Below are 57,337 nucleotides of genomic sequence, written 5' to 3' on the forward strand. Positions count from 1 at the left end.
CAGCAAGAAGAAAAAAGCATAATGGAAAAAAGGATAATTAGTCAGAATGTGCCGTGAGCTCATCAATGGAAAGCCCGGTAATCATCAGCACCAGTTCACGATCGATGCCCTTCTCAAGCATGGCATGGGCGATCCGCAACGCTTCATCCTTTTTGCCTTCGAGTTTGCCTTCCAGCAATCCTGTTCTTCGCCCCGACTCACGTAAGCATTCTGCAATCGTCATTAATCTCTCCTTATGCCTGGGAACACGCCTGGCAACCTCGCGAATAAACGCCTCAAAACGCGGTGCGCTGCCGGACTGTACCAGGTAATTAAATAGCGTTTCTACCTGACTGTCATTAGCGTGTCCCTTAATCAGCAGGGCAACCAGTTTATCGACCAGCACCATCAAATCGCGCTCACGTATATGCTTTTGGACAAGTTCCAGTAGCGCCATGCGCCGATGCTGCATAATCTCGTCATCAGACACCACTGTGATGTCTACCAGCGGGAAAGCCGCGCCATAAAGCTGCCGCGCAGTTTCTGAATCGTCAAACTCATCCAGCCAGCACAGTGAAAAAGGGTACGGGCTAGCAACGCCATGATAAAAAAGTATCGGCACCACTAGCGGCAGCGTTTTGTTTCCGGCATCAAGATGGCTCTGCATCGCGGCAATGGCATAACGCATCATCCGGAACGCCATATGCGCATCCGGCGAACTCTGGTGTTCAATCAACGCATAGATATAGCCTTTTCCAGTCCTTGTTTTTAGTGACCACAGTACATCGGAATAGCTGACACACAGGTCTTCCTCAATAAAACACCCGGACTCCAGCTTCAGTGTGTTCAGATCGCAAAGTTCACGCAATGACGCTGGGAGATAGGTATCAAGAAAATCCCTCGCCGTTTCTGGATGGTTTAAGAACTTTTTAAAAACTGCATCATGCGGGGTAGAAGTTGTAGGATTTTTCATGGCGATCCGTCACCAAAAGAACAAGATGACGGAACCTTACTCGCCAGCATCGCAACCAACATCAGGGAAACTCTTCATCTGCGAGGCGCTTTGGCGAATAAATACATACTTTTGCAATGTATTCATTTTCCAGGAATGGTGTTCGCAAAAATGCCCGGTGAAACCTAACGCTTACCAGGCATCTTTTATGCACCATCCGGCGATAGCAACATCACACCATCTCTTTCACTATCTCCATTAACCTGGCGACATCTTCAGGCCGGGTATTACCCGTTTGTGGATCGATAATCGAGCTGTAAACATGCGGCATCACGCGGGGCACTCCCGCCTCCAGACAGGTTTTCAGGATAATGCCGAAGTTATCGAGATCGATCCCGCCCGTCGGTTCAATCAGCGTCATGCCGTTGCGCGCAGCGGTCGTCGCCAGTGCGTACAGATCTGGCAGCGACCGCTCTCCCCCCATGGGGAAAAACTTCGCCGCGTGCGCCCCTGAATCCAACATCATCCGTACCGCTGCATCACAGGAAACGCGGGCAGGCGTGCCCTGGCTACTGCAAACGCCCGTCGAGATCAGCACTTCCCCCGGTGTGCCCGTCGGGCTGACCAGCGCATTGATATGGGTTTGTTCGCCGCCCGTGGCCGCCAGCGCCCCTGCTGCAAACCCGCAGCCGGTAAAGGTCTGGTTGACGTGCGCCGGATGAACCGCTGAGGCTATCATCGCCGCTTTGTAATACTGTGCCGGGTCGCCAGCCCCCAATCCGACGGAGATCGACGGCACCTCCGTCATCCAGCGTTTAACTTCCCGAACGCCCTCATCAACTGACGTAAACTGCGCGGAAAGCACGCCGATCACCGCATGGCCTTCAGCGGCATCATAGATTTCCCGGGCATTGGCGATATCCTTCGCCAGCACGTTAATGGCCACTTTATTCCGATAAAAATTAATGTGCTGCATGGTCTGCAATCTCCTTTAATCGCGCTACGATCAACGCCATTTCCCCTTCTGCGACCGTACGCGGGTCAAGACTAAAAACGCCCTGATGAAGGTTGTAACGACGAGCGTAAATCGCGATATCGCCCCCGCGAAGTTGCGCTTCGACAGCATAAGCATCCTGCCCCAGCGTCTGCGCGTTCACGCGGATCCGAATCCGCCAGATGGCGCGTCCGGCTTCGTCCTGTTCGATATCGGCGTCCAGTCCGGGAATCGCTGATATCGCCTGTGCCACGGGCTGGAGTTCCTCAGCAGTCACCACGACCTGCCCCTGATGATAGTTTTCCAGGGCATACACCAGTCCGACCATATTCTCTTTGCCGATTTTCATCGCCCGGGCAATCCCGTGGTGCTGCGCTTTACACGCGGCAATCCACTGTTTCTTACCGGTGATAAACCCGGAGGTCGGCGCGTTAAAGGCTTTTGCCCCGCTGTAGACCACCATATCCGCCCCGCTCGCCACCCAGGCGTGTAAATCCTCCTCGGCGGCGGCATCAACAATCAGCGGCAGATTGTGAACCTGCGCGACCTGCACAAAATCCGCAATGCTCAACATGCCCTTCTGCACGCAATGGTGCGATTTCACGTACAACAGCGCGGCGGTGTTATCGGTAATCGCGCTCTCCAACTGCCAGCGGGCCGCAAGATTACTTGAGCCGACTTCCACCACGCGACCACCGCCCAGGCGAATAGCGCTGGTGATTGGCGCCCCGTAGTCAACGTTATGCCCGCGCAGCATGACCACTTCATTCGCCATACCCGTGCTATCAGGCATTAGCGAGACTCGCGCCGGGTCACCGCGGGTAATGGCTGCGGCGACAGAGATAGCAATCCCCGCCGACGCACAAGAGGTGATATAGCTGTCCTCCGCGCCGGTATAGCGGGAAACCAGCTCGCCGGTGCGGTCCACCAGCCGATCGATTTCAACAAAGGCTGAGGCCGCCCGCGCGGTGGCCTGCATCACCTCCGGCGCTACGCTGGAAACGCCCAGAATCGTCATCTTGCCGCAGGCGTTAATGACCTGTTTTAGCCCCAGTTGTTGATAAATATTCTGTGTCATGGCTTACAGCACTCCCAACAGCGAACAAACCACGCTGAGCGCCACAATTGACAGCAGGATCGTGGTGTAACGTGGCCCTTTCTTCACCAGATAAAAGTAGATGGCGAACACCGCCGCCAGCGGCAACAGGCCGGGGGCAATAGAGTCGAGAATTTGCTGAACCACCACTTCAGAGCCTTTCAGGGCGCTGAGTTTTAGCGGGGTGGTGATCTTGACGTAACTCGCAGAAAGCGCGCCCATCATGATCAGACCCAGCACGTTAGCACCGTAGATAAGCTCCTTAATTCGCCCTCCCTGCAGTAGACCGATAATCGAGTCACGCCCCAGCGTATAGCCTTTGTGGACCATGCCGTAGCTGATTGCCAGCGTAATAGCAGGATAGAGAATTAACGGTACAATTCCGCCCATCGCGCTGCCATTGGCGGCGAACGGGATGAAAATAGCAATTAACAGCGGCATAACGGCTGCCCAGATAATGGAGTCGCCCATCCCGGCCAGTGGTCCCATTAAGCCAGTTTTAATCCCGGTGATCGAAGCGTCGCTAATCGGCTCGCCGCGCGTTTTCTGCTCCTCCATCGCAATGGAAATCCCCTGAATCACCGCCCCGAACGTTTGCTCCGAGTTGAAGAAGTTCAGATGGCGTTTCAGCGCTTCCACCTGCTCCTCTTTTTGCGGGTATAGTTTTTTGATGATCGGTGTCATCGAGGCGCAGAAAATCAGGCTTTGCAAACGCTCATAGGAGCTGGAAACTTCCGCACCCAGCCAGTAGATAAACCAGGCTTTGGTGATATCTGCTTTGGTCAGCGTGCCGCTTTCACGTGCACGCTCCACCAGTTCATGCTGCATTACGTCGCTGCTCATCATGCTGCTCCTTCATTTTTCGCCAGACCTTTAATCAGGAAGGCCACGCAGGTACCAAAGATTGCCATCGCCATGATGTCCACCTTCAGGTACAGCACTGCAAAGAATCCGCCGATAAACCACGGCAGCAGGCTCTTTTTACCGATCACCATAATGGTGATGGCAAAGCCCAGCGCCGGCAGAATGCCGCCCATAATTTCAAAGGAGTGTGTGAGCCAGTGCGGCATCAGCTTCAGGAAGCTTTCCACCACGTCCTGACCAAAATAGTTAGCGGCAAAGACCACCGGGAAACGCAGCACCAGCCCGAGTAACGCCGGGTAGAGGAACGCACAGCGCATAATCCCCGCCATGTTGGCCGTTTCCGCGTGCTTGTCGGCCATATGTACCCACGCGGCGTTTAACGTACGACGCAACTGGTCGAGGAACACACCGATAACGCCAAACGGGATCGCCAGTGCGATGGCCAGGTTCGGGTCCATTCCGGCCTTCACGGCGATAGGAATTGAAATACAGGCAGCCAGCGCCGGATCCGACGGGACGTTGCCGCCCGGCGTAGAAGTCACGCCGAGGTAAACCAGTTGCATACCTGCGCCGATGATCATCGCCGTTTCCATGTTGCCTAACAGCAGACCAACGAATACGGCAATCACCACCGGCTGTAGCAGCATGGCGGAAAAGGTGTAGCCAAGGCGTAATCGGGCAAACCAGTAATACAACCCCATCAGGCTTGCAAAGACTAAAGTATCCATAGTTAAGTACCCTGTTATCAAAGGATTAGAATTTTTTCAGGATATCGTCCAGCGACTGCGGCTTATCTTCCGGGATAGTCTGGAAGAACACCTGAATACCACGATTTTTCAGGTCGCTCAGAATGCCGACGTCTTTTTCATCCAGCGTGATGTTCTGGAATACCGCTTTGCGGTTTGGCCCACCGCCCAGCCCACCGACCTGAATGGTGGAGACATCAAAACCCAACTGGACCGCCTCCAGGACCGCCGCCAGAGAGGGGAACAGCACCAGGACCTTGCCGTCACCAAGCTGATTTTCTTTCCATGCGGCGGCAAAACTCTGGTTACCAAAGCAATCCACTTTGATATTTGGCGGCGCTGCCATCAGGTAGATATTTTTCATAAATGGGTCGGCGTCCAGCTCATCGCTAACCACCGCAATCCGGTTTGCCTGAGATTGTCCAACCCACTTAGTCACAACCTGGCCATGAATCAGACGGCTATCGATACGACATAAAACGATGTTTGCCATGATGTTTAATCCTTATTGTGATTGTTGTAATTGACGTACGTGAGCAACAACGTCCAGGCAGCTGCTCCGCCCGGCCTCGACCAGTTCGGCCACACAGGCGGTCAGTTGACCGTGCTCGCGTTTGTCCAGCGCCTCCAGTAACAAAGAGGCATTCAGCCCGGAAATGACTGCCACCGGGTAATCGGCGCTCAGCCGCGCCGCAACATTAGAAGTGGTGCCGCCAATAAAATCGGTCAGGATCAGTGAGCCTTCCGGCATGGCTTTCACCACGACTTCGACGCGCTGATAAAACTCGCCGAGCGTATCAACGGGCATCAACGCAATTTCGGTCACGCCTTTGATTTCGCCCATCACCATGCGCAGGCTGTTGCAAAGCTGTTGCCCCCAGCCGCCATGGGTCAGCAGCAGGATCTGGGGCAAGGATTCAGTGGTAGTCATAATGGCCTCCTGGCTCGATTACATAGACATAGGTAAACAAAGCAAAGGCTGTGCCAGAATTTGTGTCACGCGGGGGAGTAGTGGATGCTGGCGGGGCGCAAAGCTCCACCAGACAAGAGATTAGCTATACAGCAGTTCGTAGATATAAAAATATTCCGCGTCCGATAAGCGAATGGCATAGGCCTCTTCGATCGGCAAGAAAGCCGATTTAATGACACTAAACGCGCGGATATCCAGATCCGGCTTGTTCTCTAACGCCATCTGTAACGGTTTGCGGTTAATTACGATACGCTCAACCATACAGCAGCAGTGGATCAGGAAGCGCAGTGTCACCTGACGGCTCGGTTTTAGCGAAAGCGCGGTGGTCAGATGATTCAGCACACCTTCCATCTCTTTCAGAATGCGCTGCGGGTTAAGCACCGAAATATGGTTAATGATGCTTTCCATGGTCAACGCGCTGATGAAACGCATTGCGCTGCGCTCCATCTCCAGACGACGCTCACTGCTGGAGAGATCCGGCGTCAGCAGGCTGAGCACCAGTTCGGGTCCCTGCTCGGAGAACAGCTCCTCGAGCGAGATAAACGGAATGTCCGGCAGCCCCGGCTGGAAAGTGCCGACGATCCCCGCCAGACGCTCGCTGGCGTTAATCGCCTGCTGAACGCGCTCCAGGCTGCGGACTTCGTTGTAATCGAGTATCACCATCCGCGTGTCCTGCGACATCAGCTCGCCGAAGCTCTCTTCCAGCACCTTTTTGATTTTTTCCGCCGTACCCATACCGGTAATACAGGAGATGACCAGCACTTTCCCGCTGTTTTCCTGCTGCGGCGTACAGAGCTGACAGGGAATATTTTTGCTCTGCATTAATGCCGCCAGCTGCGGTAAATCACTGGTTTCATAGCTTAAATCCAGTCCTACCTCCAACAAGCTGGTGAGCGTAATATTTGGCATCAACAGAACGTCTATCTGGAATAATTTGCTTATGGTGCTGCCAAAATGGACCAATGAGCCAATATCCACCATCAGGATCAGTCGGCGATATTGCCGGGCCTGGATCATCTGCGTCAGGGCTTCCAGCGTATCATGCACCGACTGCTCGAAAGGCATATCAATAGCGCTGAACAGTTCGCGCTCCAGCACGCGATTCACATACTGCGCCTGGCTGGTGGCGGTCGTCGCGCCGTGAGCAATCAAAATCACCCCGCAGTCCGGACTGGCATCAATTCGTTGGCGGTAATGCCGACACTCTTTGAGGAACAGGCACAGCCAGACCACCTCCGTCGCCGGACACTGAATATGCAGCAGTTCGTTGATTTTTCGGCATAACAGCGTGGCGTTTTCGTATTCATCTTTACAGCGATCGAGGATCAGGCTGGAAGAATAAAGCTGGGGAATAAGCCCGCGCTGCACGTAGCCAATCAGCGCCAGAAAGTGTTTGCGCAGCGGGTTAACCAGATTCTCCGGCAGCGTGAAACCAAGCACTTGCTCAACGCAGCCGATCAGCAGCGTCACGCGTTCTTCTATCTGATCGCCATAGCGCGGGGGATGCGCCACGCTGTCGCGGCTGTAGAGACCGTATTCAAAAATCGAGCTGAGTTTGTTTTTAAGTATCGCCAGGGTTTCGGCTGGCGGAACATTGCTGTTACGCAGGTTGATATATTCCCGGGTCAGGAAGCTGTAAAAGAGATCGCTCTCTTCAATTTCGGCTCCGGTCGCCAGCGAATTTTTCAGTGCGGGCAGCGTACGGGCGTCGATGCTTAGGTGCTCTTTGCCTTCAAACAGCGCTCCCACCAGCAGGCGTTGTTCCGGCGTGGCGTTAAACGGCATTTCTGCCAGACGTTTATCCAGCTGTAGCGTATCGCTGTGTTCCATCATCCCCGAGGCCCAGGCCTGGGCGCAGAGAAACTGAATGTCGCTCTTGAGCTGACCAATATTGCCTTCCAGCGGCTTATTCAGCAGCCAGAGCAGCAGGGTACGGTCGATGCTTATCGTGCGTTCGATTTTACGGCTCTCACGCTGTAAAAAGCCGACGATAAGTTCAACCTGCTCTTCCACCGAGCGCTGGCGGATGCCGGGTAAATCGATGCACACCTGAATACGTCGCTGGAAGGTGCGCAGCAGCGCCGAGCTGACCGGTTCGGTGGTCGCACAAATCAGACGGACCGAAATTGAGCGCGCCACGGCGCTGGAACCCAGCGGTCGGTATTGGCCTTTGTCGAGAATTGAGAACAGTTTTTCCTGACCTTCATACGGCAGACGATGCACTTCATCGAGCAGCAGATAGCCGCCGTCAGCCTGCTCGACCAGCCCCGGTTTATTCTCGTTTGCGCCGGTAAAGGCCCCCTGTCGATGGCCAAATAAATGTGAAGAGAGCAGCTCCGGGTTATGGGCGTATTCCGCGCAGTTAAAATAGACCAGCGGTGGCGGTGTTCCCGTCGCGCGTTCGCAGGCAAAACGGTGCATCAGTTCGGCGAAAAAGGTTTTGCCCACGCCGGAAGGACCGGTCAGCAGAACGTGCAGCCCGTGGGGATAAAGCACCGCCGCGCGGCCTTTTTCCACCGCATCGCGCAGGCTGCGATCGTAACCAATCAGGCCAAAAAAGGGATCGTCTGTCGCCTGGGCTTCCTGAACAGGCAACAGATCGGCAACGGTTTGCACTTCGCGCTCGGACTCATCCAGTTTGCGTCCCAGCAGCGTTTCAATCGCCTGACGATGCAGAAAGAATACCGGACGTCCGCGACTTTTAATCGCCAGACCGTCATTCCAGAGTTGATTGAGATCTTTACTGACCGAGTTACGCGCCAGCCCAAGATTAAAGCCGATGGCCTCCGCGGTGAACGCCGTTTCCTGCGCCAGTTGGGCAAGATTCAGTCCTCGCGTCAGCCGTTCCAGCTCTCCCAGTATTATCTCAATCCGTCTCATCTCTTTACCGCTTAAGAAATAAATGATTGTTCAGAACATACACTATTCTGCTGCGCAAGAAAGTGAGGCGGCATCCAGACCTTCCGGTCATCAAAACGTTTTCGACAAATAATGGCGCGCGGCACCGGTTTCCGGGAAGTTATCGAGGGTCATTTGCAGCTGATAGCCGTTTTTCTGATAAAACGGCAGCGCCTGGAAACTCATCGTATCCACCAGCGCATGCAGACACCCTCTCTCACGCGCGGTTTGTTCCGCCGCCTGCATCAATTTTGTGCCGTAACCGCCTTTACGCAGCGAATCATGCATCCATAAAAACTCAATGCATAGCCATTCGCCTTTAATTTTGCCGATCAACCCGCCCAGAATTTCATTGTGCTCATCGCGCCAGTACACCGCCAGGTCGCCAAAATTGGTGGTTCTGAGAAACTGGCGATTGTACGCACGCAATCCGGCCAGCAGCGCGTTTTGATCGTCTTCGGTAACCGTATCGGTAATCTGTATTTGCATCCTATCCTCCTGAAAAACTACAACGTCTGGCTGATTTAGTTTTAGGCATTAACACAGGCTGATGAGTGAGTCGTATGCCGTCTACACTTACTCTTGAGATGATGCGCATAGACAACAAGGATTATTATCATGAAACGAGTCATTTTTCCGATTATTGCCGTCCTTTTCACGCTACCCGCACTGGTACAAGCCGACTCGGCGTATGGCGGACTGCAGGCAGTACACGAAAAAAACACCGTTATGAAGGACTTACGTAAGATTTGCACCCCGCAAGGGTCGCCATCGGATGAGGTATGGGAAAAAACGATTATGGCTGATACGCGTAATCAGCAGCACATCCGCGAAGCCATTCTGGCAATACAAAGAAATAACCAGAACAACTACTGGGAAGCGCTTGGCAAAGTGGAATGCCCGGATTTATAGGCGTAAAGCGGGGAGCTTTACGCCACTGAGATAGCGTTAACGCTGAGGAATAATCAAGTCACCGCGAAGCACATACGAACCCAGCACACTCTGGGTTTTCTCGTTCAGCCAACTGACTATTCGAGCCGCCATGGCGTCCATTGAATATTCAATGGCCGGAATTGTCGGGATACCCGGCAAGTGCAATGACCCGGCCAGACTAAAGACCATAATGTCTTCCGGCACGGATTTATTAAACGCCTGCAGTTGCGGGATCACCCGCTGAGCCTGCTGCTCATCCGCTACCAACAGCGCATTAAAATTGAGCGTGGACGCGTTATTCAACAACTCCTGCAAAGCCACCGACGATGACGTTGCGGCCATAAACACCAGGTTACGGTTAAACGGCAGGAAGTTTTTTTCCAGCGCGTGCTTATAGCCCAACAGCACCTGCTCGGAGAAGCCCATGCCGTACGGGTGGATGAGTGCAATTTGCCGACGGTTCTGGCTTATCAGGTAGTTACAGGCGGTTTCGGTGGCGAACTCGTGATCGAACTGAATGCTGTTGACGTCATCGCCGGAGTCCAGGCAATCCACCAGAATGACGTTCTCCTGGTTGATATTTAGCGAGAAACGCGCGCCGATAATCAGGACGTCATCGCACAAACCGCAGCTTAGCTCATCAAGGGCGCTCATCACTTCCGCTTTGGTATTGGCAAACCGTAACAACAGATGTTTTTGGTGCTGACTAAGATGCTTTTCCAGCGCGTAGAGATAGCCCGTGGTCTGATTGATGTTGTCCTGCGCGCATATCACGCCAATACAGCCCGTAGACTGGCTGAGCAGCGACTGCGCAATCACGTTCGGACGATAATTGAGTTCATCCACGGCTTTTAACACGGCGAGGCGGCTGGCCTCTTTTACGCCACGCGATCCGCTCAACACGCGTGACACCGTGGCCTTAGAAACGCCAGCCAGACGCGATACATCGTTGATAGTAGACATCATTCTCCCCTGACAGGACCCGCCCGGCCCTTTAATCCTGAATTTAACATTGGCTCAAATAATCGCCATCCGCAGTATAGCTGTTTCCGTTTTTCATGGAAACCGATTTTCCATTTGGACTCAAAAAGAGACTTAAACAGCTAATTTCGTGAGCCAGATCGAAATAATTAGCCTCATAAGAATAAGATCTTGATGGTCATCACAATTCTATTTTCCATGAATGGAAACCGGTTTCCGTATGATATCAAATCAGACTCGCAATAAGTTTTTACACTAAAAGGATGGTTCATTATGGTCAGGATTATGTTGTGCTGCTCTGCAGGGATGTCCACCAGCTTGCTGGTTAGAAAAATGGTTGAAGAGGCGGAAACACGTGGGCTGGCTGTGCAGATTGAGGCGTACGGAGTTGCCGAATTTGACACGCAGTTTCCAAATTACCAGGTGGTGCTGCTCGGGCCCCAGGTGAAATACATGCTTAACACGCTCTCAGAAAAGGCTGCCACCCAGGGTATACCCGTAAAAGCCATAGATATGATGGATTACGGTATGCAACGCGGTGACAAAGTGCTGGATTATGCTCTGTCGCTAATTGAAGCGGCACACTAGAAGGGTGTCATTATGAGTTCGTTATATCAGTCAATGGTTGCCGTCATTGAACAATCCATTACCCCGCTCGCCGGAAAATTAGGCCAGCAAAAGTATGTGATTGCCATTCGTGATGGTTTTACGGCGGCGCTGCCGTTTATGATCATCGGCTCCTTCATGTTGGTGTTTATCTTTCCGCCGTTTTCCGCTGAAACCACCAACAGTTTTGCCCGCGGCTGGCTCGACTTTTCCGCCACGTACCGTGAACAGTTAATGCTGCCGTTTAACCTCAGCATGGGTGTTATGACGTTCTTCATCTCCGTTGGCATTGGGGCCAGCCTTGGCCGCCAGTTTAATCTCGACCCTATAATGTCTGGTCTGCTGGCATTTATGGCGTTTTTGCTGGTTGCCGCGCCCTATGCCGACGGGAAAATCTCGACGCAGTATCTCTCCGGACAAGGGATTTTTACTGCGCTCATCACCGCGATTTACTCCACCCGCGTTTACGCCTGGCTCAAGCAGAACAACGTGACGATTCGTTTGCCGAAGGAAGTGCCGACCGGCGTCGCCCGTTCATTTGAAATTCTGATCCCGGTTCTGGTCGTGATCGCGACACTGCATCCGCTGAACCTGTTTATCGAAGCGCAAACCGGAATGATCATTCCACAGGCCATTATGCATTTGCTGGAACCGCTGGTTTCCGCCTCTGACTCCCTGCCCGCCATTTTACTTTCCGTGCTGCTGTGCCAGATTTTCTGGTTTGCCGGGATTCACGGCGCATTGATCGTCACCGGCATCATGAACCCATTCTGGATGGCCAACCTTTCAGCCAACCAGGCCGCGCTGGCGGCAGGTGCGGCATTGCCTCACGTCTATCTGCAAGGCTTTTGGGATCACTACCTGCTGATTGGCGGCGTCGGCTCAACATTACCGCTGGCGTTTTTACTGCTGCGCAGCCGCGTCGCGCACCTGCGTACCATCGGAAAAATGGGAATTGTGCCTAGTTTCTTTAACATCAATGAGCCTATTCTGTTCGGTGCGCCAATCATCATGAACCCGATGCTGTTCATCCCGTTCGTCTGCGTCCCGATGGTCAACGCCGTGTTGGCTTATACCGCCACCAAACTCGGCTGGTTGGCACAGGTGGTTTCGCTGACGCCGTGGACTACCCCAGCGCCAATTGGCGCATCCTGGGCCGCGAACTGGGCATTAAGCCCGGTGGTGATGTGCTTTATTTGTATGGCGATGTCGGCGCTGATGTACCTGCCTTTCCTGCGTGCTTACGAGCGTTCTTTGATCAAAACCGAAGAGCAAAAAGCCCAGGATACCGTCTCCGTGGCGAACGCTGCCCGTAGCAACTCATAATGAATCAAGGAGTCAGAACAATGAGATACCGTTTTCCTGAAAACTTCTGGTGGGGCAGTGCCTGCTCGGCGCTGCAAACCGAAGGGGATAGCCTGAACGGCGGCAAAAGCCAGACCACATGGGATGTGTGGTTCGAACGTCAGCCAGGCCGTTTTCATCAGGGGGTTGGCCCGGCGAATACCTCAACCTTTTATCAGCACTGGCAGCAGGACATCGCGCTGCTCAAGCAGTTGAAGCACAACAGCTTCCGAACATCTTTGAGCTGGTCGCGCCTGATCCCGGACGGTACGGGTGAGGTTAATCCTGAAGCTGTCGATTTCTATAACAACGTCATCGACGAGCTGTTGGCGCAAGGCATCACGCCATTTATCACCCTGTTCCACTTCGACATGCCGATGGTGATGCAGGAGAAAGGCGGCTGGGAAAGCCGTGAAGTGGTCGAGGCATTTGGCCGCTACGCGCAGACGTGTTTCAAATTGTTCGGCAACCGCGTTAAGCACTGGTTCACCTTTAACGAGCCGATTGTGCCGGTTGAAGGCGGCTATCTGTATGACTTCCATTATCCGAACGTGGTGGATTTCAAACGGGCAGCTACCGTGGCGTACCACACCGTGCTGGCGCATTCTACGGCGGTGCGAGCGTATCGCGCCGGCCACTATGACGGCGAAATCGGCGTAGTGCTAAATTTAACGCCTTCTTATCCGCGATCGCAGCATCCGGCAGATGTGAAAGCCGCGCACCATGCGGATCTGCTGTTTAACCGCAGCTTCCTCGACCCGGTACTGAAAGGGGAATATCCGGCGGATCTGGTGGCATTGCTGAAAGAGTACGATCAGCTTCCGGCCTGCCAGCCAGGCGATGCGCAGTTGATCGCCGACGGCAAAATCGACCTGCTGGGGATTAACTATTATCAGCCACGTCGTGTGAAATGCCGTGATACGGCAGTCAATCCGAACGCGCCGTTTATGCCGGAGTGGCTGTTTGATTATTACGAAATGCCGGGACGTAAAATGAACCCTTACCGCGGCTGGGAAATCTATGAGCCGGGTATTTACGATATTATTACCAACCTTCGTGATAATTACGGTAATCCGCGCTGTTTTATTTCAGAAAACGGTATGGGCGTTGAAAATGAGCAACGATTTATTCAGCAAGATCAAATAAACGATAGCTATCGTATTGAGTTTGTATCTGAACATCTTAAATGGCTACATAAAGGCATAAGCGAAGGCTGTAATTGTCTTGGCTACCATATGTGGACCTTTATTGATAATTGGTCATGGCTCAATGGCTATAAAAACCGTTACGGTTTTGTTCAGTTAGATTTAGCTACGCAAAAACGTACGGTAAAAAAGAGCGGCAAATGGTTTGCCCATACCGCCGAAAACAATGGTTTCGACTGAGAATAAAAGATCATGATTGCATTAGAAGAAGCAGTAATGGAAATTATCGTCAATGCCGGGCAGTCCCGTAGCCTGTGCTTCGAAGCGCTGCATGCGGCACGCGCCGGGAATATTGACGAGGCGAAAAGCCTGCTTCGTGAGGCTGACGGCTATGCGCGTCAGGCTCATCACATGCAAACCAAATTGATTGAACAGGATGCCGGGGAAGCCCGGCAACCTATGACATTAATTATGGTGCATGCGCAGGACCACTTAATGACATCGCTATTAGCCCGCGAACTGTCGGAAGAAATTATTCATCTGTATCAGCGTTAATTGTTAATTAACCATTCAACAACGGAGAAAACATTACGATTAAATAACATAGTTCTGTACCCATAAATAAAACAGAAAAATCAACTTATTTTGGTGATAGCACATTCAACCGAGACGGGATGGTTATTATCTTAAAATAAATGAATACACACGCTTATTCAGAAGCCTGCGCGCAATCTGAAGGGTAAAGTGTCGATGAGATAACCATGAATATGATAAATAAGCTTCCAGTCACTCTGGCGGTCGTGGCCGCGCTGTGCCCAGGTTTTGCCTCCGCACAGGAATTTACGCAGGAACAAATCGACGCCATCGTCGCCAAAGCTGTCGATAAAGCACTGGCTGAACGCCAGGCAAAAATGGACGCCGCCGTCGCGAAAAAAACCGATGTCATTAACGAACCGCAAAGCGCGGCGCAATCACCGGATATGGCTATTCCGTTCGGTGTGAAATTCAGCGGCTATGCGCGTTACGGCGCGCACTTCCAGAGTGGCGATCAGAAATACGTTGGCGTCGATGGGTCCTACAACGGCGCATCCGCCATTGGTCGTCTCGGCAACGAAGGCAATGGCGGCGAGTTCCAGCTCTCCAAAGCGTTCAAAAGCGACAACGGCGCAATCTGGGACATCAACGTGATGATCGACCATTGGGGCGATGAAGTTAACCTCAAAAAAGCCTATGCGGGCGTAACCAACGTGCTGGAATCCAATCCTAACGCCTATATCTGGGCAGGTCGCGATTTCCACCAGCGTCCACAACAGGGGATCAACGACTACTTCTGGATGAACCACGACGGCCAGGGTGCCGGGGTGAAGAACTTCGACATCGGCGGCGTACAGTTTGACGTCGCGACCGTCGCCGCGGTTGAATCGTGCAGCCCGGAAGTGATGGAGGACGAAGCCAACCCGTCACGCATTACCTGTACCGGCGGTTCCGGCACCGGCGATAAGGGCAACTACGCCGTGACGTCGAAAATTCACAACATGAAGGTCGGCCCGCTGGATCTGGAGATCTACGCCAACTACGGTTTTGACTCTAAAGCCGTCGAGAGCGATGACCGCCTGAAAGCCTGGCAGGGCGCATTCGTGCTGAGCCACACCAACGACAGCGGCGTGAACAAAGTGATTGCCCGTTATTCTGATAATTCCGACAACAGCGTCTATAACAAAACTGACGATCTGACCACGGTTTATGCCAGCTTCGAGGGAAGCCATAAGTTTACCCGTCAGGCGCAGGTAGAATATCTGTTAGCGTTCCATGATTACGACAACAGCGCCGATAAGAGCGATAACCGTAAGAACTACGGCGCGATTGTACGTCCAATGTACTTCTGGAACGATGTTCATTCCACCTGGCTGGAAGCGGGCTATCAGCGTGTTGATTACGACAACGGCGGGGATAACCACGGCTGGAAGCTGACCTTGTCGCAGAACATGTCAATTGCGATGGGACCGGAGTTCCGCCCGATGCTGCGCTTCTACGTCACCGGCGGCAAGGTGGACAACGACCGTACTGCGCGCGTCAACGGTACGTCAGACGAAACGCTGGACGACTTCAACCTTGGCGCAATGTGGGAAGCGTGGTTCTGATTAGTGAGTCGTGAATTGCCGGATGGCGCTGCGCTTATCCGGCTGAGATTATTGCATATTTTTTATGCGAACTTTCGCTGCCACCAGAAGCGCTGTCAGCAGCATCAGGCTGCCCGAGAGCATCAGGGGCGACAGCAGTCCGAGGTTATCGAGTGCATAGCCTCCCACCGCAGCCCCGCAGGTATTGGCAAGCTGGATCACGGCGACCTGGACCGATCCAGCTTTTTCTGCCTGATCGGCAAGCGAGCGGGTGATCCACGTCGACCAACCAACCGGTACCAGCGCAAACGCCAGCCCCCAGATTATCGCAATGCCCGCGGCCACCACTTTATCGCTACCCCACAGAATCAGGACCAGCGCGCTGAGCGCCAGCACCAATGGCGCACCGGCCAGGGCCAGTTTGACCGAGCGCTTCAGAATCACCGAAGAGAACGACGTCCCGACAAAGCTGGCGATACCAAAACTCAACAGCACCAGCGTCAGGCCATCAACATCAAAGCCCGCCAGATTCATATAGACAGGGCGAATATAGGTAAAGAAGGCGAACTGCCCGGCGAAGGACATGAAGATGGCAATCATCCCGGCCATTACTCCGGGGCGCTGCAGCAGGCTGAACATATTTTGCTTGTGATGCGCAGGTTCGCCCGGCAGCGAAGGCAGCGCTCTCACCACCCAGATGGTGCACAGCACACCCATTACCGCCGCCGCGTTAAACACGTTGCGCCAGCCGATGATGCCGCCCAAAAAGCTCCCCAACGGCGCGGCAATCACCAGCGCGATGGATACCGCGCCAAATATCACCGACAGCGCTTTCGGTACCGTACGCGCGGGAACCAGACGCATGGTCAGCGACGCTGACATCGCCCAGAACCCGCCGAGCGCCAGCCCCAGACAGGCACGACCGATCAGCAGGAGCGTAAAAGAGTTAGCAAATGAAACCAGCAGGCAGGAAAGCGTCAGCAGAACCGAAAACAGGATCACCACATAGCGACGATCGGTCGCCTGGATAATTTGCGTCACAAACAGGCTGGCGAACATGGCGACAAACGCCGTCACGGTCACTGATTGTCCGGCAACGCCTTCCGAAATACCCAGATCCTGCGCCATTGGCGTCAGCAGGCTAACGGGCAGAAACTCAACGGTTATCAGGCAGGCAACACAGAACGCCACGGCGAATACCGCCGACCAGTTTGGCCGGGTATTTACCTCAGCGCGGGATTTTTGTTCAACAGCGTCACTCATTTTGTTACCTGCGTGGGGTTATTGTAGAAAAGTTACGCATTGTAACATTAAAAGTGTGACGTATTTAACGTTTTGACAACTCTCACCGCCGGATGGCGGCGTCGCCTTATCCGGCCTACGGCTGAGCTCTTTTGTCGGCCTGATAAGCGTAGCGCCATCAGGCATCACTATCAGTGCAGCCAGTGCACGCCATCTTCAGGTTGGAAAAAAGCGTTATAGCGCATCTGGAACGCGTTAAGCTCCTGCATATCCGGCTCCATTTCACATAGAAACCCGAGCGCCAGGCGCACCTGCGCGTCGGTGATCGGGGCGGCCAGGCGAGATTTTTGTAGCAGGCGGTGCCACTGCAGCAGGTTCTGCTCGCTGCCGTCGACAATGACGATTTGCCAGATTAACAATACCTGGGCGGCATTTTGCAGATGCGATTCATCAGGGCGGTGCAGGTACTGTAAAAACGCCTCCCCCTGTACTTTTCCCATCTGGTCAATCATCGATTCTACTGGTACTACATCAATACTCAGTCGCTCACTCAGACGGCGAATGGCCCGTCGTGATCCGGACGTCAGCACCCGGAAACCCACTACAAAAACAACCACCAACGTGGCCAGCATTATCCAAATCATTAATGACGATACCGCCCGCTTAAACTAATTTTTCCGAGAGTGACTGACAGGCTTCGCGCACCCACTGCGAATATTGTGGAATACAATTTTTTGGCATTTGTAGTTCAACGCCGCTGATACTTATTGCCGCAATCACGTCTTTATTACGGTTAAAAACCGGTGCGGCAATGCAATAGATGCCAGGGGAGTCTTCGGCGTTATCAAAGACCCAGCCTTGCTCGCGGATTCTGGCAAATTCCTTCATTAATGCTTTTTTGCTGGTAATGGTGGTTTCGGTATACCGTGGCAACACTTCATCAGGCAACAGCTCATCAATTTTATCTTGCGGCAGCCAGGCACAAAGCGCTTTGCCCACACCGGAGCTGTGCATCGGTAATTTTTTACCGACCCAGGTCCGAATGCCAATCGGCTGGGTATTCTCCAGCTTCATAAGATAAATTGGCGCGACTTCATCCAATATACCTAAGTGACAGGTCAGGTCCGTTTGCTGACGCAGTTTTTCCAAAACAGGAAGTGCCGCATTACGAATATCAAATTGTTCCAACGAACGATTTCCCCATTCGTACAGCTTCAAGCCCAAAAAGAAACGTCCCTTTTCCAGGCGCAAAAGATGATGCGCAACCAGTGCATTTAGCAGGGAAGACGTGCTGCTTTTTGGTAATGCCAGATCCTGCTGAATCTGACTGAAGGTCGCTCCTGGGGAGTTAAAAAGATAATTACAGATTTTTACTGTCTTATCCAATGCGGGAACAGAGGTCGTAATGTCTTGGTTCATGCGCTATTAATCTTTTTTATTCATAGACTCTGCACAGTATACCGCAATCACTTTTCTCAGGAATGCGGCTTTTTTGCACATACGCAAACTGGGCTCTATTACCTAAATTTTATACCCACAAACCCGATCCATCTCACAGTTGTTCATTTGTTCTGCAAAAAACGTTGACGAACGATTTGGATATTTGCTGTACTAACTTCAATATACAGAACATGAGTTCCATATATAGAACTAAAGGAGTGGCAATGTTGAACATTTTTAAGGGCATCTTCCCGCCAGTACCGACTATCGTTGACGAAAGCGGGGAATTGGATCGCGCTGGAATGGCAGTAATGATTGACCATGTGATTAGCAATGGTGCCGACGGAATGCTAATTCTGGGCAGTGGCGGCGAATTTTCCCATTTCTCGTCCGAACAAAGAAAGCAAATTGCAGAGTTTAGCCTGCAGCATGTTGCCGGTAGAGTTCCTGTTCTTATTGGTATCGCCTGCGCCAGCACAGCGGAAACTATCCAACTTGGAAGGCATGCTGAAAACGCGGGCGCAAAAGGAGTACTGGTAGTCAATCCTTATTATGCAAAACTCAGCGATGAGGCCCGCTTTACGCATTACAAACGAATTGCTGAAGCGCTAAGCATTCCCGTCTTCTTATATAATTTTCCAGAACTAACTGGCCAGGATATTGGTATAAATGTCATCACTCGCCTTGCCCGCGAAGTACCAAATATCGTTGGCATTAAAGATACAATTGATAACATTAGCCACACCAGGGAAGTTATCAATCAGGTTCATAGTTTCCGCCCAGATTTTATCATTTTTAGCGGCTATGACGAATATTTACTTGATACATTATTACTCGGTGGACATGGCGGCATTCCGGCAACATTTAACTTTGCGCCTCATATTACACGCGGAATTTATCAGGCGATTCAGCAGAACGATCTCGCTACCGCCAAAGCACTTCAACAACAACTTGCCGGATTATCACCTTTATATGCCTTAGAACAACCTTTCTTTGCCGTTATCAAGACCGCCATTAAATTAAGTGGCGTGGATATATCAACTGCAGTTGTCCCGCCAGCATTACCGTTAAATGAAGAAAAAAGAGAACAGGTTAAAAATATTTTATCCCGTATTACGGTATAAACCAGCATGAGAGCAAAGATAATGAACATCAACCCTGTATTAAAATTGAATCCCAAAGATGATGTGGTTATCGCAAGGCAGGCTGTCCCCGCAGGCACCCGGCTTGAAGAAGAGCACATTACTGTACTCAGTGATATTCCCGCAGGGCATAAAATCGCCCTGCATGTACTGAAGGTTGGCGATGCGGTCAGACGTTATGGGCAAATTATTGGCTTCGCAACTCAGCCCATTAAGCCTGGCGAACACATCCACATGCATAATTTGGGAATGGGTGACTTTGAACGCGACTATGCCTGGGGTGAAGATTGCCATTCACCTTCTCCAGCCCCTCAACAGGATACCTTTATGGGTATCCGCCGCGCCGATGGCCGTGCAGCTACACGTAATTACATCGGTATTTTAAGCTCCGTAAACTGTAGTGCCACGGTCGTAAGAGCTATTGAGGATCACTTCCGTCTGCAGGGTCTTGCAGATTACCCGAATGTTGATGGCGTGGTGTCATTACCACAAAGTTTTGGCTGTGCTATTGGCTCTAAAAGTGAATCAATGGACGTCATGAGACGTACGATGGCCGGTTATGCCACCCATGCCAACTTTGCCGGAGTAATCATCGTTGGACTGGGATGCGAATCCAGTCAAATTCAAGACATGATGAATGCCCATGGACTAGCCGATGGCCCAATGATGCACAGTTATACCATTCAGGATGTGGGCGGTACACGTCACGCCATTGAGAAAGGAATTTCCCTGGTTAACCAAATGTTGCCCGTTGCTAACCAGGTAACACGTCAACCTATCCCTGCATCAGAAATCATACTCGCGCTCGAATGTGGCGGTTCCGACAGCTATTCCGGGATCTCAGCCAATCCAGCTCTGGGCTATGCGGTAGATAAACTGGTGCAACAAGGCGGAACAGCGATTTTATCTGAAACCTCCGAAATTTATGGTGCCGAACATCTTCTTACCCGCCGCGCTATTTCTCGCGAGATAGGTGAAAAACTCATTGCCCGCATTCACTGGTGGGAAGAGTATTGTCGCCGCACCGGAAGTGAAATGAACAATAACCCCTCGGCGGGTAACAAAGTCGGCGGACTGACGACAATTCTGGAAAAATCACTTGGTGGTATTGCTAAAGCGGGTACAACCAATCTGACAGAAGTGTATGAGTATGCTGAACCGGTAACCGCGAAGGGTTTTGTCTTTATGGATACCCCTGGATATGACCCTATTGCCGTCACGGGGCAAATCGCCGGAGGAGCAAATCTTCTGTGTTTCACCACAGGCCGAGGTTCTGCCTTTGGTTCCAAGCCAACCCCAAGCTTGAAGCTGGCCACCAATAATGCGCTTTGGCAACGCCAACAGGAGGATATGGATATTAATTGCGGAACCATTGTCGAGGGGGAAGAATCCATTGCAGAAGTCGGTGAACGTATCTACCAGATGATCCTTGAGATGGCATCAGGTAAAAAAACGAAGAGTGAGGAATTTGGCTATGGCAGTCAAGAATTCGTCCCCTGGACTGTTGGCTCCATAATGTAACACTCCACAAGATAATAATACCTCGTACCGCCATACTCATTATGAGTATGGCAAGGAGCCCTTATGTCTATTGTTAACGTAAATACTGAAGAAGAAAAATTAAAGGCAACAACAGTAAGGTGGCGTATATTTATTATTATGCTTTTATTAGGTGCTATTAACTATATTGACCGCACCTCTCTTTCTATTGCCATGCCTTATATTACAGATGAATTTGGTATTACCGATACTCGCGTTGTTGGTGTTATTCATAGTGCCTTTTTCTGGGCTTATGCGTTAATGCAAATCCCCAGTGGGGTCATTGCTGATAAATTCAAAGCCAGACATATCATTGCGCTGGCCACTATCTTATGGGGAGCATTTCAAGCCGTTGCGGCTCTGTGTCACTCCATTTTCACCCTTTCACTTTCTCGTCTGGGGTTAGGCGTCACTGAATCTCCAATCATGCCCGCCGGCGCGAAGTTAATGGGCACATGGTTAACGCCAACCGAACGCGGACGTGGTTCGATGCTACTTGATGGCGGCGCGCCATTGGGTACGGCACTGGGTGCGGTGATCATCGCCGGACTTATTGCCTTTTTCGACTCATGGCGTATGGCATTCGTGGTGGCTGGTGTGGGAACCATGATTGTCGGTTTACTGGCCTGGTGGTACATCCGCACTTATCCATCAGAACACCCCAGCATCAATAAAGCTGAACTAGACCATATTGTTGCGGCAAACGGTGCTGAAACCAGTAGCAAGAAATACCGTCTGGCCGATATCAAACCTTACCTGAAACAACGTAATGTGATTGCACTTATCTGTGGCTGGGTCTGCTATAGCTTCGTGTTCTATGGCCTGATGACATGGCTACCGCTCTATTTCCAGGCCACCTACGGTTTTGATATCAAATCGATGGGCGGAGCAATGGCGCTGATCTTCCTGCTGTGTTTTGTCGGCCAACTGACTGGCGGCTACATTATGGATAAATGGCGCAGCAAAGGAGCAAAAACAAGCCGCGTTATGCATACGATGTTGGCGATTTCGGCTACCACCGCTGGTGTTGGTATTTTCCTTTGCGCACAAAGCTCGACGCCAGCCGTCGCAATTACCTTGCTCACTATTGCCCTTTTTCCCCTGCGATGGGCCAGCGTTTACTGGTCAATACCCGGACTACTGGGCGCACAATCAGTTGCAGGCACCATTTGCGGAACCATGAACTTCACCAGTAATTTGTTTGCAGCCATCCTGCCTATTTTTATCGGTTTCCTGGTGCAATCCACGGGGAACTATTACGCAGCGATGATGTTCTTTGCGCTGGCTGCTGTGGGTTATCTCATCTGCTCGCTGCTGATCAACTTTGATAAAAAAATGGTCATTACCGACGAGTAATCCGCCTGAATCTGGCCCGTTTACGGGCCATCTTTCAACATCAGGAACGATGTATGTTCAATTCAGAGAATTTCATTGCCGTAGACTGGGGCTCAAGCAACCTGCGCATTTGGGTCTATCAACAGAATCAATGTGTCTGGCAACACGTCAGTCAGAATGGGGTACTCAAACATCAACCAGGTGTATTCAAAGACACCTGGTTAACACTGCTCAGTTTGTGTCCGCGGCCATTAAACACAGATACAACCGTCATAATGAGCGGAATGGTGGGCAGTAATATCGGGTGGGTAGATAGCCACTATTTACGCTGTCCAACCCCGTTAAGTGCATTATCACAGCATCTAACAAAGGTTGAAGATGCGGGCCCTTTTCCCACTTTCATCGTTCCTGGCCTGCAAATTGCCGGGCCGGAAAACTACAACGTTATGCGTGGAGAGGAAACTCAGCTATTTGGCGCCTTAGCTGATGGGAACTGGTACGTATTCCCGGGAACACACAGCAAATGGGTGCAGGTACAAGAGAGTAACGTCTGCAATTTTCAAACCGTCATGACCGGCGAGTTTTTCCACTTACTTTCACACTACTCCATCGTTGGGAAAAACGCCGAGGAACAAAACAAGAACGAACAGGCTTTTTTAGCAGGAGCCGAACGCGGCTGGCAGGAAACATGTTTATCCCGCAGCCTATTTGATCTGAGAGCCAGAATACTCACCCATGCGTTGTTACCCGATACGCTTTACGAATCTCTGTCAGGGTTATTGATTGGCCATGAAATAGCACAAATGCTACAGCACTATGCCATTAACACTGAAGAAGAAGTCATTCTGGTGGGCAATGACGATTTGCTCAGCCGCTATCAAAGCCTGTTTCATCATTTCGGTTATCGCTGTCGGCTGTGTAACGGTGAAAAAGCATTTATTAATGGCATCAGGAGACTTTTAAATGAATAGTCGTAACCCTTTGGTCGCTATTTTACGTGGGGTGAAGCCCGATGAAGTGCTGGCCCATATTGATGCACTTATCACAGCCGGATTCAGCACAATAGAAATACCGCTGAATTCGCCAGACTGGCAACGTAGTATTGCTCTTGCCGTGGAACATTATGGTCATACAGTAAAAATCGGTGCCGGAACGGTCACTAATGTCAGTGATGTCAGCACACTCTCTTCGCTGGGATGTGCATTTATCCTTACGCCCAACACCGATCCGGAAGTAATTGATACTGCGCGAGCGGCCAAAATGACCACCTGTATCGGCTGCCAAACAGTCAGCGAAGCATTTGTTGCATTCCGGCATGGCGCGGACGGATTGAAAATTTTCCCTGCGGGGGAACTGGGACCGAATTACATCCGGGCATTAAAAGCCGTTTTGCCTCCTCAAGTCCCTTTGTATGCCGTTGGCGGAATTAGGCCAGACAATTTGTCCCATTACCTGAAGGCAGGTTGTTTCGGTGCCGGCTTAGGCAGCGATCTGTATCGTGCCGGACAATCTATCCACCAAACAGCCGCAAATGCGAAGGCATTTATCGAGGCTTACAATACTTTCTGTCAGTCTCAGGCATAAAAAAGCCCGCCATTAAGGCGGGCAAAAGTTACCAATGCACACTTAACTCAAGCAACTTTCAATTGTTGAATCTTTTTCTCACGGCGAATTTTACGTTCTTCAAACACGGCCACGATGGCCATCAGGCAGATACAGCCGATGGCGGCGGTATCCAGCGCGGCAAAGGTGCCCGCCCAGCCGGTGAGACCGAAAATCGGCGTGCCGTCGGCAATCATCCCGAGCCCCAGCTTGGCGAAGCTGTCGCCAATCAGGTAGGCGAAGGTGCCTTTAATCCCGTCGGCCGCGCCGATCGCTTTTTTCGGCACAAATCCGACGGCGGCCACGCCGATTAACAACTGCGGGCCAAACACCAGGAAGCCGAGCGCAAACAGCGAAGCCAGATAGACGTACTGGTTGCTGGCGTGCTGGTAAACACCCAGCGTCGCGATGATGAGTGCCAGCGCCACGCAGGCCACCAGCGCACGACGACCGTTAGCGAGATCGGAGAGCCAGCCCCACAGCAGCGTGCCGACCAGCGCGCCCACTTCGAACAGGGTAAAGCCCTGAATTGCCACCTCTTTGGAGAGTTTTAGCTCCTGGAAGGCGTAGACGGTGGACCACTGGTCGATACCGATACGCACCACGTACAGGAAGATGTTGGAGAAGCACAGCAGCCAGATCACTTTGTTTTTCAGCACGTACTCAACAAAGATCTGCCATTTGGTCATCTCGTTTTCTTCGGTCTCTTTGTCCTCTTCGCTGATCTCCTCGCCGAACAACTCTTCGGCTTTACCGAGGCCATAAGATTCCGGGGAGTCGCTGCCGTAGCGCAGGCCGATAAAACCGACAATCAGGGCAATAATCGACGGGAAGATAAACATACCGATGACGTGGCCATCGAACAGGTAATTCGCGCCGAACAGCGCGACACCCGCCGCACCCGCACCGCCGAGGTTGTGGGAGATATTCCACATGCCGAGGTAGGAACCGCGCTTACGGCGTGGCGTCCACTTGGTGATGGTGGAATAGCTGCACGAGCCGCCGGTGCTCTGGAAGAAACCGCTCAGCGCGTAGAAGGCAATCATCAGGAACAGGCTGGTTGACCCCGCGCCCATGCTGGCGCTGAAGCCAAGCATACAGATGGCGGAGAGGATCAGCATAAACGGCAGGAACTGCTTGGTATTTTTGCCGTCCGCGTAGTAGGAAACCACGGTTTTACCCACGCCATAGGTGATGGAGAAGCCGAGGCCAATCATCCCCAACTGCGTCATGCTCAGCCCGTAGGTGGAGATCATGTCGTTTTGCGCGATGTTGAAGTTTTTGCGGATCAAGTACATGGTCAGGTAGCCGATAAAGACCACCAGATAGGACTGCATGAACGGTTTGAACCACATTTTGCGCCGCGCATCGAGCGGCAGATCCAGGGTCGGCTTGCGCACCTGGTTGAGAAAGGCCAGCATTTGACACTCCCGAGCTGATTTTTACCTGCGAATGGCAGGCATTGTAAAAATCAGCCGGGAGACACGCCTGAGACAGCGTCCAGGTGAAACCGGGAATATTTCTTAGTTTTGCCTAACTCGGGGCAAAAAGGTGAGGTGCATCACGCTTCGTTGAGATCGCGCGGTGCCTGGGCGTTTAAGAACGGCAGCAACAGCAGTGCTGAGATGCCGGCCGCGATGGCGATCACCACAAAGAATCCGCTCCAGTGCCAGACCTCCATCACTTTCGCCAACGGCCAGCCAGAGAGCGAGGCCCCCAGATAAGCAAACAGGCCGACAAAGCCGGTCGCCGCACCCGCCGCCTCTTTGTGCGAGCACTCCGCCGCCGCCATGCCAATCAACATCTGCGGGCCAAAGACGAAGAAGCCGGTGGTGAAGAAGCACGCCGCCTGCATCACGTAGCTGGCAAATGGCATCAACCACAGCGAGCCCACGGAGAGCAAAATTCCGGCGGCGAAAATCAGGTTCATCGGCCCACGATTGCCGTTGAATAGCTTGTCCGAGCCCCAACCTGCAACCAGCGCGCCGATAAACCCGCCCAGTTCAAACATGGTGACGGCGGTGTTGGCGGTGACCAAATCGACGCCGAGCGTCTCCGACATATACAGATTGCCCCAGTCGTTGATCGCCGCGCGTACCACGTACACCAGCACATAGCACAGCGACAACAGCCAGATATATGGATTGAGCAACACATATTTGGTGAGGATCTCTTTACGAGTTAACCCCGCGCCCTCCTGCTGCTGGGCGATTTCCAGCTCATCGTGCCGCCAGTCGCCAATCGGCGGCAGACCAATCGCCTGCGGCCTGTCGCGCAGCCGCCAGCAAAGAAAAACGCCCACCACGATCGCCAGCGTACCGGCAATCATCATCCCGGCGCGCCAGCCGTAATGCAGCGCTGCCGCCGCCATGACGATCGGAATCAGCGCGCCGCCGACGTTGTGCGCGGTGTTCCAGATTGCCCACCAGCCGCCGCGCTCATTGCGCGAATACCACGCGGTGAGCAGTCGGGCGCACACCGGCGCGCCCCAGCCCTGGAAGAAGGCGTTCAGCGCCCACAGTACGGCAAAGGCCCAGACCGAGGTTGAGAAGCCGAACAGGATGTTAACCACGCCGGTAGCGATAAGCCCAATGCCCATAAAATAGCGGGCGTTGGAGCGATCGCTAACAATGCCGGAGACAAATTTCGACAGCCCGTAGGTGATGTAAAACAGCGTCGCCAGCAGGCCAATATCGCTGCGGGTCAGCACGCCGCTGGTGATAATTTCCGGCACCGCGGCGTTAAAGCTTTTGCGCGTGAAATAAAACAGCGCGTAGCCGAGCCAGATAGTCAGCAGGATATGCCGCCGCCAGTAACGGTAGCGGGCGTCCACTTCCTGCTTGTCGGTGATAAGCGGCGCGCTGGCCGGAGCTTTTAAAAACTGAAACATGGCCGTTCCTTAGGCGTAGCGCTGGGGCAGCGACACGCTGACGCGCGTGCCGTGCATACAGGAAATCGTGAGTGAACCGCCGAGCGCCGTCACCCGCTCGCGCATCCCGGTGAGGCCGAAACCCTGCTGGTTCGACCCCGGCGGCAGGCCGCTGCCGTCATCTTCCATCACCAGCATCAACCGCTCATCCTGCTGCCAGCCCTGGAGAGTCACCGCGCTGGCGTTGGCATGCTTCACAATGTTGTTCAGCCCTTCCTGACAAACGCGAAACAGCGTCACGCGCTGGCTTTCGCTCAGCAATGACTCATCAATTCGCCAGTCAAGGTGGCTGACGATACCGCGACTTTCCAGCTCCATTTCGCGCATCAATGAACGGATGGCCTGTTCCAGCGTGAGATCGTCAAGCTGGCGCGGTCGCAGGCGACCCAGCAGGCGGCGCACCGAATCGTACACGCCCAGAGACAACTGCTCGATATGCGCCCCGCTTTGCTTAACGCCCGCGTTCTCGGGGGCCAGGCGCTGTACGATACCCGCCTGCGTACGAATGGCGGTGATGGTCTGGCCGATATCGTCGTGCAGCTCGCGCGCCACGTCGCGGCGCACGCTCTCTTCGGTCTCCAGCAGACGTTCCGCCAGCCGATGATTACGCGCCAGCTCGTTTTGCAGCGACTGGTTAAGCTCACGCAGCCGCTGAATACCCGCGCCGAGCAGTAGCCCGGTCAGGCTTTGCACCAGCAGCGAGAGCAGTAAATCGACCGGGTGATCGTGCCAGGTCTGGCTGGCAATCAGCGCGATGGCGTTCATCAACGTCGCAATCAGCGCGCCTTGCCAGCCGTAATGCCAGGCGAGCGCAATAATCGGTAAAGCGAGACAAAACGGCGTAAAGCGCGAAAGTTCGGCGGGCAAACCGAGCTGTAGCCACAAGCTGACGGTGAACAGCAGCAGGTACCAGACCAGATGTCGCCCGCGCCAGTTCACCGGCTGTGACACCAGCGCCGGGCCGAGCGGCAGCCAGGTGGTGCTGGTGAGGTAGTGCCAGAACACCAGGCAGATCGGCGCCAGCGTTAATCCGCCGGTCAGGGTCAGTAACAGCGCATTCCACGCTTCCTCCCCCTGCCCCAACCACGGCAGCGATTGCAGCAGCGCCGCCGCCGTCAGCGCTGCGCCCTGCAACAGCAACGTGCGCCAGTCGCGTTGATGGCGGTATCGCGAAATCAGCATCACCGGGAGTAGCGTGAGGGCGCTTCCGATCATCAAAAGTAGCAAATGGGCCAGCGCCACCTCCTGCGCCAGCCAGTACATCAACAGCCATTCCGCGCCCAGCAGCACCGGCCAGTAACCGCGTGGACATTGCAGCATTAATCCCAGACGCAGGCCAAACGGAAACAGCAGTACCGCCAGCTCCGGACGTTCGACCAGATGCAGGCTGATGCTCCACAGGCAAAACCACGCGGCGGAAAAAATAAAGAAACAGGCGACAACGGTAATCAACCGGGAGAAAAGTGCGTTCATTGCCAGCCGTCAAACATCCGGCGCGCCAGTTCAACATCGTTGCTGACGTTCAGCTTTTCCATCAGGTTGGCGCGATGAACGTGCACCGTTTTCGGCGACAGCCCCAGCTCGGCGGCAATCTCTTTCACCGCCATCCCCTGCGCCAGCTTCTCCGCCACTTGACGCTCACGTTTGGTCAACGGATCCTGACGCCCGGCCGCCAGCTTGACGGCGATGTCCGGCGTCAAATAGCAACCGCCGGTCGCCACGGTATGCACCGCCGCAATCAGTTCATCCGGGCTACAGCGTTTTGAAAGAAAGCCACGCGCGCCTGCGTTGAGCGCCTGCTCGACCAGTGCCGGGCTATCGTGGACGGAGAGCATGATGATCGCCATCCCTTTTGGCAGTTGGCTGAGTAGCTCCAGGCCCGAGATATCGGGCATCGAGATATCGCAAATACACACCTGCACGCCGCGCCCCGGTAAACCGGCCAGCGCCTCGCGCCCGGAGCCAAATTCCGCCACAACCTGCAAATCAGCTTCCAGCCCCAGCAGTTGGGCAAAGCCGGAGCGGACGATAGTGTGGTCGTCGATAAGGGCGATGGTGATCATGGGCTTGTCCTGGGGCCGGGAAACGCCTGATGGCGCTGCGCTTATCAGGCCTACGGGCAGGTAGGCCGGATAAGGCATTTATGCCGCCATCCGGCAAAAACGCTTACCTTAACGATAAGCGCTTTGGTGTTCAAGCCTTGAGCGATCAGGCTATGCCTGTCGTGACGGTAAATGTCCGGGTGTGCTGCGGTTCTATTTCAATCAAGGTGCCATTGCGTTGTGCCGCCAGGAATCCTTCGGGTCGACAGGTTGCAGGCAAGGCGAATGCCGCAACCTGTTGATCGCCGTTATACAGGATCCATCGCGTCACATAATTCAGCTCCGCGCTGGAGAAGCGTGTAACGAACGTGGTGCCATCTGGTGCTATCATGCTAAATTCCGGCTTATCTGTGTACCTGTCCAGTTGGTCAGCAAAGAAGACAATTTCTGGATCGTAAAAATGGGGTTCATTGAGCCGCGCCAGAGAAGCCTCGCCCTGCACAATCCGCTGATTAAACGCCAGCCATTGCTCAGTCGGCTTAACATGCGCGGGTATCGACTCACGCAGCTTCATGGCCTCATCCGGAATATTCTGGCTGAAGGAGGCTTCCGGTACGTAGGCATAGTTCATATGGCACATGTACTGCAACGGCATTGCCACTGAGGCGAGGTTGGTAACCGCCATCTGAATATCAAACAGCGCGCTCGCTTTGTGCATTACCACCGCAGGATGCGCCTGATAATGATGACCGAACCCCATCACATACTCATAGCGTCCACCCACGTGCAAATTCTCACCCTCCAGATCCAGCCAGGCTTCATCCATCGCGGCACAAGCCATTTCACCGTGCAAAGGATGTGAATCTTCTGGCGATGGGCAACCATTAGCCAACAGACCTGAGTGGAAGGCAAAACAGCCGTAGGTCGCCACCACTTCCGCCGCCGGTTTCGGCTGACTGAACATGTTACGCATGGTCAGGTCATGGCCATCAAACTGAGCATCCCAGATCATTTGCCCCATCCAGGGCAGAATAACCAGATGTCCACGACTGTTTTCTACCTTCAGCCCTTCCACTCCGCTGGCGTAACGAAATGCGGTAACCGTGAAGTCGCTATTCTTTAGTAAGATTCGCGGATGCTCTGCAAAGAGTTCTCGCCACAGCGTTATACGTGTTGTCATGATCGCTCTCCTCAGGAAACTGTCGCTTCAGCCAGGTTGTTGCGCACTTTGCTTTCACGCCAGAAGTAGATACCGACGTACACGAAGCAGAGCATGGAAACCAGGAACGAAAGTTGCAATGAATGGAACATATCAGCCACATAGCCTTGAATCGCCGGAACCACCGCCGCGCCGACAATCGCCATAACAATGACGGCACCTGCCATTTCGGTATGTTCGTTATCCACGGTATCAAGCGTACCGGCATAGATTGTCGCCCAGCAGGGTCCAAACAGGACACTTACCAGCACTGCGACATACACAGCGCTGAAACTTGGCGCCAGTGCAACATAGATGAGGAACAGGGCACCAATGATGGAATAGAGAATCAGCACTTTTTCCGGATTGAAGCGTGTCATCAAAATGTTGGCGATAAACTTGCCGATAAAGAAGCAGGCGAAGCTATAGACCATGAAGGTTGAGGCGTCGCGCTCGTTGATATCACCTAATTCCAGGGCCAGACGGATGGTGAATGACCACACCGCGACCTGCATCCCCACATAAAGAAATTGCGCCACAATTCCGCGACGGAAACGGGCATTGCTGGCCAGATAACGCAGTGTATCCATCGCTGACGGGCGTTTACGACTCGTGGTTTGCGCGACTTTACAGGTCGGGAAGCGGGTCAGCAGGAATAACACCATCACCACAACCAGCACCATAATCATGTACTTGTATGGCTCAAGAGTATTTTCCAGCATCATCACTTTAAAGTTATGGATCTGCTCGGCGTTCATCCCGGCCATCTGTTTTTCCAGGCTTTCGCCTTCAGAGAAGACCAGATATTTACCCAGCAGAATACCAGCCGCTGCGCCAATAGGATAAAAGGTCTGGCTGATGTTCAGGCGTAAGGTCGCATAGGCTTTTGGGCCTATCATTGAGCTGTAGGTGTTGGCTGCCGTTTCCAGGAAACTCAGGCCAATCGCAATCGCGAAAATCGCCGCAAGGAACATGGTGTAGGTGGCCATGTGCGATGCCGGGAAAAAGAGCGTACACCCAACGATATAAAGGGTCAGCCCCATTAAGATGGCGATTTTATAACTGGTTTTTTTAATCACCAGAGATGCCGGGATCGCAATTAAAAAATAGCCGCCATAAAAGGCACTCTGAACTAATGCCGAGGCAAAGTTACTGAGTGAAAATACACTTTTGAATTGCGTAATCAGAATATCATTTAATGCGGCTGCGCATCCCCATAACGGGAATAAACAGGATAACAAAATAAACTGGAACAGAGGGGTCTTATTCAAATAGCCGTCAGGCATCTGAATGATGTTTTTATCGTTCATAGTGCTACCTTTTATAGTGCAGGAGTATTATTCGTTTAAGGTAAGAAACTCATTAAATTGTTCGATGCTTGGATAAGATGATTGAGTGCCTTTCCCGGTAACGCTGAAAGCAGCGAAGAGAGCGGCTTTTTTCATGGCGGCTTCCACATCACCGCTTTGAACGTAATAGTGAGCAAAACAACCGATGAAAGCGTCGCCTGCGCCACTGGTATCGACAGCATTCACTTTAAACGCCGGAACATGGACTTCCTGGTCACGCGTCATCCACAGCGCACCTTTCTCACCCATGGTGACGATAATATTGTTCAGACCTTTATCAACCAGAGAACGTGCTGCTGCGCGAATATGGTCATAGGTATCTACTGACATACCGGTTAATATTTCCAGCTCGGTTTCATTCGGCACGAAAAAATCACATTTACAGGCATAAGACATATCTAATTCCCGTAATGCAGGGGCGGGATTTAGTAACACTTCAATACCGTGCTTTTTGCCGAATTCAATCGCGTGATAAACAGTTTCCAGCTGCACTTCCAGTTGCAGGATAATAAGCTGACATTTTTTCAGATCTTCCGCCGCACGATCGATATCTTCCGGGGAGAGAAATTTGTTCGCTCCTTTAATAATCAGAATGCTGTTGCTGGAGTTGGCATTAACAAAGATCGGTGCGACACCGCTGCTGGTGCAGGGTACCTTTTCGACATAGGTGGTATTAATTCCCCAGGATTCGAGATTGCGAATAGTGTTATCCGCAAAAATATCATCACCGACTTTTGTCAGCATCAGCACTTTGGAATTGAGCTTAGCGGCCGCAACGGCCTGATTTGCGCCTTTACCCCCGCAGCCAATTTTGAACGCCGGCGCTTCCAGCGTTTCCCCTTCTTTGGGCATCTGGTTGATGTAGGTGATGAGATCCACCATGTTGGAGCCAATAACCGCGATATCCATTTTACTACCTCTCAGAAACAATCACACAACAATGATATTAAAATAACATTATCATGTTACTTTTGTATCATTTGTGACTAGGATCGCGATTGGAAGATCATTTTATTGTTTATTTATTACGCTAAATGTTGCTATCCGATCACACTAAAAATGATGAAGTTGCTTACAATTGACTGAAAGTTAACTGGATATAATCAATAAAACGTGAAAAAACACGCTTTTATTTCCGAATAGTCAGACGTATAGTAATGCGGCAATGTCATGTTCTCAGAAACACAAAAATGTTACTGAAGGAACATGGAAATATGATTCGTGGAGAAGCACATGGAAACCAAGCAGAAAGAACGTATTCGACGTCTGATGGAATTGTTGAAGAAGACCGACCGAATCCATCTGAAAGAGGCGGCACGAATGCTGGAAGTTTCCGTGATGACTATTCGTCGGGATCTCAGTCAGGATGACGAGCCGTTACCCCTCACGCTGCTCGGTGGTTACATTGTGATGGTGAACAAACCTGCTACCATCGTTAACGCGCCACTCCCCGCGCAAAAGCAGTATCACCGCGACGATTTACCGATTGCCATTCTGGCAGCGGGACTGGTGAGTGAAAATGATCTGGTCTTTTTTGATAATGGTGCGGAAATGCCGTTGGTGGTCAGCATGATCCCGGACGATATTTCCTTTACCGGGATTTGCTACTCGCATCGGGTGTTTGTAGCGCTAAATGAAAAACCCAACGCCACAGCAATTCTTTGCGGGGGAACCTACCGGGCGAAAAGTGACGCCTTTTACGACACCAGCAATCCCTCCCCGCTGGATGCACTCAACCCACGGAAAGTCTTTATCTCCGCCAGCGGAATCCATGAGCATTTCGGCGTTAGCTGGTTCAATCCGGACGATCTGGCCACAAAACGCAAAGCGATGGAACGCGGATTACGTAAAATTCTGCTGACGCGCCACGCCCTGTTCGATGAGGTCGCCCCCGCCAGCATTGGTCCACTCTCCACCTTTGACGTACTGATAAGCGACCGTCCGTTACCGGCAGATTACGCAACCCACTGCCGGAACGGCTCTGTCAAAGTGATTACCCCGGATTCAGACGGCGACTAACTCACTCGAAGAAGACGGAGATTTTATTAAACATCGACGGGTCTGACTGGTTGCGGGCGACTTTCACCACATCTTCCAGTTTGTCGATCTGGCTTATCATCTGTTCCAGACGCTGATCGTCGTTGACCAGTAGCCAGATACGGCTCTTATCGCTGTCCTGGATCGGTAGGCAAAGAATACCTTCCACGTTGAACGCGCGTCGGGCAAACAGCCCACAGACGTGGGTCATTACGCCCGGATGGTTGCGTACGGTGAGTTCCAGGATTACGTTGTCATGAGTCTGCTGTTGCATGGCTTATTCCCCCACCATTTCAGTGTTTGCCGCGCCCGGCGGCACCATCGGGTACACTTTTTCTTCCGCGTCGATACGCACGTGGATCAGCGCAGGTCCAGGACGATTAATCATTTCCTGCAACGCTGCCTGTGGATCCGCTTCGTTATTTAAATCACAAGTTTCCAGACCAAATCCGGCTGCGATCTGCATAAAGTTAATCATCCCCGGATAGGTCGCGGCAAAAACACCCTGCTTATAGAACAGGCTCTGCTGCTGATATACCAGACCCAGCGCTTCGTTATTCATCAGAATGATTTTAATATCCAGCTGATTTTCGCTGGCCGTCGCCATTTCCTGAATATTCATCATCAGGCTACCGTCGCCAGAGAAGCACAGGACTTTTTTATCCGGGTTCGCCAGCGCCGCGCCAATGGCCGCCGGCAGACCAAATCCCATGGTGCCCAGACCACCAGAGGTCAGCCACTGGCGCGGACGGTTCAGCGGATAAGCCTGTGCCGCCCACATCTGATGCTGGCCGACGTCGGTGGTGATAATGGCGCTGTCATCCACGCAAGCCGCCACAGCGTTGATCAGCCCATAGTGACTGAGCGGGTCGCTTTCCTGCGGAATAGCGCAAGGAAACTCACGTTGTAAATCGGCCACCATCTGATGCCATGCCTCTCGCGGCTGGGCTGCAACCAATGGGATCAGTTGCGCCAGAACCTCATCGACATCCGCCTGAATCGCGACATGCGGCTGTTTGATTTTACCCAGCTCCGCACGATCGATATCCACGTGGATGATTTTGGCGTTCGGGCAGAACTGTTCGGTTTTACCAATCGCCCGGTCATCAAAACGTGCGCCCAGAACAATCAGTAAGTCCGCTTCTTGCAGAATAAAGTTGGTGCTGCGCGCGCCGTGCATACCCAGCATGCCTAACGACAGCGGATGCGCCTTTGGCAGCATGCCCAGCGCCATCAAGGTCATGGTGGTAGGCAGCATGGCTTTTTCGGCCAGTTCACGCACGCGTGCGGGCGCGTTAATCACGCCGCCGCCGAGGTACAGCACCGGACGCTGTGCGGCATTAATCATGGCCGCGGCATCGCGAATGCTGTCCTGACTGAACGCCGGCGCCGCCATTTTCTGCGCGGGTTCAGGCATCTCTTCAATTTCAAATACGGCGGTTTGAATATCCTTAGGAATGTCTATCCACACCGGGCCTGGACGTCCGGACTGCGCAATGCGGAACGCATCGCTCATGACCTGCGGTAATTCATTGATATGGCGGACCAGATAGTTGTGTTTGGTGATGGGGATAGAAATACCGTAGGTGTCGACTTCCTGGAAGGCGTCGGTACCGATCATCGAGGCCGGAACCTGCCCGGTGATACACACCAGCGGGATGGAATCCAGACGAGCATCGGCAATCGCGGTAACCAGGTTGGTGGCGCCCGGCCCGCTACAAGCCATACACACGGCGGGTTTACCATCGGTTCGCGCCATGCCTTGCGCGATAAACCCCGCACCCTGCTCGTGGCGCGCCAGGATATGACGGATTTTCGTGCTTTGGCTTAACGCGTCATAGACGGGAAGGATCGATCCGCCAGGGATACCGGTGACTACCTGGATTCCCTGACGTTCCAGGAAATGAACGATGAATTCTGCGCCCGTAAAACGCGTACGCTTGGATGTTATGCCCGAACTTGCCATGCTCCAGTCCTTTTATTCTGGGCCGTTGCTCCGGGCAGGTCTCTTAAACGAAAAACCCCGCCCGGTTTGCGCCGGCGGGGTTTTGGAATCGTGTGTTGATCCGGACCCTACGGCGCATTGCCGACGACCACCACCACACGCACGACGACCGCTGCGCGAGATGGCGCAGTTTTTAGTAGGGTCGCAGTCAGCATGGAAGGGTTCATTAGGGACCTGTCTGTTTGTTGATTAACTGGATTTATACAAACACAGGTTTTTCAGCGTGACAATGGAAAAATTTTCATCTGCACAAAAATGCGTCAAAGATCACATTTCGCTATGTGATGATGAAAAACAAAAAACCCCGCCGGAGCGAGGTTCTTTTCAGCGTTGTGCGGTTGGTAGCCGCCGAGCACACTGTGTTATGTCAACGAGAAAAGTATACGCGTTCTGCGAAGAACACGCAATTTCGGCACGAATTTTGATGATGTTGAGTATGGCCTAATGTTGACGTCTCGTCCATAAAATACTGTTAATTTATACAGTATTTATCTATAATATTTCGGTACGCAATGTGTTATGCGGGGGCCGCATCGTAAACCGGCGCATCAAAGTCCTGGCTGAAACGGGTGGTGCCGTCAGCGCCTTAACCCCCGTGTGAGCACACTGTGTTATGTCAACAAAGGTGCTGGCAACAGGCAGCGGCGAGGTACGCCAGCACCGTGCTCCTTGTACCAAAAGGAGAGCGTATGAGCCTCGTGGATATCGCTATTCTTATCCTCAAACTCATTGTTGCAGCACTGCAACTACTTGATGCCGTTCTGAAATACGTTAAGTAATTCAGATTCAAGTCGCACCTAAGGGGAGCGGGTAACACTCCGCTCCCCTTTCACCTTTCCCAGGTGCTTGTCACGCGTCAATATGTTACGTTTTTATGACATTCTCAGGGAAGAATTCCGCCATGACGCTTTCTGTTTTCTGCATTTTGCTGTTCGCCGCGTTGCTGCATGCCAGCTGGAATGCCATTGTTAAGGCTGGAAACGATAAACTGTACTCGGCGATCGGCGTCAGCGGCTCGGCTGCGATTATGGCATTGATCTGCTTACCCTTTGTGCCTCAGCCTTCTGCCGCCAGCCTGCCGTTTTTGGCTGTCTCAACGGCCTTACAAGTGGTGTACACGGTTCTTGTCGCCAAAACCTATCAGGTTTCGGATATGAGTCAGACCTATCCTTTAATGCGCGGCACCGCACCGTTGCTGGTTGCGATTATCAGCGTCCTGTTTCTTGGCGATAGTCTCTCTATGCTTGCCTGGGTGGGGATTGCCACCATCTGCCTGGCTATTCTCGGCATGGCATTTAACGGACGCAGCAGCTCGCAACGCGGGATCGTTCTGGCGCTCATTAACGCCTGTTTTATTGCCGGTTACACGCTGGTCGACGGCACCGGGGTACGCTTATCAGAAACCGCGTTGGGTTATACGCTGTGGACCTTCTTTCTGAACGGTTCTTGCCTGCTCACATGGGCGATGATCGCCAGACGCCGGGAAGCGTCACGCTATCTGGTACAGCAGTGGAAAAAAGGTATTCTTGGCGGGATTGGCACGATGGGTTCCTACGGACTGGCGCTGTGGGCCATGACCCAGGCGCCGTTGGCGGTGGTCGCTGCGCTGCGTGAAACTTCCATCCTGTTTGGCGCGCTGCTCGCCTGGCTGCTACTGAAAGAGAAGGTCGCAGGGATACGTCTTGTCGCAGCCGCAGGTATTGCCATAGGCGCGGTTTTGCTACGCTTGTCATGATCTGTTGGTCGACCTGATGCAATCCGGCAACATTTGTTGCCGTTTTTTGTTTACATTTCCTGCCGTTCATCGCTTAAACATTCCAGCCTACTATCTGGCCTTCTTTTTCTGTTGTGGTAGATTCCACGCGCATTTAAGGGAAAGTGCAGCACCTTATTCTTATTTTTTCACTTTTTTAAAAGTTATCAGCGAAATGAAAAGGCATAGAAGCGTCAATTTGTTGTTGATGTTGGTATTACTGGTGGCGGTTGGACAGATGGCGCAAACCATTTATATCCCCGCTATTGCTGATATGGCGCGTGAACTGAACGTTCGCGAAGGGGCGGTGCAGAGCGTGATGGCCGCCTATCTACTGACCTACGGCCTGTCACAACTGTTTTACGGCCCACTTTCCGATCGTGTTGGCCGCCGTCCGGTGATCCTCGCCGGGATGTCTATTTTTATGCTGGCCACGCTGGTCGCCATCACCACCCACAGCCTGACGGTACTGATTATCGCCAGTGCAATCCAGGGGATGGGAACAGGCGTCGGCGGTGTGATGGCGCGAACCTTACCGCGAGACCTGTATGAAGGTACGCAGCTTCGTCACGCCAACAGTTTGCTGAATATGGGGATCCTGGTCAGTCCGCTGCTGGCGCCGCTGATTGGCGGTATGCTGGATACCGTGTGGAACTGGCGCGCTTGTTATATTTTTCTGCTGATTCTGTGCGCGGGCGTCACGTTTAGCATGGCGCGCTGGATGCCGGAAACGCGCCCGGCAGGCGCGCCGCGTCCACGGCTTATCGCCAGCTACAAGACGCTGTTTGGCAACAGCTCTTTCACCTGTTACGTGCTCATGCTGATCGGCGGCCTGGCGGGCGTTGCGGTCTTCGAAGCCTGCTCCGGGGTATTATTGGGCGCAAGGCTGGGTTTAAGCAGCATGGTAGTCAGTATCCTGTTTATTCTGCCTATTCCGGCGGCGTTTTTCGGCGCCTGGTTCGCCGGTCGCCCGCACAAGCGTTTCTCAACGCTGATGTGGCAGTCGGTCATCTGCTGTCTGGTTGCCGGTTTGATGATGTGGATCCCAGGCCTGTTCGACGTGATGAACGTCTGGACGCTGCTGGTTCCCGCCGCGCTGTTTTTCTTCGGCGCCGGGATGTTGTTTCCACTGGCAACCAGCGGCGCAATGGAACCTTTCCCGTTCCTGGCGGGCACTGCCGGCGCTCTGGTCGGAGGATTACAGAACATTGGTTCCGGTGTGCTGGCGTGGTTCTCTGCGATGCTGCCGCAGACCGGACAAGCCAGTCTGGGCCTGTTGATGACCCTTATGGGGCTGCTGATTTTTGTATGCTGGCTTCCACTGGCGTCACGCGTGTCGCATCAGGGGCAGGCGGTTTAAGCGCATGATGGCCCGGTTTATCGCCGGGCTTGTCACATTCAGGCGCAACCATCGTCGTCAGTAACGGCTCCAGCGCCGGACGCCAGGCTCCCTCCTCGCCATCATAGAACTGCGTATCCGCATTGACAGCATAGGGAATCTTCGCTTTCTTCAGCTCGCACGCCATAAAACGGGCGAAGGCCATTTGCGCTGCAGAAGGTCCATTTTTAATGGTTTCTCCCGGCGACCAGCCGCCTACCCAACTCACATGACCGGTTTTCTGCTGCCAGCGAATGGCGGTATTGATACGGGCGCGAATAGCCGTCTTTTCCGCTGCAGTCCCTGACGTCCATGGGTATTTGCCGTTATTTTTCAGCGGCCCCCACGGGAAGATATGCCATTCGGCCAGCACGGTATTCTGGCTTTGCGGCGGCAACTTCAGGTTTGGCAGTTCTTCCGGCGCGGCACGCAGTCGCGGCGCGATGAAGATCATCCGTTGCGGGTCAATAGCGTGGATGGTACGAATCGTTTTGTCATACACCCGGTTGAGCGATGCCTGATTATGGTTGAGCTTATCCGCAGGTTCATAAATCAGGTCAAAACCCAGAAGCGGCGAACGTTGACCAAAGTAATGCGCCACCGCCACCCACCAGTTAACCACCTCTTTTTCATTACCGGCGCTGGGATCTTGTTTATATTCATCCGCCTGGTAAGCAATAATCGGGATTACGCCATACTGCTCGCAGGCTTCGACCAGCTTGCGCAGATGAATCAGTCTGGCTTCTGTCGGTTCTCCCGCCACGCGAATACGCACATGGGAAATGCCTTTCGCCCTGAAATCCCGCACCACCAGCGGATCGAACTCGCGGATGCCACGCTCGGTTCGCGCCCAATCTACGTCCATCCCGACCCCAAGCTGCTGCGCATACGACGCCGCCGTCAGCGCTGGTGGTGCTGCACACACGGTGGCGCTGGCGAAGAGTAACAGGGAAACAATCGACTTTAACACGGTCGTCCTTACGCAAATCATCAGGAGTGATATCACGTATTTAGCATGCTTTTTTACTTTCCGTGTAGAGAGAAAGCATAAAAATATGCATGACCCGCTTATTTAACCTGCTCCTGTAGCCAGCCAATAAACGCCTCGATTTTCGGCCACTGCCTGCCGGGCAGCGTGGTGATGTAGTAATGCTGATGGCATTTCAGCGCCATATCGCCAAAAGGCGCGACCAGCTCTCCGCTATCGAGGCGTTTTTGTACCAGCCTCTTACGGCCCATCGCTACGCCGATGTGATTCATTGCCGCAATCACCGCTAAATCAGAACGATCGAAACCAATGCCCGACGATGTCGGCAAATTTACCGCAAAATGCTGCGCCCAGCTGTGCCATTCATCGGTCCCGGAATCGTTGCTCCACGCCTGTCTGTCATGCAGCAACGTACAGTGCGGCAAATTCACCAGCGAGCCAGTGAGACCATAACGAGAGGCATAGTCCGGGCTGCAGACCGGCAAAATCTCTTCATCCATCAGGAAATGATGCGTGAGCTGCGCGGAGGGCGCATCATCAAAATAGATCGCCAGGTCGATGCCGGCACGCTGCAGGTTGACGTTGTCGTTCCCAGTCAGCATGGTCAGCGAAATCGACGGGTAGCGACGGGTGAAGTCGCCGAGCGCCGGAACCAGCCAACACTGGGCGATAGAGGGCCGTGAGTACACGGTGAGCGTCCCCGACAGTTCCTGATTTTTGATATCAAGAATTTCCTGGTTAAGCGTGTCCAGCGACGATTTCAGCGCCCAGAACACCCGTTTACCCTCGTGAGTCAGTTCCACTTTGCGGTGAGAACGGACAAACAGTTGAATACCCAACTCATCTTCCAACTGATTAATGCGATGGCTGACAGCGCTGGGGCTTAATGACAACTCATCTGCCGCCAGCGCAAACGACTGATGGCGGGCCGCCACTTCAAAGGTATACAGCTTTGACAGCTGCCAGCCGTTAAGTAGTCGGTTTCTGACTTCGCGTAGGGGATCCATATTCATCTCTGTCATCCTGAATCATGCGTCGGAGTGTAAAAAAAACCGCTGTAAAAATCAGCACAAAGATGATTCATAGTGAACCATATCGCACTAATGGCGTGTAATTAGACGTAAATCACTCACTTGATGCAATCTGGCTCATGTGAAAGAGGATTTATATCGTTTGTCAGACCCTGCCTTATTTTTGTCCAATAACCTCAGGTTAATCACAGGGCAAGGTGAGTTATGCACTCTCAAATCTGGGTTGTGAGCACGCTGCTGATAAGCATCGTGTTAATCGTTTTGACCATCGTGAAGTTCAAATTCCACCCGTTTCTGGCGCTGCTGTTAGCCAGCTTCTTCGTGGGTACGATGATGGGTATGGGGCCGCTGGATATGGTCAATGCCATTGAGAGCGGCATCGGCGGTACGCTGGGCTTCCTCGCCGCGGTTATCGGCCTCGGGACCATTCTGGGCAAAATGATGGAAGTGTCCGGCGCGGCAGAACGCATTGGCCTGACGTTACAGCGCTGCCGCTGGCTTTCCGCTGATGTCATTATGGTGCTGGTCGGGCTGATTTGCGGGATCACGCTGTTTGTTGAAGTCGGCGTGGTACTGTTGATTCCGCTGGCTTTTTCGATTGCCAAAAAGACCAATACTTCACTGCTGAAGCTGGCGATCCCACTGTGTACGGCGCTGATGGCGGTGCACTGTGTGGTGCCGCCGCATCCGGCCGCCCTGTTCGTCGCGAATAAGCTGGGTGCGGACATTGGCAGCGTAATTGTTTACGGTTTACTGGTGGGCTTAATGGCCTCGCTTGTCGGCGGGCCGCTGTATCTGAAATTTCTCGGTAACCGCCTGCCGTTTAAACCGGTGCCGGCTGAGTTTTCCGACCTGAAAGTTCGCGACGAAAGTACGCTGCCGTCGCTGGGCGCAACGCTGTTTACCGTCCTGTTGCCGATTGGCCTGATGCTGGTCAAAACCGTTGCTGAGTTGAACATGGCGAAAGGCAGCACGCTGTATACGCTGCTGGAGTTTATTGGTAACCCGATCACCGCGATGTTTATTGCCGTCTTCGTGGCCTACTACATTCTCGGCCTGCGTCAGCATATCGGCATGGGCGCGCTGCTGACCCACACTGAAAACGGGTTTGGTTCGATTGCCAACATTCTGCTGATTATCGGCGCAGGCGGCGCATTCAACGCTATCCTCAAGAGTAGCGGGCTGGCGGATACCCTCGCGCTAATCCTTTCAAACATGCATATGCACCCAATTCTGCTGGCGTGGCTGGTGGCGTTAATTCTGCATGCTGCGGTGGGCTCTGCCACAGTGGCGATGATGGGCGCGACGGCAATCGTGGCACCAATGCTGCCGCTCTATCCCAACGTTAGCCCGGAGATCATTGCCATTGCCATCGGTTCCGGCGCTATTGGCTGCACGATCGTGACCGACTCCCTCTTCTGGCTGGTGAAGCAATACTGCGGCGCCACCCTGAATGAGACGTTCAAATACTATACAACCGCGACATTTATCGCGTCCGTGATTGCACTGGCGTGCACATTCCTGCTTTCCTTTATTATTTAAGCGCAAAGAGACTGACTATGGAAAACATTCAAACACTTATCGCCCAGCATCCTTTAGTGGCAGACCTGGTCGCTCTCAAGGAGACGACCTGGTTTAACCCTGGCACCACCTCTCTTGCGGAAGGTTTACCTTATGTTGGCCTGACCGAACACGATGTTCAGGATGCCCATGCCCGGCTGAAGCGCTTCGCGCCGTACCTGGCACAGGCCTTCCCGGAAACCGCAGCCACCGGCGGCATTATTGAGTCTGAGCTGGCTGCAATCCCATTGATGCAAAAACGACTGGAAAAAGCATTCGGACAGCACATCTGCGGCGAACTGTTGCTGAAAAAAGACAGCCACCTGCCGATTTCCGGCTCAATTAAAGCGCGTGGCGGCATTTATGAGGTCCTGACCCACGCGGAAAAACTGGCGCTGGAAGCCGGTCTGCTGACGACAGAAGATGATTACAGCATTCTGCTTTCACCTGAATTTAAACAGTTTTTCAGCCAGTACAGCATCGCGGTAGGCTCCACCGGCAACCTCGGGATGTCGATTGGCATCATGAGCGCCCGCATCGGCTTTAAGGTGACAGTACATATGTCTGCCGACGCGCGCGCATGGAAAAAAGCCAAACTACGCAGCCACGGTGTGACGGTCGTCGAGTATGAAGAAGATTACGGCGTGGCGGTTGAACAGGGTCGCAAAGCGGCAGAGTCCGATCCGAACTGCTTCTTTATTGATGATGAAAACTCCCGCACGCTGTTTTTAGGTTACGCGGTGGCTGGTCAGCGTCTGAAGGCGCAGTTCGCGCAGCAGGGTCGCGTGGTGGATTCTGACCATCCGCTGTTTGTCTACCTGCCGTGCGGCGTCGGCGGCGGTCCTGGCGGGGTGGCGTTTGGTCTGAAGCTGGCGTTTGGCGATAACGTACACTGCTTCTTCGCCGAGCCGACCCATTCACCCTGCATGCTGCTGGGGATTTATACCGGGCTGCACGATACCATTTCCGTGCAGGACATTGGCATCGACAACCTGACGGCGGCGGATGGGCTGGCGGTGGGCCGCGCTTCGGGGTTTGTCGGCCGGGCGATGGAACGTCTGCTCGACGGTCTGTACACCCTGGACGATCAGACGATGTACGACATGCTGGGCTGGCTGGCGCAGGAAGAAGGGATTCGCCTTGAGCCTTCAGCGCTGGCGGGGATGGCCGGTCCGCAGCACGTTTGCGCCTCTGCTGACTATCAGCAGATGCACGGCTTCAGCGCCGACCAGCTCAATAACGCCACTCATCTGGTGTGGGCGACCGGCGGCGGCATGGTGCCGGAAGCCGAAATGGCGCAGTATCTGGCCAAAGGACGATAACGCCGCTGAGCTTAACGCAGCATCGCCATCAGTTCCATCGGTGAGCGATGCTGCTTAAGCAGGTCACGCATCACGCGCATATGCGGCGCGGTATGGTTGAAGAAAGCCTGATATCCTGTACACAGCACGCCCTTTCCATTCTCCTCGCGATACGCAGGACAATCTCCATGGTAGTACTGAAACAAAGAGCATGCCTGACAGCGTGTATTCTGCAGTGTCATCGTCTGGCATTCAAACAGTGCAGTCCGACCACACCACTGGCGTAGCGTATTATCGAAAAGCTGAATAGATATTTGATTAATATCTTCACGTACCCAGATATCAAATATCGCAATTAAAAATCGCCCCCACCCGTCCGGCGTCACTGAATCTTCAGTCAGGTAACCTGAAGCATCGCGCTTAATCAAAGGAGTAAACTGTACGAGGCGAACTTTTCCTTGTTGCAAACCACGATACAATTCAACCGGTTGTAAACTTTTCTGGTGGTTAATCACCATTTCTAAAACGTCATCACTAACATCCATGTTCTCACATCCTGTCATGCATAATTCTCGATAAATACGATAAGTTGGCGAACATGCGTTACAGCAAACAGTATTGCGAGGGATAACACCGCGAGGGAGATCATAAATTTGTCACGCATCGCGCGAGATTCAGAAAAATCACTATCACTCACATCCATGAGATTACGGCTGCGGGTATAACGCCAGAGAATAATCGCCACCAACGTCAGTATGACGATCGATATCCAGAACAGTGCCCCAGCCTGATGCCAGTTGTGCTTAATCGCCAGCGCCATTAACGCGCCATAACCCAACAACGTACGAAACCATGCCAACGATGTGCGCTCCGGTTGTAGTCCCGGATCGGCGATACGTCGCGATTTACGGCTATCCGGCATACAGCACCAGCACCATAACAATCACCGCTACAATCGTCAGCATTGCGCTGATAATGAGCAAACTGTGGGTGTAAGGCAAATCCTCTTTCAAGCGCATTGCCTTTTCATTACGTAACCAGCGCAAATAACCATAAATAGCCAGACCGCCAGCAAACAGACACAGCAACAGGGCCAATACTTCGCGAATAACCGGCGTGGCGAAATCCGGAGCCAGTTGATCCAGACCAACGCCTGCGGCCAGAAAACCTAACGAGGTGCGTATCCATGCCAAAAATGTGCGTTCATTTGCCAGCGAGAAGCGGTAATCCGGCGCTTCCCCTAGGCGGGAAATCTTCATGACGACTCCTTCAATATTGTTGTCTGGTCGTTATACCGGAACAGTTCAGCAGTATGAACCTGATTCGCAAACGGAAGAGAACGTAATGTGATGAGACAATGGAAAAAAGATGTGGCGAATGGCGACTTGCACCGTATCCGACCTACAGGAGATGCAGGCCGGATACGCTGTTACTAACCTATTCCCCAGAAAATCACCGCCAGCAGCTGTGGGGTAATAATCCTCAGGAACATCACCAGCGGATAAACGGTAGCATAGGAGAGCGCCGCCGCCCCGCTGGTGGCATGCAGGTTGTTAGCAAACGCCAGCGCGGGGGGATCGGTCATCGAACCCGCCAGCATACCGCACAGCGTCAGATAGTTCATTTTGGCGAAGATACGCGCCAGCAGTCCCACGGTAATCAGCGGAATGGCGGTAATAAAAATACCGTACCCGACCCAGCTCAGCCCATCGCCCTGGGTCAGCGTATTAACAAAATCACCGCCAGATTTCAGGCCAACCACCGCAAGAAACAGCACAATACCTAACTCTCGCAGCGCCAGGTTAGCGCTGGGAGGCATAAACCAGTACAGCTTACCAATGCTGCCAATACGCCCCAGAATCAAGGCCATGATCAGCGGTCCACCGGCCAAACCCAATTTTAACGCCACCGGGAAACCCGGGATGAACAGCGGGATGGAACCCAGTAGAACACCCAGTCCGATACCGATAAATACCGGCAGCATCTGCACCTGTTGCAGTTTTTGCTGCGCGTTGCCGACAACATTGGCAACGGCATCAATGGACGCGGGACGCCCCACCAGATTGAGGATATCCCCGAATTGCAGGCTGGCATCGCTGCTGGCCACCAGCTCAACGCCAGCACGGTTCAGACGGGAGATAACCACGTCGTAACGTTCTTTAAAATGCAGGTCGCGGATACGTTTACCCAGCACCTGTTCGTTGGTCACCACCACGCGTTCAACGCGTAAATCAGTACCTCGCGTCGACAGCGATGTGTCCACCTCCTGCCCAATCACCACCTGCGCGTTATGCAGGTCACCGGGCTGGCCGACCAGGTGTAGCAGGTCGCCCATCTGGATAATCGTCCCTGGCGACGGCACCATTAATGTCTCTTCACGCTTCAGACGCGAGCAGATGATTTTATCGCTGTTCAGAATTGGGACATCCTGAATCGCCATATTGTTGAGGTTCGGGTTTTCCACGCGGATGTTCATCGTCTGAATCAGCGCGTGTCCGTTGGTCAACGTGGATTCATGCTGCTGAGCTTCAGCATCGACGTTAACGCGGAAAATAAGGCGCATCAGCCACATCGTGAGCAAAATACCGCAGATACCAAAAGGATAAGCCATGGCATAGCTCATCCCCATCTGGTCTACAATATCTGCTGGCGTCCCCAGATCGCGCAGAATTTGCTGCCCGGCCCCCAGCGCCGGCGTATTGGTGACCGCGCCGGAGAATATCCCCAGCACCACCGGAAGGGGAATGGCAAAAATCTTATGCAGGATCGCGGTGACCAGCCCCCCCATGATGACAATCAGTACGGCAAACAGATTCAGCCGCAGCCCGGAAACGCGCAGTGACGCAAAAAAGCCCGGCCCCACCTGAATACCGATGGTGTAGACGAAAAGAATCAGGCCAAATTCCTGAATGAAATGCAGCATGTCGCCGCTCAGGGTCATCCCTGCCTGATCGACAAAATGTCCGACGATAATACCGCCGAACAGCACCCCTCCGATGCCAAAACCAACGCCACGTATTTTTATGTTGCCGATCCATAATCCGACAACCGCCACCAACGCCAGAACGCTGACCGTCAATGCTATATCACTCATTATCCTGTTCCCTGTGAATAACATTTCATTTAACGAGGATTATGACTGAACCGTTCAGGCATGAATGCAGAGTGGCGCACATTATCATGCTACAGAGCGCCCATAAGCGCTTAAGAAGGGCGTTATTTAGTGTTTTTCTTCACGTCGATTTGTAGTTGCTGAATGCTTTTTTCTGGCAATGGCAGCGCTTCCGGCATCGTGCCACCCAGTTCATGAATAGTCTGGCGAACTTTGCGTCCCACCTCATAATGCGTCTGATTCGCTTGCTGTTTGGTGTTAACAGAGTCTCTGCGCAGTTTGTCTTCCGTTTGCGTTGCCCGAAACAGATTTGCCGCCAGCTCTGTAGACCCCATGTAATCGAGAATTTTCTGGCTTTTCTTCAACCCCTTACGTTCATGAATCGCTCGCTGATCTAAACCGCCATAAAGCCCCTTGTAACCATGGTTTTGAAAGATAGCAAAATCGAAAGCGGTCTCAACGCCTGCAAGCTGTGCGGTTTCAACCAAATGCTTATTGTGTTCTTTTAGTTCATTGCGTAAGAACAAACGCTTTTCATCCTCACGCAGAGATTTAAAAGCAGCATCATCGGCCAACTCCTGACGTCGGGTTTGAATGGCAAAGTAGGTTTGTCCGGCCGCGATAACAGGTTTCGCGGGATCACCATTTTGCACGACCAGATAACAGGCGTAGCGGGAGAGATGGATATCTTCAAGAGTTCTGCTGGCCCCTGAACCTAATTCAACCATTTTGTTAGCCTCAACAAAATGGTTTGCAACTAATTAGCCACTGGACTCACATGAGACAGTGGCCTTCATTATAACTTTTTGAAAATTACGCCATTCTTTATATTCAAGTAAAGGCGCTAATTCCCGAGCGGACCAGAATTCGGCACCTTTATCATCAAACTGTTTCATAGCTTCAAATGGTTGATGTTCACTCATAAAAACATTCCTTCGTTAAGAGTATCAATACTGGATATTTTTACAGTGAAACATCCGTTACAACAAGACAGTTTCATGTGTGCTGACGCACAAAAAAGCCCCGTCATTTCTGGCGGGGCAAAGGCATGGAGCTATTTAGCTATTTAATGCGGGACGTTCGCTGATGGCGATACGTTGTGGGGCAATGGTTTCAGGTTCATTACGAGTCAAATCGATATGCAGCAAGCCGTTAGTAAAGCTTGCGCCGGAGACCTCCATATTTTCAGCCAGCGTAAAGCTCAGACTGAACGACTGAGTAACCAGCCCCTGGTGCAACCATTTTGTCTCTTTTTCCGGCTGCTGCGGTGTACCTTTCACCGTCAGGCGTGTGCCTTCCAGTTGAATATCCAGATCTTCCTGGCGGAAACCGGCTAACGCAAGGGTAATGCGATAGTGGTTATCATCGCTCTTTTCGATGTTATAGGGTGGGAAGCTCTGGCTTTCACCGGCGTTTTGTAACGCATTGGCCAGTTTGTCAAAACCGATCCATTGACGCAGCAGTGGGGATAAATCGTAGTTACGCATAATAATCTCCTTCTAAGAAGCGAGTAGGTACCTTTCGGCTCCCTGACGGCAAGCCGATTGCTTAGCAAGGCCGCCTGAAGCGGCCCACAGAATTAGTTGATTTCGATGCGGCGCGGTTTGTTCGCTTCGGGAATAACGCGCTCAAGATCGATATACAGCAGACCATTCACCAGGTTTGCGCCGCGAACATGAATGTTCTCCGCTAACTGGAACTTACGTTCGAAGTTGCGCTCGGCAATACCCTGATACAGGTAAGTACGTTCTTTTTGCTCATCCGCATGAGCGCCTTTTACCACCAGCAGATTGTCCTGCGCGGTAATTTCCAGCTCGCTTTCAGCAAAACCGGCAACGGCAATCGCAATGCGGTAATGGTTTTCGTCTACCAGCTCAACGTTGTACGGAGGGTAGCCGCCATTACTCTGGCTCTGGTTGTTTTCCAGCAGGTTAAACAGACGGTCAAAACCAATAGCAGAACGGTACAGCGGGGATAAATCAAAGTTACGCATAATCAATAGCTCCTGAAATCAGCGAGAATGTGAGACCTTCCATCATGGACAGGTCAGGTAGCCAGGACACCCATCAGGCATGCCCTTCTGTTGTCTACATTCTAAAAATGGGTCTTAACACAAACTTTTCAAGTGTATTCATCTGACTTTTTTTGCAGTTTGTTGTCTATTGCATACACTGGGGAGAGCAGTTGTTATCGATAAATCGCGATAGCCGCCACAGTGCGACGAAATGGTGATGTTATTTTCGCAACGGATCGCTTTAACTCACCATGCAAACACGATGAAAACAGATGAATAAATGATGATAAAAAAAATGTTGGTAACACTGACAATGTGCAGCGGGATGGCGTTTTTGAGCGGTTGTTCCAGCATAATGTCGCATACCGGAGGCAAAGAAGGGACGTATCCTGGCACACGCGCCAGCGCCACCATGATCAGCGAAAGTGATACGAATTGGGGAACGAAGTCGCTGGCGATTCTGGATATGCCTTTTACTGCGGTGCTGGATACCGTATTGCTTCCGTGGGATCTCTTTCGTAAAGATAACTCGGTGAGATCCCGCGTAGAAAAGAGCGAGGAGAGAACGCAGGCCACGAACGCCGTTATCCCCCCGGCGAAAATGACTGCACCTTAATTAACGCCCTGTTTCAGTCATCCACAGTTGGCGGAAACCTTCGACCTCTTCCATCCACGCAACCAGTCGCCCATCAGGAGAGAAGACAACCGCATCGGCCGACGGAGGGTTGCCGTGACGCGCCGTTAAAAAATCAATCTCTCCCGTCTGAGCATCACAACAGGCTATTCTGTTTTCCAGCACAAATCCCAGCCATTTCCCTGATGGATGCCAGTTGAATGCAGACTGAATACCCGTGGCGCAACGGGTAAGCTGACGCGGCTCACCACCCTGTGGTGGAATTAACCACAGCTGCACAACGCCATGGTTGTCGCGCATTAAAAACGCAATTTCAGACGTCTGCGGATTACTGCGCACCCAGTGGCGCGGCTGATTCACCAGCCCCGGAAAGGCGCGCTCATGAGTAAACGTCAGGCGACGTTGGTGAATACCGGATGGCGGCGCAGGCATTGTCGCCTCTGTGCCCTCCAGCGGAGCATCACCCGGTTGTTTCCAGCCGCTTTCATTCTGAGGCAAATCAACAATAAACAGCTCCGGCACTTTCTCACCGGTCACTGACAACGTATCGCCGATAAACGCCAGTGTGCTTTCGCCCACCCAACCTTCTTCATAGGCGCGGTTTATCTCATCGCTCCCCGGTTTTGGCGCCGGCGTCGTTTGACTCACCAGCACGCACCAGCGGCTCCCGCTATATTCACGTGGATGCTGCGCGGATACGTTCACCGGACCATACGGCGCAGCCACGCCGACGTTACGTAAATCCAGCGCCGGAGAGCGTTCATGCAGCACATGGTCGTTATAAGTAAAACTGACAAACTCACCGTTCGGGCTAAAGACATGCACATGACTGCCGCCGCGTAACGCGCCAGGCGTGTACGGCGCGGTGATATCCATCGCATCCAGATTCGTCACCTCTGCCTGCGAAACAATCACCCCACGGCGATGATGAAAGTCGTAATCCCATGTTTCATCAGGATTTTCTGGCCCATGAATAAAAACATACTTTTCCGACTTTGGATGAACGGTCACCACGCCCACATGTGCCCTCTGAGTGGCCCGGTAAATCACCTCCAGTTCGCCAGTATGAACATTGACGCGTTCAATCGTTTCCCCCGTAAAAGCGGCACCGGAAGGACGCACGTCGAAGACCAGCCACTGACTGTCCGGGGTCCAGGTGTTGATATTGGTAAGCTGATGATTACGCGGCGTAAAGGTGATTTGCTTCATGGGATGCCCTGATACAAGACGATTTAAGCAATCATACTTCACAAGCACTTCACTTTCAGAATTTAGCGTAGCGATTATCGGATTGGGTCCGGCATGTGCAGAAAACCTCCGCCAGTGAAGTTCTGGTGGAGGTTTTTTAATAAAGGAATGAATGCTCATCCACTTTCGACAGATTATCCCTGGCACCTGCAAGCGTAGCCAGCGCAGGGAAATTAGCATCGCTATACCAGGATTGTGGTAAAGGTAGCCGCGCCATGTTACTTCCGGGCCGGAGTTGAAGTTGCGCCAGCGAATCAAGGGAATAATTTCGCCAGTGATGCGGTAATGACAGGCGTAGCGGCGCGGCTTTTTCGCCCGGCACTGGCGTTGGCAAACGCGAATCACTTACATCGTAGTTTCTGTGCAGCACCAGATATTTCTCCGGCACCCGACGCTGGCTGTTCCACCACTTGCCATCCAGCATATCAAACTGAAAACGGGTTATTGTTTCTGACTTAGCTCCCAACTGCGTTAACGCCTGACGCAGTGCATTGTTCATTGCCGCATCGTACATCCCTGATGTTGCCAGTTGCCCATCAAGGATCAGCGACACCGCAATTCTTGCCCCCAACAGGTTAGAGTAGAGATCTTCCGGTGAAAATGCGGAAACTTCCTCAGAAAACCCAGGAACTGACTCAAAACCGTACCATTGTGCAATTTCATGCCAGGCCGCGAGCTGAAAGGCCAGATGTGCTGCCAGCCAGGCAGCTAATGCGTAACGTTCGCCCGCCGTTTCAGGTGGTGTGAAGGCGTTGAAAACGATATGCCGCTCCGCCAGTTCATCTTCGAGTCGCAACGTAAAAGGCTGACCTAACTGTGGAAGTAGATGGCTAAAAAGCCAGACCGTCATATCTGCGGTATCTCGTACATGCGCGATATCGATGAAACCGCCGCGAGAGGTGTACACAATGCCATTGTGTTCATGCCCGATGCCGGCCAGGTTCACTAACCCTAACAGCAGGCTATCGTTATAGCGATGCTCGCCAATACCATTAGCTGCCACGACGTTATTAAGTTCATAAAACGGTACTGGCATATCCAGCACCTGCGCGTGCAGGTCGTAACCAAAAGCGCAGCACGGACGTAACCCCTGGGGCGCAGGGAGCGGCGAAACAACTGGCCAGGCGGTGCTTTCGACCTTGTCATCTTCATTTACCAACTGCAAAGGTACAGATATCGCAGCATGGACCCCGACCGTTGCCAATAACAAGGTCGTCATCAGCAGCACTTTATTGATCAAAACGCCTCTCCTACCTGAAAATAAAAACCGCTGCTCCCTTTGCCAATGCCATAATCCAGACGCACATTCACCCGCGGCTTAAATTCAAAACGATACCCCACCCCCGCCGAGGGTAGCCAGCGTCCGTCATCCAGCGCGCTAAATGATGGCCCCATCGTCCCTGCGCCCAGCCAGCCGACCACGCCATGCCGCCAGTCAAGTTTGCGGCGATACTCTACCTGCCCGCTGACGGCGTTTTTATCGCGATAGCGTCCTTCGTAATAGCCGCGCATCCGCTGATTGCTACCGAGCAGCGGCATCATGCTCCACGGCACATCCCCCTGAGTAAAGGCACCGTCCATCTCCCAGGCAAGCACATTCTTCTCGTCCAGAGAGTGGTAGCGGCTGTAGTGCAACTGGTATTCATCAAACCGGGTATCGCTCCCCGCATCGGGCGTATAGCGGGTATAGCGTACGTCGGCATATTGTCCCTGACGTGGGTTAGGAACAAAGTCGCGGTCATCCCAGCTAAGTTCGACACTGCTGCCGGAACTTAGCACCGACGCGCCCTGCCCGGTATTTTCAATTTTTGGCGGATCGTTACCATCCATTTGCGCAGCATGTTGCGCGTTCAGCGACCAGCCGACGCCCAGATAGATATTAGACGCTACCCGACGATATAACGTGGGGTGCAGATCCAGATCCTTAGCCGTATATTGCTGTTTCTGGCTGTCTTTATCTCCGGCACTAAATCCCTGCCCCCAGTACCAGGTTGGCGTATCGGTTAATGCGCCATTGAGAAAGAAACGCCAGCGATCGTCGGCAAAAAAGGCATAATTTTGCATAGTGACGCCGAAAGCGCCCGTTGAGCTAAAGTAGCCGCTGAGGGTCAGCGTCGAGTTCTGACTCACCGTGTCGTTTGGGTCTGGGCGATACATTCCCACCACCGCGGTGCCTATCCCCAGCCCCAGTTCCGGAGTGTAAAACGGCCCCGGCATTACGCCCCAATCGATACCTTTGCTGGCGTTAAAGTTATCGCTGGCGCCCAGTGTATTCAGCCAGCCGTCAACTTCGTCGCGGGTCGGTAATTCTGCCTGCGCAATGCAGGCGAACAGACTCACCAGCAACAAGAAAGCGAGGCGGATCAAAAGCGGTACTCTCCAGCCATGAAAAAGCTGTTACGGTCGGCAAAGCCAATTTCGGTCGTCACGTTAAAGTTTCGGGTCAATTCATACTGCGCCCCGACCAGTACGTTCCAGGGGGATTGCAGATGCTGTTTAACGTCGAAACGGCCATTGCCGTCCTTATTCGCGATATCCACCATTTTCTGCAGCGTCTCAGACGGCATATTGAGATCGCTAAGGCTACCCCTGAATTCTTGCTGCACGTCCTGATACATACTGCCAATCCACAGATTCAGCTTGCCAGACGGCAAGTACAGTGCTTCCACACCCGGGGTGGTAAAGCGATAACCGACTCGCGGAGAAACCGTGAAGGCATCAATACTACCGTCAAGAATGTCAAACTGCGTCTGAGTATAATTGGCATCAAAAGCCGTAAACCAGTTACCCACACCGCCCACCAGTGTCGTCCCCACACCGTAGGTCGTGCCTTTAAAGTCGAGCTGAAACGCCAGGTTTTGCAAATTGTCTGGCGTGTGAACTTTGCGTGGCCCTTTAATGCCTACACCAATCTGCGAAACGGAGTGACCGTCGGTATAGCCCACCAGGCCATAGACGTTCATAAACGGCAGCAGCCAGGCATCCAATTTCAGGGTTTCTGTTTTGCTTCTCTCGCGCGTATTGCCAACGTTAATTTTGAATGCGTTATCCAGCGAATGACCACCCAAAGAAAGGCCATTAAAGTTAATACTGTCTACATTAATATTCTGCCTGATATTCATGTAGTTAATATTTACACCAAACGGCTCAGGCAGGTCGTAACCACGTTTACGCGCCTCGTCGCCTAAAAAGGGCAAAACGGAGTGGCTTGCAGCAGGTTTAGTCGCCGGTTTTACCGGCAATGAAGCGGCCTGACCATCATCCTGATAATCATACAAAGGTGTTAACGTTGAGCCAGAATCCGTCGCAGCACAGGCTTGAAAAATCAAACAGGAAGACGTCATCAACACCAGGCGAATGCTTGTGTTAGTCATAAGAAAACATAGTTGCAGGCAGGAACCGCCTGAATATAAAAGAAGGTGGGAGAGTATAGAAGTTGCGTACTAAATGGGGGGATTAATGTGCGGTTTCACATCTGATAATACAAACGTGATTTTTATAACATTCTTAATGTTTTATGCCTGGCCGAAGCCAGGCATAACGCACATCAGGAGAGGACGTACTTCTCAATGGCCCAGGCAACACCGTCTTCCAGATTAGATTTCGTCACAAAGTTGGCGATCTCTTTCACCGTTGGAATGGCGTTATCCATCGCAACGCCCACGCCGGCGTATTCAATCATCGCGATGTCGTTTTCCTGATCGCCAATCGCCATAACCTCTTCGGCTTTAATTCCCAACGCATCGGCCAGCGATTTTACGCCAGTCCCTTTGTTGACGCGTTTATCAAGGATTTCGAGGAAGTACGGCGCACTTTTCAGCACGGTGTACTTTTCTTTCACTTCCGCCGGAATGCGCGAGATGGCCTTGTCGAGGATCTCCGGCTCATCAATCATCATCACTTTCAGGAACTGGGTCGCCGGATCCATTTTTTCAGCCTCACAGAACACCAGCGGAATCGTCGCGACAAACGATTCATGCACCGTGTAATAACTGATATCACGGTTAGCGGTATACAGCGTGTTGCGATCGAGCGCGTGGAAATGTGAGCCAACTTCCCGGGAGAGTTGCTCCAGATAGCGATAATCATCATAGCTCAGCGCGGTTTGCGCCACAGTACTGCCATCGCCCGCTTTCTGCACCAGCGCACCGTTGTAGGTAATGCAGTAGTCACCGGGTTGTTCCATGTGCAGTTCTTTCAGATAGCTGTGAACGCCGGCATACGGGCGTCCCGTGGTCAGCACTACGTTCACGCCACGCGCGCGTGCCGCGGCAATTGCCGTTTTGACTGCAGGTGAAATGGTGTGATCGGGCAGCAGAAGTGTGCCATCCATGTCGATAGCAATAAGTTTGATAGCCATGAGTTCCCCGGATTAAATGAGTCCGCCCTCATGCTAACGCGATTCCGCTCAAAAAACAGCTACGAAAAGGAGGATAGAAAGGGGAATCAAGATTCCCCTTTTGTGGTTCGCTTGTAGACAGAAAAGGTCTAAGCCGCCATCCGGCAAAGACAAAAAACTGCCTGATGGCGCTTCGCTTATCAGGCCTACAGGAGCAGGCCCGGGATACACGTCAGATATCGATGTTCGCCGCTTTCAGGGCGTTTTCTTCGATAAATGCGCGGCGTGGTTCGACGGCATCGCCCATCAGGGTGGTGAACAGCTGGTCAGCGGCAATCGCATCCTTCACAGTAACGCGCAACATGCGACGGCTTTCCGGATCCATGGTCGTTTCCCACAGCTGTTCCGGGTTCATCTCGCCCAGACCTTTATAACGCTGGATAGCGAGACCGCGACGAGACTCTTTCTGCAGCCATTCCAGCGCCTGCTCAAAGCTGGCCACCGGCTGGCGACGCTCGCCACGTTCGATAAACGCATCGTCTTCGATCAGCCCGCGCAACTTCTCACCGAGCGTGCAAATACGATGGTACTCGCCACCGGTCACAAACTCGTGATCCAGCACATAGTCGGTATCCACACCGTGAGTACGTACGCGTACAATCGGCTCAAACAGATTCTGCTCTGCGTTGTGGTGAACATCAAACTTCCACAGGCTACCGTGCTGTTCTTTTTCGTTCAGCTCGGTAATCAGCGCGTTAACCCAACGGGTAACGTTCTGTTCGTTCGCCAAATCAGCTTCCGGCAGCGTCGGTTGATAAACCAGCTCTTTCAGCAGCGCTTTCGGGAAACGACGTTCCATACGGCCAATCATTTTCTGCGTCGCGTTGTATTCAGAAACCAGTTTCTCTAACGACTCACCTGAAAGGGCAGGCGCACTGGCGTTGGTGTGCAGCGTTGCGCCATCCAGAGCGATAGAAATTTGGTACTGATCCATCGCTTCGTCATCTTTAATGTACTGTTCCTGCTTGCCTTTCTTCACTTTGTACAGCGGCGGCTGCGCAATGTAAACGTGGCCGCGTTCAACGATTTCCGGCATCTGACGATAGAAGAAGGTCAACAGCAGCGTACGGATATGCGAACCGTCGACGTCCGCATCGGTCATGATGATGATGCTGTGATAACGCAGTTTGTCCGGGTTGTACTCGTCGCGACCAATGCCGCAGCCGAGCGCGGTAATCAGTGTTGCCACTTCCTGAGAGGAGAGCATTTTGTCGAAACGCGCTTTCTCGACGTTAAGGATTTTACCCTTCAGCGGCAGAATCGCCTGGTTTTTACGGTTACGCCCCTGCTTCGCAGAACCGCCCGCGGAGTCCCCTTCCACAAGGTACAGTTCGGACAGCGCCGGGTCACGTTCCTGACAGTCCGCCAGCTTGCCCGGCAGACCGGCTAAGTCCAGCGCGCCTTTACGACGGGTCATTTCACGCGCGCGACGTGCTGCTTCACGGGCACGGGCCGCATCGATAATCTTGCCGACGACGATTTTCGCGTCAGACGGGTTTTCCAGCAGGTATTCGCTCAGCAGTTCGTTCATCTGCTGTTCAACCGCCGATTTCACCTCAGAGGAGACCAGTTTGTCTTTGGTCTGCGAGGAGAATTTCGGGTCCGGCACTTTCACGGAAACCACCGCAATCAGGCCTTCACGGGCATCGTCACCGGTAGCGCTGACTTTGGCTTTTTTGCTGTAGCCTTCTTTGTCCATGTAGGCGTTCAGGGTACGGGTCATCGCCGCACGGAAGCCTGCAAGGTGAGTCCCGCCGTCACGCTGCGGAATGTTGTTGGTGAAGCAGTAGATATTTTCCTGGAAGCCGTCGTTCCACTGCAGCGCAACTTCAACGCCGATACCGTCTTTTTCGGTGGAGAAGTAGAAGATATTCGGGTGGATCGGCGTTTTGTTTTTGTTGAGATATTCAACAAACGCCTTAATGCCGCCTTCGTAGTGGAAATGATCTTCTTTGCCGTCGCGCTTATCGCGCAGACGAATAGAGACGCCAGAGTTCAGGAATGACAGCTCGCGCAGACGCTTCGCCAGAATGTCGTATTCGAACTCGGTCACGTTAGTGAAGGTTTCATGGCTTGGCCAGAAACGGACCTGAGTACCCGTTACTTCCGTTTCGCCTGTTACCGCCAGCGGCGCCTGCGGCACACCATGCACGTAAGTTTGCTGATGCACTTTGCCTTCACGACGAATCACCAGCTCCAGTTTCTGCGACAGGGCGTTAACGACGGAGACACCTACGCCGTGCAAACCACCGGAAACTTTATAGGAGTTATCATCGAATTTACCGCCTGCGTGCAGAACAGTCATGATAACTTCCGCCGCCGAAACGCCCTCTTCCGGGTGAATACCGGTTGGGATACCACGGCCATCATCGGTAACAGACACGGAGTTGTCCGCGTGAATCGTTACCACGATATCTTTACAGTGACCCGC

At 52.8% G+C, this 57,337-nt stretch carries 55 protein-coding genes, 1 pseudogene and 1 other annotated feature (1 of these 57 running past the window's edge); of the genes and pseudogenes, 18 read left to right on the forward strand and 38 right to left on the reverse strand.

Translation table 11 applies throughout. The annotated features are described in order from the left end of the window. Window positions 1–37 precede the first annotated feature (37 nt). The 9 genes from OGV69_RS06300 to OGV69_RS06340 form a co-directional block, all read right to left on the reverse strand. Window positions 38–952 (reverse strand): Rpn family recombination-promoting nuclease/putative transposase, encoded by a 915-nt coding sequence (locus OGV69_RS06300; RefSeq protein ID WP_069323678.1) that lies wholly within the window; start codon window positions 950–952, stop codon window positions 38–40. A gap of 211 nt (window positions 953–1,163) precedes the next feature. Next, window positions 1,164–1,907 (reverse strand): 2-dehydro-3-deoxy-phosphogluconate aldolase, encoded by a 744-nt coding sequence (dagF, locus tag OGV69_RS06305; RefSeq protein ID WP_069323677.1) that lies wholly within the window; start codon window positions 1,905–1,907, stop codon window positions 1,164–1,166. After that, window positions 1,894–3,003, reverse strand: a complete 1,110-nt coding sequence (gene dgaE, locus OGV69_RS06310) for a D-glucosaminate-6-phosphate ammonia lyase (protein WP_069323676.1) — start codon at window positions 3,001–3,003, stop codon at window positions 1,894–1,896. Before dgaE ends, dagF begins: the two co-directional genes overlap by 14 nt. Before the next feature lie 3 nt (window positions 3,004–3,006). Beyond that, window positions 3,007–3,867, reverse strand: coding sequence for a PTS system mannose/fructose/sorbose family transporter subunit IID (locus OGV69_RS06315; RefSeq protein ID WP_005121522.1), 861 nt, complete (start codon window positions 3,865–3,867; stop codon window positions 3,007–3,009). Beyond that, window positions 3,864–4,613: a PTS mannose/fructose/sorbose/N-acetylgalactosamine transporter subunit IIC gene (locus OGV69_RS06320; RefSeq protein WP_003023960.1), complete on the reverse strand. Its 750-nt coding sequence runs from the start codon at window positions 4,611–4,613 to the stop codon at window positions 3,864–3,866. Before OGV69_RS06320 ends, OGV69_RS06315 begins: the two co-directional genes overlap by 4 nt. Window positions 4,614–4,638: 25 nt before the next feature. After that, on the reverse strand, window positions 4,639–5,124 hold the full coding sequence (locus tag OGV69_RS06325; protein ID WP_038635597.1) for a PTS sugar transporter subunit IIB: 486 nt from the start codon (window positions 5,122–5,124) through the stop codon (window positions 4,639–4,641). A 12-nt stretch (window positions 5,125–5,136) separates the two neighbouring features. Next, a complete protein-coding gene (locus tag OGV69_RS06330; protein ID WP_038635600.1) occupies window positions 5,137–5,562 on the reverse strand; it encodes a PTS sugar transporter subunit IIA in 426 nt (141 codons plus the stop codon). A 120-nt stretch (window positions 5,563–5,682) separates the two neighbouring features. Then, window positions 5,683–8,481, reverse strand: coding sequence for a transcriptional regulator DagR (gene dagR, locus OGV69_RS06335; RefSeq protein WP_069323675.1), 2,799 nt, complete (start codon window positions 8,479–8,481; stop codon window positions 5,683–5,685). Window positions 8,482–8,571: 90 nt separating this feature from the next. Further along, window positions 8,572–8,988, reverse strand: a complete 417-nt coding sequence (locus tag OGV69_RS06340) for a GNAT family N-acetyltransferase (protein ID WP_038635605.1) — start codon at window positions 8,986–8,988, stop codon at window positions 8,572–8,574. A gap of 129 nt (window positions 8,989–9,117) precedes the next feature. Here OGV69_RS06340 and OGV69_RS06345 point away from each other — a divergent pair, with 129 nt between their 5' ends. Further along, on the forward strand, window positions 9,118–9,411 hold the full coding sequence (locus OGV69_RS06345; RefSeq protein WP_038635608.1) for a YicS family protein: 294 nt from the start codon (window positions 9,118–9,120) through the stop codon (window positions 9,409–9,411). Window positions 9,412–9,447: 36 nt separating this feature from the next. Here the strand turns inward: OGV69_RS06345 and OGV69_RS06350 are convergent, their stop codons facing one another. Next, window positions 9,448–10,395: a LacI family DNA-binding transcriptional regulator gene (locus tag OGV69_RS06350; protein WP_069323674.1), complete on the reverse strand. Its 948-nt coding sequence runs from the start codon at window positions 10,393–10,395 to the stop codon at window positions 9,448–9,450. A gap of 291 nt (window positions 10,396–10,686) precedes the next feature. On the opposite strand from OGV69_RS06350, the gene OGV69_RS06355 reads away from it, so the two are divergent. The 5 genes from OGV69_RS06355 (at window position 10,687) to OGV69_RS06375 (ending at window position 15,649) form a co-directional block, all read left to right on the forward strand. Continuing rightward, window positions 10,687–11,001 (forward strand): PTS sugar transporter subunit IIB, encoded by a 315-nt coding sequence (locus OGV69_RS06355; protein ID WP_038635614.1) that lies wholly within the window; start codon window positions 10,687–10,689, stop codon window positions 10,999–11,001. Between the two features lie 12 nt (window positions 11,002–11,013). After that, window positions 11,014–12,345, forward strand: coding sequence for a PTS sugar transporter subunit IIC (locus tag OGV69_RS06360; RefSeq protein WP_069323673.1), 1,332 nt, complete (start codon window positions 11,014–11,016; stop codon window positions 12,343–12,345). 20 nt (window positions 12,346–12,365) lie between these two features. Further along, on the forward strand, window positions 12,366–13,748 hold the full coding sequence (gene gmuD / locus OGV69_RS06365; RefSeq protein ID WP_069323672.1) for a 6-phospho-beta-glucosidase GmuD: 1,383 nt from the start codon (window positions 12,366–12,368) through the stop codon (window positions 13,746–13,748). A 12-nt stretch (window positions 13,749–13,760) separates the two neighbouring features. Further along, the gene (locus OGV69_RS06370; RefSeq protein ID WP_008786514.1) at window positions 13,761–14,063 is read left to right on the forward strand and encodes a PTS lactose/cellobiose transporter subunit IIA; all 303 of its coding nucleotides are present in this window, start codon (window positions 13,761–13,763) and stop codon (window positions 14,061–14,063) included. 206 nt (window positions 14,064–14,269) lie between these two features. Beyond that, complete coding sequence (locus OGV69_RS06375; protein WP_038635629.1) at window positions 14,270–15,649, forward strand: carbohydrate porin; 1,380 nt, start codon at window positions 14,270–14,272, stop codon at window positions 15,647–15,649. 48 nt (window positions 15,650–15,697) lie between these two features. Here the strand turns inward: OGV69_RS06375 and nepI are convergent, their stop codons facing one another. The 3 genes from nepI to OGV69_RS06390 all read right to left on the reverse strand — a co-directional run bounded on the left by nepI (window position 15,698) and on the right by OGV69_RS06390 (window position 18,289). Continuing rightward, window positions 15,698–16,891: a purine ribonucleoside efflux pump NepI gene (gene nepI / locus OGV69_RS06380; protein ID WP_069323671.1), complete on the reverse strand. Its 1,194-nt coding sequence runs from the start codon at window positions 16,889–16,891 to the stop codon at window positions 15,698–15,700. 170 nt (window positions 16,892–17,061) lie between these two features. After that, on the reverse strand, window positions 17,062–17,514 hold the full coding sequence (locus OGV69_RS06385; protein ID WP_069323670.1) for a DUF1198 family protein: 453 nt from the start codon (window positions 17,512–17,514) through the stop codon (window positions 17,062–17,064). Between the two features lie 19 nt (window positions 17,515–17,533). Further along, on the reverse strand, window positions 17,534–18,289 hold the full coding sequence (locus tag OGV69_RS06390) for an IclR family transcriptional regulator (protein ID WP_038635638.1): 756 nt from the start codon (window positions 18,287–18,289) through the stop codon (window positions 17,534–17,536). A 245-nt stretch (window positions 18,290–18,534) separates the two neighbouring features. Here OGV69_RS06390 and OGV69_RS06395 point away from each other — a divergent pair, with 245 nt between their 5' ends. From OGV69_RS06395 to OGV69_RS06415, 5 genes are all read left to right on the forward strand, one after another. Next, window positions 18,535–19,434 (forward strand): dihydrodipicolinate synthase family protein, encoded by a 900-nt coding sequence (locus OGV69_RS06395; protein ID WP_038635641.1) that lies wholly within the window; start codon window positions 18,535–18,537, stop codon window positions 19,432–19,434. A gap of 21 nt (window positions 19,435–19,455) precedes the next feature. Then, the gene (locus OGV69_RS06400; protein WP_069323669.1) at window positions 19,456–20,973 is read left to right on the forward strand and encodes a UxaA family hydrolase; all 1,518 of its coding nucleotides are present in this window, start codon (window positions 19,456–19,458) and stop codon (window positions 20,971–20,973) included. 63 nt (window positions 20,974–21,036) lie between these two features. Beyond that, window positions 21,037–22,347, forward strand: a complete 1,311-nt coding sequence (locus OGV69_RS06405; protein ID WP_051594496.1) for an MFS transporter — start codon at window positions 21,037–21,039, stop codon at window positions 22,345–22,347. 53 nt (window positions 22,348–22,400) lie between these two features. Further along, window positions 22,401–23,297 (forward strand): 2-dehydro-3-deoxygalactonokinase, encoded by an 897-nt coding sequence (locus tag OGV69_RS06410; RefSeq protein WP_069323668.1) that lies wholly within the window; start codon window positions 22,401–22,403, stop codon window positions 23,295–23,297. Further along, window positions 23,290–23,910: a 2-dehydro-3-deoxy-6-phosphogalactonate aldolase gene (locus OGV69_RS06415; protein WP_038635651.1), complete on the forward strand. Its 621-nt coding sequence runs from the start codon at window positions 23,290–23,292 to the stop codon at window positions 23,908–23,910. Before OGV69_RS06410 ends, OGV69_RS06415 begins: the two co-directional genes overlap by 8 nt. A 47-nt stretch (window positions 23,911–23,957) precedes the next feature. Here the strand turns inward: OGV69_RS06415 and uhpT are convergent, their stop codons facing one another. The 7 genes from uhpT to rbsK form a co-directional block, all read right to left on the reverse strand. Beyond that, window positions 23,958–25,349 (reverse strand): hexose-6-phosphate:phosphate antiporter UhpT, encoded by a 1,392-nt coding sequence (gene uhpT, locus OGV69_RS06420; protein WP_069323667.1) that lies wholly within the window; start codon window positions 25,347–25,349, stop codon window positions 23,958–23,960. A 140-nt stretch (window positions 25,350–25,489) separates the two neighbouring features. After that, complete coding sequence (locus tag OGV69_RS06425) at window positions 25,490–26,818, reverse strand: MFS transporter (protein WP_042311488.1); 1,329 nt, start codon at window positions 26,816–26,818, stop codon at window positions 25,490–25,492. Window positions 26,819–26,827: 9 nt separating this feature from the next. Continuing rightward, the gene (uhpB, locus tag OGV69_RS06430; protein ID WP_038635661.1) at window positions 26,828–28,330 is read right to left on the reverse strand and encodes a signal transduction histidine-protein kinase/phosphatase UhpB; all 1,503 of its coding nucleotides are present in this window, start codon (window positions 28,328–28,330) and stop codon (window positions 26,828–26,830) included. Then, window positions 28,327–28,920 carry a response regulator transcription factor UhpA gene (gene uhpA / locus OGV69_RS06435; protein ID WP_038635664.1) on the reverse strand — a complete coding sequence of 198 codons (594 nt, stop codon included), beginning with the start codon at window positions 28,918–28,920 and terminating at the stop codon, window positions 28,327–28,329. The genes uhpB and uhpA overlap by 4 nt, the downstream gene beginning before the upstream one ends. 145 nt (window positions 28,921–29,065) lie before the next feature. Continuing rightward, entirely contained in the window at window positions 29,066–30,079 is a 1,014-nt protein-coding gene (locus tag OGV69_RS06440) for an aldose 1-epimerase family protein (protein ID WP_069323665.1), read from the reverse strand. Between the two features lie 11 nt (window positions 30,080–30,090). Further along, the gene (gene fucP, locus OGV69_RS06445; RefSeq protein WP_038635670.1) at window positions 30,091–31,407 is read right to left on the reverse strand and encodes an L-fucose:H+ symporter permease; all 1,317 of its coding nucleotides are present in this window, start codon (window positions 31,405–31,407) and stop codon (window positions 30,091–30,093) included. Between the two features lie 27 nt (window positions 31,408–31,434). Further along, window positions 31,435–32,355 carry a ribokinase gene (gene rbsK, locus OGV69_RS06450; protein ID WP_069323664.1) on the reverse strand — a complete coding sequence of 307 codons (921 nt, stop codon included), beginning with the start codon at window positions 32,353–32,355 and terminating at the stop codon, window positions 31,435–31,437. Between the two features lie 324 nt (window positions 32,356–32,679). Here rbsK and OGV69_RS06455 point away from each other — a divergent pair, with 324 nt between their 5' ends. Next, a complete protein-coding gene (locus OGV69_RS06455) occupies window positions 32,680–33,465 on the forward strand; it encodes a DeoR family transcriptional regulator (RefSeq protein ID WP_069323663.1) in 786 nt (261 codons plus the stop codon). A 1-nt stretch (window position 33,466) separates the two neighbouring features. Here OGV69_RS06455 and ilvN read toward each other — a convergent pair whose 3' ends face one another. The 3 genes from ilvN to ivbL form a co-directional block, all read right to left on the reverse strand. Then, window positions 33,467–33,757, reverse strand: coding sequence for an acetolactate synthase small subunit (gene ilvN, locus OGV69_RS06460; RefSeq protein WP_038635677.1), 291 nt, complete (start codon window positions 33,755–33,757; stop codon window positions 33,467–33,469). 3 nt (window positions 33,758–33,760) lie between these two features. Then, on the reverse strand, window positions 33,761–35,449 hold the full coding sequence (gene ilvB, locus OGV69_RS06465; RefSeq protein WP_069323662.1) for an acetolactate synthase large subunit: 1,689 nt from the start codon (window positions 35,447–35,449) through the stop codon (window positions 33,761–33,763). Between the two features lie 107 nt (window positions 35,450–35,556). Continuing rightward, window positions 35,557–35,655 (reverse strand): ilvB operon leader peptide IvbL, encoded by a 99-nt coding sequence (ivbL, locus tag OGV69_RS06470; protein WP_003827118.1) that lies wholly within the window; start codon window positions 35,653–35,655, stop codon window positions 35,557–35,559. 522 nt (window positions 35,656–36,177) lie between these two features. Here ivbL and tisB point away from each other — a divergent pair. From tisB to emrD, 3 genes are all read left to right on the forward strand, one after another. Beyond that, on the forward strand, window positions 36,178–36,267 hold the full coding sequence (gene tisB / locus OGV69_RS06475) for a type I toxin-antitoxin system toxin TisB (protein WP_003023909.1): 90 nt from the start codon (window positions 36,178–36,180) through the stop codon (window positions 36,265–36,267). A 122-nt stretch (window positions 36,268–36,389) separates the two neighbouring features. Further along, entirely contained in the window at window positions 36,390–37,223 is an 834-nt protein-coding gene (locus OGV69_RS06480) for an EamA family transporter (protein WP_069323661.1), read from the forward strand. A 193-nt stretch (window positions 37,224–37,416) separates the two neighbouring features. After that, entirely contained in the window at window positions 37,417–38,601 is a 1,185-nt protein-coding gene (gene emrD / locus OGV69_RS06485; protein WP_069323660.1) for a multidrug efflux MFS transporter EmrD, read from the forward strand. Here the strand turns inward: emrD and OGV69_RS06490 are convergent. Together OGV69_RS06490 and dsdC are read right to left on the reverse strand one after the other, a co-directional pair. Next, window positions 38,528–39,610 (reverse strand): cellulase family glycosylhydrolase, encoded by a 1,083-nt coding sequence (locus OGV69_RS06490; protein WP_069323659.1) that lies wholly within the window; start codon window positions 39,608–39,610, stop codon window positions 38,528–38,530. The two genes, emrD and OGV69_RS06490, sit on opposite strands and share 74 nt — an antisense overlap. A gap of 77 nt (window positions 39,611–39,687) precedes the next feature. After that, window positions 39,688–40,614, reverse strand: a complete 927-nt coding sequence (gene dsdC / locus OGV69_RS06495) for a DNA-binding transcriptional regulator DsdC (RefSeq protein WP_069323826.1) — start codon at window positions 40,612–40,614, stop codon at window positions 39,688–39,690. A gap of 228 nt (window positions 40,615–40,842) precedes the next feature. Between dsdC and dsdX the strand changes: the two genes are divergently transcribed. Next, a complete protein-coding gene (gene dsdX / locus OGV69_RS06500; protein ID WP_069323658.1) occupies window positions 40,843–42,180 on the forward strand; it encodes a D-serine transporter DsdX in 1,338 nt (445 codons plus the stop codon). Between the two features lie 17 nt (window positions 42,181–42,197). After that, the gene (dsdA, locus tag OGV69_RS06505) at window positions 42,198–43,520 is read left to right on the forward strand and encodes a D-serine ammonia-lyase (RefSeq protein WP_069323657.1); all 1,323 of its coding nucleotides are present in this window, start codon (window positions 42,198–42,200) and stop codon (window positions 43,518–43,520) included. Window positions 43,521–43,531: 11 nt separating this feature from the next. Here the strand turns inward: dsdA and OGV69_RS06510 are convergent, their stop codons facing one another. From OGV69_RS06510 to ibpA, 7 genes and pseudogenes are all read right to left on the reverse strand, one after another. Beyond that, complete coding sequence (locus tag OGV69_RS06510; RefSeq protein WP_038635697.1) at window positions 43,532–44,044, reverse strand: radical SAM protein; 513 nt, start codon at window positions 44,042–44,044, stop codon at window positions 43,532–43,534. A gap of 14 nt (window positions 44,045–44,058) precedes the next feature. Further along, on the reverse strand, window positions 44,059–44,421 hold the full coding sequence (locus OGV69_RS06515) for a DUF202 domain-containing protein (protein ID WP_069323656.1): 363 nt from the start codon (window positions 44,419–44,421) through the stop codon (window positions 44,059–44,061). After that, entirely contained in the window at window positions 44,411–44,758 is a 348-nt protein-coding gene (locus tag OGV69_RS06520; RefSeq protein WP_038635701.1) for a YidH family protein, read from the reverse strand. Before OGV69_RS06520 ends, OGV69_RS06515 begins: the two co-directional genes overlap by 11 nt. Window positions 44,759–44,931: 173 nt before the next feature. Beyond that, the gene (locus tag OGV69_RS06525; RefSeq protein ID WP_038635704.1) at window positions 44,932–46,593 is read right to left on the reverse strand and encodes a putative transporter; all 1,662 of its coding nucleotides are present in this window, start codon (window positions 46,591–46,593) and stop codon (window positions 44,932–44,934) included. Window positions 46,594–46,715: 122 nt separating this feature from the next. Further along, a pseudogene (gene dinD, locus OGV69_RS06530) lies at window positions 46,716–47,534 on the reverse strand (DNA damage-inducible protein D). Window positions 47,535–47,669: 135 nt separating this feature from the next. Then, complete coding sequence (ibpB, locus tag OGV69_RS06535) at window positions 47,670–48,098, reverse strand: small heat shock chaperone IbpB (protein ID WP_005121488.1); 429 nt, start codon at window positions 48,096–48,098, stop codon at window positions 47,670–47,672. Window positions 48,099–48,190: 92 nt separating this feature from the next. Then, a complete protein-coding gene (gene ibpA, locus OGV69_RS06540; RefSeq protein WP_006687722.1) occupies window positions 48,191–48,604 on the reverse strand; it encodes a small heat shock chaperone IbpA in 414 nt (137 codons plus the stop codon). Then, window positions 48,598–48,670: a sequence feature (ROSE (Repression Of Heat Shock gene Expression) occurs in the 5'-region of heat shock genes and acts as an RNA thermometer to modulate expression.), on the reverse strand. It overlaps the preceding gene by 7 nt. 238 nt (window positions 48,671–48,908) lie before the next feature. On the opposite strand from ibpA, the gene OGV69_RS06545 reads away from it, so the two are divergent. Then, complete coding sequence (locus tag OGV69_RS06545) at window positions 48,909–49,241, forward strand: YceK/YidQ family lipoprotein (RefSeq protein ID WP_085049150.1); 333 nt, start codon at window positions 48,909–48,911, stop codon at window positions 49,239–49,241. On the opposite strand, the gene OGV69_RS06550 is transcribed toward OGV69_RS06545, so the two are convergent. The 6 genes from OGV69_RS06550 to gyrB form a co-directional block, all read right to left on the reverse strand. Continuing rightward, the gene (locus OGV69_RS06550) at window positions 49,242–50,468 is read right to left on the reverse strand and encodes a YidR family protein (RefSeq protein WP_069323654.1); all 1,227 of its coding nucleotides are present in this window, start codon (window positions 50,466–50,468) and stop codon (window positions 49,242–49,244) included. It abuts the gene before it with no gap. Between the two features lie 136 nt (window positions 50,469–50,604). Further along, window positions 50,605–51,726, reverse strand: coding sequence for a DUF4056 domain-containing protein (locus OGV69_RS06555; RefSeq protein WP_069323825.1), 1,122 nt, complete (start codon window positions 51,724–51,726; stop codon window positions 50,605–50,607). Window positions 51,727–51,743: 17 nt separating this feature from the next. Continuing rightward, complete coding sequence (locus OGV69_RS06560; RefSeq protein WP_233638486.1) at window positions 51,744–52,829, reverse strand: BamA/TamA family outer membrane protein; 1,086 nt, start codon at window positions 52,827–52,829, stop codon at window positions 51,744–51,746. 41 nt (window positions 52,830–52,870) lie between these two features. Then, a complete protein-coding gene (locus OGV69_RS06565) occupies window positions 52,871–53,881 on the reverse strand; it encodes a hypothetical protein (RefSeq protein ID WP_051594498.1) in 1,011 nt (336 codons plus the stop codon). A gap of 173 nt (window positions 53,882–54,054) precedes the next feature. Further along, window positions 54,055–54,867 (reverse strand): sugar-phosphatase, encoded by an 813-nt coding sequence (gene yidA, locus OGV69_RS06570; protein ID WP_038635719.1) that lies wholly within the window; start codon window positions 54,865–54,867, stop codon window positions 54,055–54,057. A gap of 211 nt (window positions 54,868–55,078) precedes the next feature. Continuing rightward, window positions 55,079–57,337, reverse strand: the 3' portion of a protein-coding gene (gene gyrB, locus OGV69_RS06575) for a DNA topoisomerase (ATP-hydrolyzing) subunit B (RefSeq protein WP_006687741.1). 156 nt of this gene lie beyond the right edge of the window; the window shows 2,259 of its 2,415 coding nt (coding positions 157–2,415); the start codon falls outside the window, past its right edge — the gene reads right to left on this strand; its stop codon occupies window positions 55,079–55,081.

This window comes from Citrobacter sp. Cc139, from assembly GCF_030334645.1.
Taxonomy (GTDB): Bacteria; Pseudomonadota; Gammaproteobacteria; order Enterobacterales; family Enterobacteriaceae; genus Citrobacter; species Citrobacter werkmanii.

Excerpts from the sequence above, each read along its gene's own strand:
- dsdC (WP_069323826.1), bottom strand. The coding sequence starts at position 40,614 with ATGGATCCCCTACGCGAAGTCAGAAACCGACTACTTAACGGCTGGCAG.
- ivbL (WP_003827118.1), bottom strand. The coding sequence starts at position 35,655 with ATGAACCCTTCCATGCTGACTGCGACCCTACTAAAAACTGCGCCATCT.
- OGV69_RS06525 (WP_038635704.1), bottom strand. The coding sequence starts at position 46,593 with ATGAGTGATATAGCATTGACGGTCAGCGTTCTGGCGTTGGTGGCGGTT.
- OGV69_RS06565 (WP_051594498.1), bottom strand. The coding sequence starts at position 53,881 with ATGACTAACACAAGCATTCGCCTGGTGTTGATGACGTCTTCCTGTTTG.
- OGV69_RS06440 (WP_069323665.1), bottom strand. The coding sequence starts at position 30,079 with ATGACAACACGTATAACGCTGTGGCGAGAACTCTTTGCAGAGCATCCG.
- OGV69_RS06385 (WP_069323670.1), bottom strand. The coding sequence starts at position 17,514 with ATGATTTGGATAATGCTGGCCACGTTGGTGGTTGTTTTTGTAGTGGGT.
- tisB (WP_003023909.1), top strand. The coding sequence starts at position 36,178 with ATGAGCCTCGTGGATATCGCTATTCTTATCCTCAAACTCATTGTTGCA.
- uhpA (WP_038635664.1), bottom strand. The coding sequence starts at position 28,920 with ATGATCACCATCGCCCTTATCGACGACCACACTATCGTCCGCTCCGGC.
- OGV69_RS06355 (WP_038635614.1), top strand. The coding sequence starts at position 10,687 with ATGGTCAGGATTATGTTGTGCTGCTCTGCAGGGATGTCCACCAGCTTG.
- ibpA (WP_006687722.1), bottom strand. The coding sequence starts at position 48,604 with ATGCGTAACTTTGATTTATCCCCGCTGTACCGTTCTGCTATTGGTTTT.
- nepI (WP_069323671.1), bottom strand. The coding sequence starts at position 16,891 with ATGAGTGACGCTGTTGAACAAAAATCCCGCGCTGAGGTAAATACCCGG.
- dagF (WP_069323677.1), bottom strand. The coding sequence starts at position 1,907 with ATGCAGCACATTAATTTTTATCGGAATAAAGTGGCCATTAACGTGCTG.
- OGV69_RS06520 (WP_038635701.1), bottom strand. The coding sequence starts at position 44,758 with ATGAAGATTTCCCGCCTAGGGGAAGCGCCGGATTACCGCTTCTCGCTG.
- dsdX (WP_069323658.1), top strand. The coding sequence starts at position 40,843 with ATGCACTCTCAAATCTGGGTTGTGAGCACGCTGCTGATAAGCATCGTG.
- OGV69_RS06550 (WP_069323654.1), bottom strand. The coding sequence starts at position 50,468 with ATGAAGCAAATCACCTTTACGCCGCGTAATCATCAGCTTACCAATATC.
- OGV69_RS06300 (WP_069323678.1), bottom strand. The coding sequence starts at position 952 with ATGAAAAATCCTACAACTTCTACCCCGCATGATGCAGTTTTTAAAAAG.
- dsdA (WP_069323657.1), top strand. The coding sequence starts at position 42,198 with ATGGAAAACATTCAAACACTTATCGCCCAGCATCCTTTAGTGGCAGAC.
- gmuD (WP_069323672.1), top strand. The coding sequence starts at position 12,366 with ATGAGATACCGTTTTCCTGAAAACTTCTGGTGGGGCAGTGCCTGCTCG.
- OGV69_RS06405 (WP_051594496.1), top strand. The coding sequence starts at position 21,037 with ATGTCTATTGTTAACGTAAATACTGAAGAAGAAAAATTAAAGGCAACA.
- OGV69_RS06555 (WP_069323825.1), bottom strand. The coding sequence starts at position 51,726 with ATGACGACCTTGTTATTGGCAACGGTCGGGGTCCATGCTGCGATATCT.
- OGV69_RS06325 (WP_038635597.1), bottom strand. The coding sequence starts at position 5,124 with ATGGCAAACATCGTTTTATGTCGTATCGATAGCCGTCTGATTCATGGC.
- OGV69_RS06320 (WP_003023960.1), bottom strand. The coding sequence starts at position 4,613 with ATGGATACTTTAGTCTTTGCAAGCCTGATGGGGTTGTATTACTGGTTT.
- OGV69_RS06370 (WP_008786514.1), top strand. The coding sequence starts at position 13,761 with ATGATTGCATTAGAAGAAGCAGTAATGGAAATTATCGTCAATGCCGGG.
- OGV69_RS06395 (WP_038635641.1), top strand. The coding sequence starts at position 18,535 with ATGTTGAACATTTTTAAGGGCATCTTCCCGCCAGTACCGACTATCGTT.
- rbsK (WP_069323664.1), bottom strand. The coding sequence starts at position 32,355 with ATGGATATCGCGGTTATTGGCTCCAACATGGTGGATCTCATCACCTAC.
- emrD (WP_069323660.1), top strand. The coding sequence starts at position 37,417 with ATGAAAAGGCATAGAAGCGTCAATTTGTTGTTGATGTTGGTATTACTG.
- OGV69_RS06360 (WP_069323673.1), top strand. The coding sequence starts at position 11,014 with ATGAGTTCGTTATATCAGTCAATGGTTGCCGTCATTGAACAATCCATT.
- OGV69_RS06340 (WP_038635605.1), bottom strand. The coding sequence starts at position 8,988 with ATGCAAATACAGATTACCGATACGGTTACCGAAGACGATCAAAACGCG.
- OGV69_RS06330 (WP_038635600.1), bottom strand. The coding sequence starts at position 5,562 with ATGACTACCACTGAATCCTTGCCCCAGATCCTGCTGCTGACCCATGGC.
- OGV69_RS06400 (WP_069323669.1), top strand. The coding sequence starts at position 19,456 with ATGAACATCAACCCTGTATTAAAATTGAATCCCAAAGATGATGTGGTT.
- OGV69_RS06510 (WP_038635697.1), bottom strand. The coding sequence starts at position 44,044 with ATGGATGTTAGTGATGACGTTTTAGAAATGGTGATTAACCACCAGAAA.
- ilvB (WP_069323662.1), bottom strand. The coding sequence starts at position 35,449 with ATGGCAAGTTCGGGCATAACATCCAAGCGTACGCGTTTTACGGGCGCA.
- ibpB (WP_005121488.1), bottom strand. The coding sequence starts at position 48,098 with ATGCGTAACTACGATTTATCCCCACTGCTGCGTCAATGGATCGGTTTT.
- OGV69_RS06375 (WP_038635629.1), top strand. The coding sequence starts at position 14,270 with ATGAATATGATAAATAAGCTTCCAGTCACTCTGGCGGTCGTGGCCGCG.
- dgaE (WP_069323676.1), bottom strand. The coding sequence starts at position 3,003 with ATGACACAGAATATTTATCAACAACTGGGGCTAAAACAGGTCATTAAC.
- OGV69_RS06415 (WP_038635651.1), top strand. The coding sequence starts at position 23,290 with ATGAATAGTCGTAACCCTTTGGTCGCTATTTTACGTGGGGTGAAGCCC.
- OGV69_RS06455 (WP_069323663.1), top strand. The coding sequence starts at position 32,680 with ATGGAAACCAAGCAGAAAGAACGTATTCGACGTCTGATGGAATTGTTG.
- dagR (WP_069323675.1), bottom strand. The coding sequence starts at position 8,481 with ATGAGACGGATTGAGATAATACTGGGAGAGCTGGAACGGCTGACGCGA.
- fucP (WP_038635670.1), bottom strand. The coding sequence starts at position 31,407 with ATGAACGATAAAAACATCATTCAGATGCCTGACGGCTATTTGAATAAG.
- OGV69_RS06390 (WP_038635638.1), bottom strand. The coding sequence starts at position 18,289 with ATGAACCAAGACATTACGACCTCTGTTCCCGCATTGGATAAGACAGTA.
- uhpT (WP_069323667.1), bottom strand. The coding sequence starts at position 25,349 with ATGCTGGCCTTTCTCAACCAGGTGCGCAAGCCGACCCTGGATCTGCCG.
- uhpB (WP_038635661.1), bottom strand. The coding sequence starts at position 28,330 with ATGAACGCACTTTTCTCCCGGTTGATTACCGTTGTCGCCTGTTTCTTT.
- yidA (WP_038635719.1), bottom strand. The coding sequence starts at position 54,867 with ATGGCTATCAAACTTATTGCTATCGACATGGATGGCACACTTCTGCTG.
- OGV69_RS06480 (WP_069323661.1), top strand. The coding sequence starts at position 36,390 with ATGACGCTTTCTGTTTTCTGCATTTTGCTGTTCGCCGCGTTGCTGCAT.
- OGV69_RS06490 (WP_069323659.1), bottom strand. The coding sequence starts at position 39,610 with ATGATTTGCGTAAGGACGACCGTGTTAAAGTCGATTGTTTCCCTGTTA.
- OGV69_RS06515 (WP_069323656.1), bottom strand. The coding sequence starts at position 44,421 with ATGCCGGATAGCCGTAAATCGCGACGTATCGCCGATCCGGGACTACAA.
- OGV69_RS06345 (WP_038635608.1), top strand. The coding sequence starts at position 9,118 with ATGAAACGAGTCATTTTTCCGATTATTGCCGTCCTTTTCACGCTACCC.
- OGV69_RS06545 (WP_085049150.1), top strand. The coding sequence starts at position 48,909 with ATGATAAAAAAAATGTTGGTAACACTGACAATGTGCAGCGGGATGGCG.
- OGV69_RS06350 (WP_069323674.1), bottom strand. The coding sequence starts at position 10,395 with ATGTCTACTATCAACGATGTATCGCGTCTGGCTGGCGTTTCTAAGGCC.
- OGV69_RS06425 (WP_042311488.1), bottom strand. The coding sequence starts at position 26,818 with ATGTTTCAGTTTTTAAAAGCTCCGGCCAGCGCGCCGCTTATCACCGAC.
- OGV69_RS06315 (WP_005121522.1), bottom strand. The coding sequence starts at position 3,867 with ATGATGAGCAGCGACGTAATGCAGCATGAACTGGTGGAGCGTGCACGT.
- OGV69_RS06410 (WP_069323668.1), top strand. The coding sequence starts at position 22,401 with ATGTTCAATTCAGAGAATTTCATTGCCGTAGACTGGGGCTCAAGCAAC.
- ilvN (WP_038635677.1), bottom strand. The coding sequence starts at position 33,757 with ATGCAACAGCAGACTCATGACAACGTAATCCTGGAACTCACCGTACGC.